Origin of the sequence: Rhodobacter capsulatus (assembly GCF_005144475.1) — a bacterium.
Lineage (GTDB): Bacteria > Pseudomonadota > Alphaproteobacteria > Rhodobacterales > Rhodobacteraceae > Rhodobacter > Rhodobacter capsulatus_C.
On the sequence record NZ_SWJZ01000006.1, the window covers coordinates 1 to 47,645 of the forward strand.

The 47,645-nt window shown below is 67.4% G+C and carries 50 protein-coding genes and 1 riboswitch; of the genes, 30 read left to right on the forward strand and 20 right to left on the reverse strand.

Annotated elements, in window-relative coordinates; translation table 11 throughout:
- Positions 1-316: 316 nt before the first annotated feature.
- The 3 genes from FBT96_RS00660 (at position 317) to FBT96_RS00670 (ending at position 3,274) form a co-directional block, all read left to right on the forward strand.
- Positions 317-1,339 carry an aspartate-semialdehyde dehydrogenase gene (locus tag FBT96_RS00660; protein WP_136904478.1) on the forward strand — a complete coding sequence of 341 codons (1,023 nt, stop codon included), beginning with the start codon at positions 317-319 and terminating at the stop codon, positions 1,337-1,339.
- A 104-nt stretch (positions 1,340-1,443) separates the two neighbouring features.
- Entirely contained in the window at positions 1,444-3,045 is a 1,602-nt protein-coding gene (locus FBT96_RS00665; protein WP_136904479.1) for a DUF4139 domain-containing protein, read from the forward strand.
- A gap of 25 nt (positions 3,046-3,070) precedes the next feature.
- Positions 3,071-3,274 carry a hypothetical protein gene (locus tag FBT96_RS00670; RefSeq protein WP_136904480.1) on the forward strand — a complete coding sequence of 68 codons (204 nt, stop codon included), beginning with the start codon at positions 3,071-3,073 and terminating at the stop codon, positions 3,272-3,274.
- Positions 3,275-3,362: 88 nt separating this feature from the next.
- Here the strand turns inward: FBT96_RS00670 and FBT96_RS00675 are convergent, their stop codons facing one another.
- Both FBT96_RS00675 and FBT96_RS00680 read right to left on the reverse strand, forming a co-directional pair.
- A complete protein-coding gene (locus FBT96_RS00675) occupies positions 3,363-3,809 on the reverse strand; it encodes a hypothetical protein (protein WP_074554730.1) in 447 nt (148 codons plus the stop codon).
- A 54-nt stretch (positions 3,810-3,863) separates the two neighbouring features.
- Positions 3,864-4,514, reverse strand: coding sequence for a carbonic anhydrase (locus FBT96_RS00680; RefSeq protein ID WP_136904481.1), 651 nt, complete (start codon positions 4,512-4,514; stop codon positions 3,864-3,866).
- A 154-nt stretch (positions 4,515-4,668) separates the two neighbouring features.
- Here FBT96_RS00680 and FBT96_RS20505 point away from each other — a divergent pair, with 154 nt between their 5' ends.
- The 3 genes from FBT96_RS20505 to FBT96_RS00695 all read left to right on the forward strand — a co-directional run bounded on the left by FBT96_RS20505 (position 4,669) and on the right by FBT96_RS00695 (position 7,365).
- Positions 4,669-5,049 (forward strand): hypothetical protein, encoded by a 381-nt coding sequence (locus FBT96_RS20505; RefSeq protein ID WP_065118335.1) that lies wholly within the window; start codon positions 4,669-4,671, stop codon positions 5,047-5,049.
- A gap of 88 nt (positions 5,050-5,137) precedes the next feature.
- Positions 5,138-6,541, forward strand: a complete 1,404-nt coding sequence (locus tag FBT96_RS00690) for a leucyl aminopeptidase family protein (protein ID WP_136904482.1) — start codon at positions 5,138-5,140, stop codon at positions 6,539-6,541.
- On the forward strand, positions 6,538-7,365 hold the full coding sequence (locus tag FBT96_RS00695) for a C40 family peptidase (RefSeq protein WP_136904483.1): 828 nt from the start codon (positions 6,538-6,540) through the stop codon (positions 7,363-7,365). Before FBT96_RS00690 ends, FBT96_RS00695 begins: the two co-directional genes overlap by 4 nt.
- 21 nt (positions 7,366-7,386) lie before the next feature.
- Here FBT96_RS00695 and FBT96_RS00700 read toward each other — a convergent pair whose 3' ends face one another.
- The gene (locus FBT96_RS00700; protein ID WP_136904484.1) at positions 7,387-7,734 is read right to left on the reverse strand and encodes a DUF2794 domain-containing protein; all 348 of its coding nucleotides are present in this window, start codon (positions 7,732-7,734) and stop codon (positions 7,387-7,389) included.
- Between the two features lie 365 nt (positions 7,735-8,099).
- On the opposite strand from FBT96_RS00700, the gene FBT96_RS00705 reads away from it, so the two are divergent.
- On the forward strand, positions 8,100-8,534 hold the full coding sequence (locus FBT96_RS00705) for a cytochrome c (RefSeq protein ID WP_169583102.1): 435 nt from the start codon (positions 8,100-8,102) through the stop codon (positions 8,532-8,534).
- Positions 8,535-8,594: 60 nt separating this feature from the next.
- Here FBT96_RS00705 and FBT96_RS00710 read toward each other — a convergent pair whose 3' ends face one another.
- The 7 genes from FBT96_RS00710 to FBT96_RS00740 all read right to left on the reverse strand — a co-directional run bounded on the left by FBT96_RS00710 (position 8,595) and on the right by FBT96_RS00740 (position 14,685).
- Positions 8,595-8,915: an I78 family peptidase inhibitor gene (locus tag FBT96_RS00710; RefSeq protein WP_136904486.1), complete on the reverse strand. Its 321-nt coding sequence runs from the start codon at positions 8,913-8,915 to the stop codon at positions 8,595-8,597.
- Between the two features lie 4 nt (positions 8,916-8,919).
- On the reverse strand, positions 8,920-9,261 hold the full coding sequence (locus FBT96_RS00715; RefSeq protein ID WP_136904487.1) for a hypothetical protein: 342 nt from the start codon (positions 9,259-9,261) through the stop codon (positions 8,920-8,922).
- A 105-nt stretch (positions 9,262-9,366) separates the two neighbouring features.
- Positions 9,367-10,062: a thiamine ABC transporter ATP-binding protein gene (locus tag FBT96_RS00720; RefSeq protein WP_136904488.1), complete on the reverse strand. Its 696-nt coding sequence runs from the start codon at positions 10,060-10,062 to the stop codon at positions 9,367-9,369.
- Positions 10,046-11,569: a thiamine/thiamine pyrophosphate ABC transporter permease ThiP gene (locus FBT96_RS00725; protein ID WP_249306189.1), complete on the reverse strand. Its 1,524-nt coding sequence runs from the start codon at positions 11,567-11,569 to the stop codon at positions 10,046-10,048. Before FBT96_RS00725 ends, FBT96_RS00720 begins: the two co-directional genes overlap by 17 nt.
- Positions 11,566-12,555, reverse strand: coding sequence for a thiamine ABC transporter substrate-binding protein (locus FBT96_RS00730; protein ID WP_136904490.1), 990 nt, complete (start codon positions 12,553-12,555; stop codon positions 11,566-11,568). The genes FBT96_RS00725 and FBT96_RS00730 overlap by 4 nt, the downstream gene beginning before the upstream one ends.
- A gap of 39 nt (positions 12,556-12,594) precedes the next feature.
- Positions 12,595-12,697, reverse strand: a riboswitch (TPP riboswitch).
- Between the two features lie 63 nt (positions 12,698-12,760).
- Positions 12,761-13,213, reverse strand: a complete 453-nt coding sequence (locus FBT96_RS00735; protein WP_136904491.1) for a DNA polymerase III subunit chi — start codon at positions 13,211-13,213, stop codon at positions 12,761-12,763.
- Positions 13,214-13,218: 5 nt separating this feature from the next.
- Positions 13,219-14,685: a leucyl aminopeptidase gene (locus FBT96_RS00740; protein ID WP_136904492.1), complete on the reverse strand. Its 1,467-nt coding sequence runs from the start codon at positions 14,683-14,685 to the stop codon at positions 13,219-13,221.
- A gap of 166 nt (positions 14,686-14,851) precedes the next feature.
- Here FBT96_RS00740 and lptF point away from each other — a divergent pair, with 166 nt between their 5' ends.
- From lptF to rsmA, 6 genes are all read left to right on the forward strand, one after another.
- Complete coding sequence (lptF, locus tag FBT96_RS00745; RefSeq protein WP_136904493.1) at positions 14,852-15,982, forward strand: LPS export ABC transporter permease LptF; 1,131 nt, start codon at positions 14,852-14,854, stop codon at positions 15,980-15,982.
- Positions 15,979-17,079 (forward strand): LPS export ABC transporter permease LptG, encoded by a 1,101-nt coding sequence (lptG, locus tag FBT96_RS00750; RefSeq protein WP_136904494.1) that lies wholly within the window; start codon positions 15,979-15,981, stop codon positions 17,077-17,079. Before lptF ends, lptG begins: the two co-directional genes overlap by 4 nt.
- Entirely contained in the window at positions 17,079-19,271 is a 2,193-nt protein-coding gene (locus FBT96_RS00755; RefSeq protein ID WP_169583104.1) for an LPS-assembly protein LptD, read from the forward strand. The genes lptG and FBT96_RS00755 overlap by 1 nt, the downstream gene beginning before the upstream one ends.
- Before the next feature lie 57 nt (positions 19,272-19,328).
- Positions 19,329-20,597: a peptidylprolyl isomerase gene (locus FBT96_RS00760; RefSeq protein WP_136904496.1), complete on the forward strand. Its 1,269-nt coding sequence runs from the start codon at positions 19,329-19,331 to the stop codon at positions 20,595-20,597.
- Entirely contained in the window at positions 20,594-21,604 is a 1,011-nt protein-coding gene (pdxA, locus tag FBT96_RS00765) for a 4-hydroxythreonine-4-phosphate dehydrogenase PdxA (RefSeq protein WP_136904497.1), read from the forward strand. The genes FBT96_RS00760 and pdxA overlap by 4 nt, the downstream gene beginning before the upstream one ends.
- Before the next feature lie 105 nt (positions 21,605-21,709).
- On the forward strand, positions 21,710-22,552 hold the full coding sequence (gene rsmA, locus FBT96_RS00770) for a 16S rRNA (adenine(1518)-N(6)/adenine(1519)-N(6))-dimethyltransferase RsmA (protein ID WP_136904498.1): 843 nt from the start codon (positions 21,710-21,712) through the stop codon (positions 22,550-22,552).
- Positions 22,553-22,609: 57 nt separating this feature from the next.
- Here the strand turns inward: rsmA and FBT96_RS00775 are convergent, their stop codons facing one another.
- The 4 genes from FBT96_RS00775 to FBT96_RS00790 all read right to left on the reverse strand — a co-directional run bounded on the left by FBT96_RS00775 (position 22,610) and on the right by FBT96_RS00790 (position 26,374).
- Positions 22,610-23,341 carry a DUF4167 domain-containing protein gene (locus FBT96_RS00775; protein ID WP_136904499.1) on the reverse strand — a complete coding sequence of 244 codons (732 nt, stop codon included), beginning with the start codon at positions 23,339-23,341 and terminating at the stop codon, positions 22,610-22,612.
- A 296-nt stretch (positions 23,342-23,637) separates the two neighbouring features.
- Positions 23,638-24,468: a peptide chain release factor N(5)-glutamine methyltransferase gene (gene prmC / locus FBT96_RS00780; RefSeq protein ID WP_136904500.1), complete on the reverse strand. Its 831-nt coding sequence runs from the start codon at positions 24,466-24,468 to the stop codon at positions 23,638-23,640.
- A complete protein-coding gene (gene prfA / locus FBT96_RS00785; RefSeq protein WP_136904501.1) occupies positions 24,465-25,520 on the reverse strand; it encodes a peptide chain release factor 1 in 1,056 nt (351 codons plus the stop codon). Before prfA ends, prmC begins: the two co-directional genes overlap by 4 nt.
- Before the next feature lie 182 nt (positions 25,521-25,702).
- Positions 25,703-26,374 carry a glutathione S-transferase family protein gene (locus tag FBT96_RS00790; protein ID WP_136904502.1) on the reverse strand — a complete coding sequence of 224 codons (672 nt, stop codon included), beginning with the start codon at positions 26,372-26,374 and terminating at the stop codon, positions 25,703-25,705.
- Positions 26,375-26,523: 149 nt separating this feature from the next.
- Between FBT96_RS00790 and ppk2 the strand changes: the two genes are divergently transcribed.
- The 5 genes from ppk2 to FBT96_RS00815 all read left to right on the forward strand — a co-directional run bounded on the left by ppk2 (position 26,524) and on the right by FBT96_RS00815 (position 30,898).
- Entirely contained in the window at positions 26,524-27,576 is a 1,053-nt protein-coding gene (ppk2, locus tag FBT96_RS00795; RefSeq protein ID WP_136904503.1) for a polyphosphate kinase 2, read from the forward strand.
- 60 nt (positions 27,577-27,636) lie between these two features.
- Positions 27,637-28,236, forward strand: coding sequence for an SAM-dependent methyltransferase (locus FBT96_RS00800; RefSeq protein WP_136904504.1), 600 nt, complete (start codon positions 27,637-27,639; stop codon positions 28,234-28,236).
- Positions 28,237-28,352: 116 nt separating this feature from the next.
- The gene (locus tag FBT96_RS00805; protein ID WP_136904505.1) at positions 28,353-28,805 is read left to right on the forward strand and encodes a c-type cytochrome; all 453 of its coding nucleotides are present in this window, start codon (positions 28,353-28,355) and stop codon (positions 28,803-28,805) included.
- 57 nt (positions 28,806-28,862) lie between these two features.
- Positions 28,863-29,450 (forward strand): cytochrome b/b6 domain-containing protein, encoded by a 588-nt coding sequence (locus FBT96_RS00810; protein WP_136904506.1) that lies wholly within the window; start codon positions 28,863-28,865, stop codon positions 29,448-29,450.
- A gap of 41 nt (positions 29,451-29,491) precedes the next feature.
- Positions 29,492-30,898, forward strand: coding sequence for an MATE family efflux transporter (locus FBT96_RS00815; protein WP_136904507.1), 1,407 nt, complete (start codon positions 29,492-29,494; stop codon positions 30,896-30,898).
- Here the strand turns inward: FBT96_RS00815 and FBT96_RS00820 are convergent.
- The 3 genes from FBT96_RS00820 to FBT96_RS00830 all read right to left on the reverse strand — a co-directional run bounded on the left by FBT96_RS00820 (position 30,855) and on the right by FBT96_RS00830 (position 33,714).
- Positions 30,855-31,985, reverse strand: coding sequence for an NAD(P)/FAD-dependent oxidoreductase (locus FBT96_RS00820; protein WP_136904508.1), 1,131 nt, complete (start codon positions 31,983-31,985; stop codon positions 30,855-30,857). The two genes, FBT96_RS00815 and FBT96_RS00820, sit on opposite strands and share 44 nt — an antisense overlap.
- A 74-nt stretch (positions 31,986-32,059) precedes the next feature.
- Positions 32,060-32,485, reverse strand: a complete 426-nt coding sequence (locus tag FBT96_RS00825; protein WP_136904509.1) for a hypothetical protein — start codon at positions 32,483-32,485, stop codon at positions 32,060-32,062.
- Between the two features lie 26 nt (positions 32,486-32,511).
- Positions 32,512-33,714 (reverse strand): pyridoxal phosphate-dependent aminotransferase, encoded by a 1,203-nt coding sequence (locus tag FBT96_RS00830; RefSeq protein WP_136904510.1) that lies wholly within the window; start codon positions 33,712-33,714, stop codon positions 32,512-32,514.
- A gap of 124 nt (positions 33,715-33,838) precedes the next feature.
- Here FBT96_RS00830 and FBT96_RS00835 point away from each other — a divergent pair, with 124 nt between their 5' ends.
- The 4 genes from FBT96_RS00835 to FBT96_RS00850 all read left to right on the forward strand — a co-directional run bounded on the left by FBT96_RS00835 (position 33,839) and on the right by FBT96_RS00850 (position 36,393).
- Entirely contained in the window at positions 33,839-34,111 is a 273-nt protein-coding gene (locus FBT96_RS00835; protein ID WP_136904511.1) for a succinate dehydrogenase assembly factor 2, read from the forward strand.
- Between the two features lie 131 nt (positions 34,112-34,242).
- Positions 34,243-34,737 carry a MarR family winged helix-turn-helix transcriptional regulator gene (locus FBT96_RS00840; RefSeq protein WP_136904524.1) on the forward strand — a complete coding sequence of 165 codons (495 nt, stop codon included), beginning with the start codon at positions 34,243-34,245 and terminating at the stop codon, positions 34,735-34,737.
- A gap of 110 nt (positions 34,738-34,847) precedes the next feature.
- Positions 34,848-36,011, forward strand: a complete 1,164-nt coding sequence (locus FBT96_RS00845) for a serine hydrolase domain-containing protein (protein ID WP_136904512.1) — start codon at positions 34,848-34,850, stop codon at positions 36,009-36,011.
- A 13-nt stretch (positions 36,012-36,024) separates the two neighbouring features.
- Entirely contained in the window at positions 36,025-36,393 is a 369-nt protein-coding gene (locus tag FBT96_RS00850) for a DUF2237 family protein (protein WP_136904513.1), read from the forward strand.
- Here the strand turns inward: FBT96_RS00850 and epmA are convergent.
- On the reverse strand, positions 36,381-37,430 hold the full coding sequence (gene epmA / locus FBT96_RS00855; RefSeq protein WP_136904514.1) for an EF-P lysine aminoacylase EpmA: 1,050 nt from the start codon (positions 37,428-37,430) through the stop codon (positions 36,381-36,383). The genes FBT96_RS00850 and epmA overlap by 13 nt on opposite strands.
- Positions 37,431-37,528: 98 nt before the next feature.
- Between epmA and efp the strand changes: the two genes are divergently transcribed.
- A complete protein-coding gene (efp, locus tag FBT96_RS00860; protein WP_136904515.1) occupies positions 37,529-38,098 on the forward strand; it encodes an elongation factor P in 570 nt (189 codons plus the stop codon).
- Positions 38,099-38,336: 238 nt separating this feature from the next.
- Here efp and irrA read toward each other — a convergent pair whose 3' ends face one another.
- Entirely contained in the window at positions 38,337-38,753 is a 417-nt protein-coding gene (gene irrA / locus FBT96_RS00865; RefSeq protein WP_136904516.1) for an iron response transcriptional regulator IrrA, read from the reverse strand.
- Positions 38,754-38,907: 154 nt separating this feature from the next.
- Between irrA and fabA the strand changes: the two genes are divergently transcribed.
- The 6 genes from fabA to mtnA all read left to right on the forward strand — a co-directional run bounded on the left by fabA (position 38,908) and on the right by mtnA (position 45,622).
- On the forward strand, positions 38,908-39,417 hold the full coding sequence (gene fabA, locus FBT96_RS00870; RefSeq protein ID WP_136904517.1) for a bifunctional 3-hydroxydecanoyl-ACP dehydratase/trans-2-decenoyl-ACP isomerase: 510 nt from the start codon (positions 38,908-38,910) through the stop codon (positions 39,415-39,417).
- Between the two features lie 23 nt (positions 39,418-39,440).
- Positions 39,441-40,670: a beta-ketoacyl-ACP synthase I gene (fabB, locus tag FBT96_RS00875; protein ID WP_136904518.1), complete on the forward strand. Its 1,230-nt coding sequence runs from the start codon at positions 39,441-39,443 to the stop codon at positions 40,668-40,670.
- A gap of 6 nt (positions 40,671-40,676) precedes the next feature.
- Positions 40,677-41,465, forward strand: a complete 789-nt coding sequence (locus tag FBT96_RS00880; RefSeq protein ID WP_136904519.1) for an enoyl-ACP reductase FabI — start codon at positions 40,677-40,679, stop codon at positions 41,463-41,465.
- A 55-nt stretch (positions 41,466-41,520) separates the two neighbouring features.
- Positions 41,521-42,351, forward strand: coding sequence for an alpha/beta fold hydrolase (locus FBT96_RS00885; RefSeq protein ID WP_169583106.1), 831 nt, complete (start codon positions 41,521-41,523; stop codon positions 42,349-42,351).
- A 121-nt stretch (positions 42,352-42,472) separates the two neighbouring features.
- On the forward strand, positions 42,473-44,341 hold the full coding sequence (locus FBT96_RS00890) for a calcium-binding protein (RefSeq protein ID WP_169583108.1): 1,869 nt from the start codon (positions 42,473-42,475) through the stop codon (positions 44,339-44,341).
- A gap of 177 nt (positions 44,342-44,518) precedes the next feature.
- Positions 44,519-45,622, forward strand: coding sequence for an S-methyl-5-thioribose-1-phosphate isomerase (mtnA, locus tag FBT96_RS00895; RefSeq protein ID WP_136904522.1), 1,104 nt, complete (start codon positions 44,519-44,521; stop codon positions 45,620-45,622).
- A 208-nt stretch (positions 45,623-45,830) separates the two neighbouring features.
- On the opposite strand, the gene FBT96_RS00900 is transcribed toward mtnA, so the two are convergent.
- The gene (locus tag FBT96_RS00900) at positions 45,831-46,814 is read right to left on the reverse strand and encodes a sugar-binding transcriptional regulator (RefSeq protein WP_136904523.1); all 984 of its coding nucleotides are present in this window, start codon (positions 46,812-46,814) and stop codon (positions 45,831-45,833) included.
- Positions 46,815-46,907: 93 nt separating this feature from the next.
- On the opposite strand from FBT96_RS00900, the gene FBT96_RS00905 reads away from it, so the two are divergent.
- The coding region (locus FBT96_RS00905) for a class II aldolase/adducin family protein (protein WP_169583111.1) at positions 46,908-47,645 on the forward strand (738 nt) is incomplete at its 3' end.

Below are 47,645 nucleotides of genomic sequence, written 5' to 3' on the forward strand. Positions count from 1 at the left end.
GGCGAAGGCTATCGCCTTCGCCCTGCGAGACGGTTCTCCTTGTCAGACGGGGGCCCAAAGGCCCCCGGCCAGCGCCCGCCCCGCCCCATGGCGGGCGCTTTCGCGCCGCCCGGGGCAGGCGCCGGCCTCTGTCGTGCCTGGGGCAGATCGGCCCCGGGGCCGACGCTGCACCGACGGGCGGGGAAACGCGGGTCGCGTTTCCTGATCCGCCCGACGGGCGACCTTTGCGCACCACTTTCCCGAAACTTTCCCGAACCCCTTTCCAATTCCCCGCGTTTCCGCTAGCCGGGGTCGTTCTTTCGAGAAGGAGGTCCGGATGGGCTACAAGGTCGTCGTCGTCGGTGCCACGGGCAACGTTGGCAAGGAAATGCTGAACATTCTCGCCGAGCGCGAGTTTCCGGTGGACGAAATCGCGGCGCTGGCGTCGCGCAAGTCGCTGGGCACCGAAGTCAGCTTTGGCGACCGAACTCTGAAGACCCAGGATCTGGACACGTTCGACTTCACCGGCTGGGACATCGCGCTGTTCGCGATCGGCTCGGACGCGACGAAAGTCTATGCGCCGAAAGCCGCGTCGCAGGGCTGCGTGGTGATCGACAACTCCTCGCTCTACCGTTACGACCCGGAGATCCCGCTGATCGTGCCGGAGGTGAACGCCCACGACGTCGTGCGCTACACCAACAAGATGATCATCGCGAACCCGAACTGCTCGACCGCGCAGATGGTGGTGGCGCTGAAGCCGCTGCATGACCGCGCCAAGATCAAGCGCGTCGTGGTCTCGACCTATCAATCCGTGTCGGGCACCGGCAAGGAAGCGATGGACGAGCTGTGGAACCAGACCAAGGGCATGTATGTCCCCGGTCAGGAAGTGGCGCCCAAGGTCTATCCGAAGCAGATCGCCTTCAACGTGATCCCGCATATCGACGTTTTCCTTGATTCCGGTGATACCAAGGAAGAATGGAAGATGGTCGCCGAGACCAAGAAGATCCTGGATCCGAAGATCAAGGTGACCGCCACCTGCGTGCGCGTGCCGGTCTTCGTCGGCCATTCGGAATCGATCAACATCGAATTCGAAGACTTCCTCGACTGGGAAGAGGCGACCGAGATCCTGCGCGAGGCGCCGGGCGTGCTCGTCGTCGACAAGCGCGAAGCCGGTGGCTACATCACGCCCATCGAATGCGTCGGCGAATATGCCACCTACATCTCGCGCATCCGGCAAGACAGCACGATCGAGAACGGGCTGAACCTCTGGTGCGTCTCGGACAACCTGCGCAAGGGCGCGGCGCTCAATGCGGTGCAGATCGCCGAAGTGCTGGGCCAACGCTGCCTGAAAAAAGGCTGATCACGGGCGATTGCCTGAAACGTGAGGGCGTCCCCCCGGGGCGCCCTCTTGCTTTTGCGCGCGACCCAAGGGACGCTGAGGGCATCTTTTCCCGGGAGGAACCCATGCCCCGTCTGCCGCTTTTCGCCAGCCTTTGCCTTGCCTGTGCCCCTGCGGCGCTTTTCGCCGCGCCTGCCGAAATTCCGGCAACCCTTTCGACGGTCACGCTTTTCCCCGAAGGGGCGCAGGTGACGCGCGCCGTCACCGTGCCCGCGGGCGTGACCGAGGTGCTGGTGCCCGATCTGCCCGACGGCACCGATCCCGCCAGCCTGCGCGTGACGGGCGAGGGGGTGGAGATCGGCGCCGTGACGCTGATGGCGGATCGTGAACCCGCCACAGACCGCGCGCCCTCGGCCGAGGTCCGCGCGGCCCGCACCGCGCTCGAGACCGCGCGCGCCGATCTGGCCGCGCAGCAGGACAAGCTGGCCGCGCTGCGCGCGAAGATCACCGCCGCCGAAGCCGAGGTCGATTTCTTCACCGCGCTCGACACGTCGAACACGCCGCCCGAAAAGGTGACGGCGCTGGCGCGGACGGTCTCCGCGGGGGTTCTGGCGGCCGAACAGGCCCGGATCGCGGCCCGGGCCGAGGTGCGCGCGGCGGAAGCGGCGCTGAAACCGGCGAAAGAGGCGGTGGCGCGGGCGAAACAGGCGCTCGATGCGCTGCAAAACCCGGCGAAGGACAGCGATGCCCTGCTGCTGACGGTGTCGGGCGCGGGCAGGGTCACGGTGACGACCTTTGTGGCCGAGGCGGGCTGGGCGCCCAGCTACGACGCGCGGCTGGACAGTGCCGCGGGCAGCCTCGCGCTGGATCGTTTCGTCTCGGTGCATCAGGCCTCGGGCGAGGATTGGCGCGGCGTGGCGCTGGTTCTGTCCACCGCCCGGCCTTCGGAGCGCACCGACCCGTCCGAGATGTGGTCGGATCTGCGCCGGATCGGCCCGCCCGCGCCGCCGATGCCGGAGATGGCCGCGCCGAAGGCGGCGATGGACAGCTATGCGGCCGCCCCGGTGATGGAGGCGGCCCCGGCGGCGGGCCGGATGGCGATGGAACTGCAAGGCGAAACCGTGACTTACACCTATCCGGCCGCGGTCGATATCCGCGACGGGGTGGAAAATCTGCGCCTGAAGCTGGATCGGATCGAGACGCCGGTCAAGCTGCTGGCCGAGGCGGTGCCGATGTTCGACGAGACCGCCTATCGGGTCGTCGAGGGGCAGACGGCGGGGGCAGAGCCGATCCTGCCCGGCCCGGCGGTGCTCTGGCTCGATGGCGCGGTGGTGGGGGCGGCCGATCTGCCGCTGATCGCGGCGGGCGACACCCTGCGGCTGGGCTTTGGCGCGATCGACGGGCTGCGGCTGAAGCGGGTGATTCCGCAGGCGAACGAGGGCGACCGCGGCCTGATCACGAAATCGAACGAACGGACCGAGACCGCCGAAATCACCGTCGAGAACCTGACCGGCAAGCCCTGGGCGCTGCGGGTGATCGACCGCGTGCCCTATGCCGAGCAGGAGGATCTGCAGATCACCCATGCCGCGACGCCGCCCGCGACCACGGTCGATTACGACGACATGCGCGGCGTTCTGGCCTGGGAATTCGATCTGGCCGCGGGGGCGACGCAGGCGATCCGTCTCGAAACGAAGATGCGCTGGCCCGCCGATCAGGTGTTGCAGTGAACCCCGGGCGCGGGGAGAACTTCGGATGGAGATCCTGAAGGGGCTGCTGATCGGCACCGGGGTCTATGCCGTGTTGCGCTGGACCGACAGGGCGCCCTCGAATCTGGAGGTGGCGCTGATCGCCGGGCTTTGGGCCGCGGCGGTGGGGCTGGTGTTCCGACAGATCGCCCGCGGGCGAAAGGACGCCGCCCGCCGATCATCGGGCCAGACCGGCAAAGAAAAACCCTGACCGGGGGCGTTCTGCCGCCGGTCAGGGCTGGCCCCGCATGCGGGGGGCCGGATCACGCCGCCATTCTGGCGGTGCAGCGGGGTCGCCTTCAGGCGGCCCGCCCCGAGTGTCGTCCCCTGCCGGTCACACCGACCTCGCGCGGGGCAAGCCCCGCCCGTCGGGTCAGCGCGCCGGGGAAGGGGGCGCGGTATTGCAGCATCAGATCGGTCAGCGAATGGCCGATCTCTTCTATCCAGAGCACGAACCGGTCCGAAGGCCATTCGTGCAGTCCCAGCCGTTCGTCCTCGAGCCGCAGCACGAAGCCGGCCTTGCGCAGCTTGGCTTGCAGATCAAGCCAGCCCTGCGCCTTGTCGAAGGCGGCGGTGATAACCGCCATCTCGTTTTTTTGCACGACGCTCGGGGCCTCGCGCAGCGCGTCGCAAAGCGAGCGTCGGATCAGCTCTGCAGGCGTTTCCTCCTGCAGGCGGGCGGCGGCCTCGATCTTGGCGATCAGGTCCGTCGGAAGGCGAAGGGTGACGAGTCGGTGCTGTGTCATGTCCCAAGACTCGCGCATCGACCTTAATACAAGGTAAATCGAATTAAGGTTGATTCAGATCGGCTCGAAAATTTTGCTCTCCGGGTTGAACTGCCAGAGCATCCCCTCGCCGATGTCGTTCCAAAGCCCGTGCAGGCTCATGTCGCCCGCCTCGACCGCGGCGCGCACGAAGGGGAAGGTGAGCAGGTTTTCCAGGCTGATCACCACCGATTCCCGTTCCAGCGCGGTGATCCGCTCGGCCTCGGCCGCGTTCTTGACCCGCTCGAAGCCCGGGCGCAGCAGGTTCAGCCAGGTGCCGACGAACGAGGTCTTGTCATCCAGTTCCGGCGCATGGCCCGAACACATCGCATGACAGCCCGCGACGCCGCCGCATTGCGAATGGCCGAGCACGATCACATGCGCCACCTTCAGATTGCGCACCGCATATTCGATCGCCGCCGAGGTGCCGTGGTGATCGCCGTCCGGGTTGTAGGGCGGCACCAGATTGGCGATGTTGCGATGGATGAAGAATTCGCCCTCGTCCGCGCCGAAGATCGAGGTGACATGCACGCGACTGTCGCAGCAGGAAATCACCATCGCCCGCGGATGCTGACCGGCATCGGCCAGACGGCGATACCAGGGGCGGTTTTCCGTATAGGTGGTGGCGCGCCAGCCGTGGTAGCGGTTGGTCAGGTAGGAGGGCAAGGGCCGCACGTGCTCTTTCATTGTCATCCCCGTCGCAAGTCCCAAACCTGATAGGCGTCAACCCGCTTGAATGCGAGGGCTTTTTCGCCGCGCCTCAACCTTTTCTTGAAACTTGCAAGCCATGGTGAGGCAGGCCGTGGGGGCTGGGAATACCAGGACGAAGACGGAGGCTGGGGTGAGCGCGATCGAGAAATTGCGGATGGACGAGCCGGTGCGGCTTGATCCTGACAGGCTTGTGGTTCTGTATGCCGAGTTGGGGCAATTCGCGGCAGAACGGCTGATTGCCGCCGCGATGGAGGATCTGGCGGTGCATCTGGTGGCGGTGCAGCTGGCCGCGCAGGAGCGGCGCCTTGAGGTGCTCGACCATGGCTCGGCCGAGATTGCCCGGCTGGCGCGGCAGGTCGGCATGGTGCTTCTGGCGCGGGTGGCGCAGGATCTGCGCGATTGTGTCACACGCGGCGATGCGGTGGCGCAGGCCTCGGTTCTGGCGCGGCTGGTGCGGCTGGCCGAACGCTCGCTGACGGCGGTCTGGGATTATCAGGACATGCAACTCTGACGCCGTCGGGCGGCTTCGGGCGGCGAACGGGGCTTGCGGGTGCCGATCGCCGCGCTAGGCTGGCGCGACAGTCGCAGGAGGCCCGAGCATGTCCGATCTTTTCCGTTTCCGTCCCGAGATGCGCTTCGCGCCCGCCGATGCCGCGGCGCGTCCGCTTCATCTGGTGGCGGCGGGGGCTGATCTGCCCGCGGCGCTGACACCGGCGCAACGGGCCTTTGCCGCGGCGCAGGGCTTCACCGGGGCGCTGGGCAGCCTGTGCCTGCTGCCCGACGAAACCGGCGCCATCGTGGCGGCGCTGTTCGGCTATGGCGATGCGCGCAAACGGGCGCGGGCGCGGTTCCAGCTGGCGGCGGCGGCGGCAAAACTGCCCGCCGGGGCCTGGGCTCTGGCCAGCCCGCTGCCCTCCGAGACCCAAAAATCCGAGGCTTTGGGCTGGCTTCTGGAAGCCTATCGCTACGACCGTTACGGCACGCAATCGGTCCCCGAGGCGCGGCTGGTGGCGCCTGCGGGCCTGGATGCGGGGCGGCTTGAAATCATGGCCGAGGCCGAGGCTTTGGCCCGCGATCTGGTCAACACCCCCGCCAATGATCTGGGCCCCGACGAGCTGGAAGCCGCCGTCCGCGACCTTGCCGCGCGGCATGGCGCAAAGGTCGCGGTGATCACCGGCGAGGATCTTCTGGCGCAGGGCTATCCGCTCATTCATGCCGTCGGCCGCGCCAGCGTCCGGGCGCCGCGGCTGATCGAGCTGCGCTGGGGCGAGACGGGCCCCGATCTGGCGCTGGTCGGCAAGGGCGTCTGTTTCGACACCGGCGGGCTGAACCTGAAGACCGGGGCCTATATGGCCCTGATGAAAAAGGACATGGGCGGGGCGGCGAACCAGCTCGCGCTCGCGCATATGATCATGGCGCTGAACCTGCCGGTCAAGCTGCGGCTGCTCATTCCGGCGGTGGAAAATGCGGTGGCGGGCAATGCGATGCGGCCGGGCGACATCTACACCTCGCGCAAGGGGCTGACGGTCGAGGTCAACGACACCGACGCCGAGGGGCGTCTGATCCTGGCCGATGCGCTTGCCGCCGCCGACGAGGAGGCGCCCGATCTGATCCTGTGCATGGCGACGCTGACCGGCGCGGCGCGGGTGGCCCTGGGCGCCGATCTGCCGCCCTTTTACACCGATGACGACGATCTGGCGGCGGCGCTGACGGCCTCGGGCGCGCGCAATGGCGATCCGCTTTGGCGAATGCCGTTCTGGGCGCCCTATGAGGGGCAGATCGAGCCGGGCATCGCCGATCTCGACAACTGTCCCCCGGGCAGCATGGCGGGCTCGATCACCGCGGCGCTCTTCCTGCGCCGCTTCGTCACCGAGACCGAGCGTTTCGTGCATTTCGACCTTTACGCCTGGCAACCCACCGCCGCGCCGGGCCGGACCAAGGGCGGGCTGGGGCAGGGCGGCCGCGCCGTTCTGGGCGCGCTCTCCGAGGTGCTGGGGCTGTGACCGACCGCCGTCTGGTGCCGTTTTCGGGCCGGGTCGCGCACGCGTCCTTGCGCGGTCAGATCGACGCGCCCGCCTTCAGTGCGGGCGAACCGGCGCGGATCGGCGCGATGCTGGCCGATCTGGCGCTTGATCCCGGTGGCCCGCGCGAGCGGCAATGGCTGCACGGCGCCGCGGTCACGGTGATCGACCGGCGCGACGGCTTCGCCTTTGCGCAGGCGGCGTTGGATGGTGCCTGCGGCTGGGTTCCCGAAACCGCGCTGGCCGCCCCCGTGCCCGCCACCCATGTCGTCGCCAGCCGCGGCACGCATCTCTACCGCGAGGCCTCGATCAAGCGCGGCGAGATCGGCGCGCTCAGCCTTGGCGCCCGCGTCGCGGTGCTGGAGGTCGTCGGGGCGCTCGCCCGCACCCCCGACGGCTTCATCCCCGCCAGCCACCTGCGCCCGCTGACCGAGCCCGAGCCCGATCCGGTCGCGGTGGCGGAACGGCTGATCGGCACGCCCTATCTGTGGGGCGGCAATTCCGCCGCGGGCATCGATTGCTCGGGCCTTGTGCAGCTGGCCTTCACGCTGGCGGGCCGCGCCTGTCCCGCCGACAGCGACCAGCAGCGCGCCGCCTTTGGCGATTTTCTGCCCGACAACGCGCCGACCGAACGCGGCGATCTGTTCTTCTGGGCCGGGCATGTGGCGATCGCGCTGGAGGACAGCACGCTTTTGCACGCCAACGGCCATGCGATGCAGGTCAGCCGCGAGCCGATCGGGGCCTGTCTGGCCCGCATCGCCGCCACCGAGGGCGGGCGCTATTTCGGGCGCAAGCGTCCGGGGTGAGAGCGACGGGTGATTCGCCGCTCACTCCACCGCGCGGATCAGCTTGCGCTCGATCACCCGCAACAGCGGCGCCAGCTCGTGTCCGCGTTTCAAAACCTGCCCCTCGGCGCCGATCAGCGCATAGATCCCCTGCCGGTTGCGCAGCGCCGGCCGCTTTTCAAGGCGGTAGAGCGGGCTTTCCATGGTGCGGCGTAAGATCGCAAAGACCGCCGCCTCGCGCCCGAAACTGAGCGCGTAATCGCGCGCCTCGGCCATCGCCACCATGCGTCCGTAGACCGTCAGGATGGCGCCAAGTTCCCGCCGGTCGAAGGTGACCTGGGCGGGCGCGGCGGCGGGTCCGGGGAAGGGCATGGGCGGCTCGATCGTCATGGCGAAAGCGTGACAGTCTTGCGGCAGAAAATCAATCCGCCCTTGTTTAACAGGGGTTTCACGTCATTCACCCTGCCCGGATCCTGCCGCGAAAAGACCCGCAAAATACCCTTTGGCCAGCGCGATTGCGCCGCGATTGGTCCGCAGTCTGGGCCCCGGCGGAAAACGCTGAAAGCCCCGGCGGGCGGTCAACAGCCCCCACCCAGTTCGTTCGCCGGGGCGGCTTTCCGCACCGAGAGCCCCGCCCCCACCCGGGCGGGGCTTTCATTTTCGTGATCGTCGGGGCGCTTGCCATGTGCCCCCTCCCGCTCTCATGTGGAGGCATGAAGAGGGAGAACTTCATGCAATTGAAACGACGACTGTATGTGGCCATTCATCTTGGCCTGACCGTCGCCTTGGCTCTTGTCGGGGGCATCGTCTATGCCGCCGACGGCGTCAGCAACCCGGAGGTCAGGGCCCGGGTCGAGCTGATGCAGGGCTACAAGGCGCAGATGAAACTCTTGTCCGACGCCGCTTCTGGGGCGCAGCCCTTTGCGGTGGACAAGGTCGCGGCGGCGATCACGGCGCTGCAGGCGGGGGCAGAGGGGCTGGCCCCGGCCTTCCGCGCGAAGGCCGATGATCCGGCCTCGCAGGCGCTGCCCGAGATCTGGGCTGCGCCGTCCGAATTCCGGCAAAAGACCGCCAAGCTGGTGAAGACCGCGGCGGCGCTGGACGGCTCGGAGGCGGGGGCGCTGGCCGGGACGCTGGCCCCGGTGCAGGCGGCCTGCAAGGACTGCCACGGCCGCTTCAAGCTGCAATGAAAAAGGGGGCCGCGGCCCCCTTTGCTTTTTCCGGTGCTGCGCCGTTTTTGCCGCCCGGTCTCAGCCACAGGTCAGGCTGGAAATCCGCCCCTTGCGATCGATCAGGATGTTCAGCCGCTCGGCGCTGTAATCCATCGTCACCGGCTGGCCGGGATGGATGATCCGGGTCGCGGCGGCCAGATCGCGCCCGTCCAGCGCGGATTTCGGCTGCCCGATCAAGCCCTTCAGCGCGGCGGCGCCGCAGCTGTCGGGCACGGACGGGGCGGTTGCGGACGGGGGGACGGCGGTGCCGAGCGGCACCGGCACGACCAGAAAACAGCCCGAGGTCAGACCGACGAGCGACAGCCCGGCGGCGAGCCGGGCAAGGGGCGCGGCCCGCATCGGCTCAACCGCAGTCGATGTTGAAGATGTTGCCCTTGGGATCGAGGCGGAACACCACGCGGTGCGAATTGTATTCCTGCGGCTCGATGCCCCGCCATTCGATCACGTTGACCGGATCGGCGATGCCGAGCGTCGGGATGATCGTCGCGGGCTGCCCCAGCGCCGAGGCATATTGCGCCGCGTGGCAGGTGTCGGGCGAGCGGTTTTCCAGCACGCCGGTCTGGAACACCGGCTGCGTCAGATGCGGCACCGGCACGGGCTCGGCGGCGGTTTCCTCTTGCGGCGTCGGACCACAGGCGGTCAGGCTCAGCGCGGCAAGGGCAAGAAGGGCATATTTGGTGATCATGATCGTCCATTCGGCAGATGCGGCAAGGCCGCGAAATCGCCCTTTCTATACAGGCCGGAAGGACGGATGAGAACCCAAGTTGCAGTGATTGGGCGGCTTTTTCGATCATTTGCCCAGATAGGCGGCAAGGGCGGGCGGCGGATCGGCCAGAAGCCCGGCGGTGGCGGCGGGCGGATGCGCGACGCCCTCGGCCACCAGCACGGTTTGCGGGCAAAGCGCGATCGCATCGGCGGGATCGTGGCTGACCATCAGCACGGTGGCGCGCTGGTCGGCGGCGATCTCGGCCACCAGCGCCAGCATGTCGGATTTGAGCGCCGGACCCAGCGCGGCAAAGGGCTCGTCCAGAAGCAGAAGCGGTCTTGCCCGCAGCAGACAGCGCGCCAGCGCCACCCGGCTTTGCTGCCCGCCCGAGAGCGTCGCGGGCCGCCGATCCCCCAGCCCCGAAAGCCCGACCCGGTCGAGCGCCGCCGCGATCCGCGCGTGATCGGCGCGGGAGAGCCGCAGTTTCGGCGACAGGCCAAGGCCAAGGTTCTGCGCCACGCTCAGATGCGGAAACAGGTTCTGGTCCTGAAACAGGATCGAGAGCGGCCGTTCCCCCGGCGCCAGATCGGTGATGTCATTGCCGCGCCACAGGATCCGCCCGCGGCTCGGTGCCAGAAACCCCGCCAGCGTCGACAGCAGCGTCGATTTCCCCGCGCCCGAGGGGCCCAAAAGCGCCATCCGCGCGGCTTCGGGGATGGTGAAATCGGCGCTCAGACGGAAATCCTCCTGTTCGATCAGGATCTTATCGAGGGTCAGCATGGGCTCCGATCCGGTCACAGGCGGCATAAAGAACAAAGGTCAGCGCCATCAAAAGGCAAGCCGCGCCCGCGGCCTGATCCATCCGGTAGCTGCCCATCAGCTGATAGACGGCGAGCGGCAGGGTCTGGCTGCGCCCATCGGAAAACAGCGCGATGGCCCCCAGATCGCCCATCGAAAAGGCCGCCGCAATGCCCGCGGCAAAGCCCGTCGGGCGGGCCAGCCGCGGCAGGGTGAGAAACCGCAGCCGGGCCAGGCCGCGCAGGTTCAGGCTGTCCGCCAGCCGGTCGTAATCGGCCTGCAGCGCGCGGACCTCGGGCAACAGCAGGCGCAGGGCAAAGGGCAGGCTCAGCGCGGCATTGGTCAAAAGCGTCACCGGCAGGGCGAGCGCCGTCGGCGCGACGAAGGGCTGGGCGATCAGGAACAGCCCGGTGCCAAGGACCAGCGACGAGGCCGCCATCGGCAGCATCGCGGCCGGCTCGGCCCAGATCCGGCGCGGGGCCGCCAAAGCCAGCGGCAGCGCCAGCGCCATCGTCAGCGCCGCGGCGCCGATGGCGAGCCAGACCGAGGTGAAGGCCGCCTGCCAGACCTGTCCGGGCAGCGACCCCAGCGCAGGCAGGCCGCGCAGCGCGATGGCGGCCAGGGGCGACAGCAAAAACCCCGCCGCCGCGGTCAGGATCAGCGCATCGATCAGCCGATGCGGCAGCCTCGGCGCCAGTTGCAGCGGCTGCGCCCGGTCCAGCCCGGCGCCGAACCCGGGCGGCAGCGTCAGCCGCGACGCGATGGCAAGGGCCACCAGCGCCAGCGCCACCTGCACAAGCGAGAGCGCCGCGGCGCGGCCCAGATCGGCGTCAAACCGGAAGGCCTGATAGATCGCCACCTCGATCGTCGAGGCGCGGGGACCGCCGCCCAGCGTCAGCGCGACGGCAAAGGACGACAGGCAGACAAGGAAAATCGCCAGAAACGCCCCGGGCAGGACGGTGCGCAGCATCCGCGCCTCCAGATGCCGGGCGATTTCGGCCGGGCCAAGGCCGAGGGAAAGCGCCAGCCGCACCCGCTCGGCCGGGATCGCCTGCCAGCCCTGCAGCACCATCCGCGTCGCCAGCGGCAGGTTCAGGAACAGATGGCCCAGCACCACGCCCCAGGGCCCGTAGATCGAGACCCCGGGCAGGCCGAGCGCCTCCAAGGCGCCATTGAGCAGCCCGCGACGGCCGAAAATGGCCAAGAGCCCCATCACCGCGACGAGCGTCGGCAACAGGAACGGGGCGCCAAGCGCCGCGATGAACAGGCTGCGGCCGGGGAAGCGGCGCCGGTGCAGCGCCCGGGCCAGGGGGATGGCGAGCAGGCAGGAGAAGAGCGCCGAGAGCGACGCCTGCCAGAGCGTGAAGCGCAAAGCCTCCAGATCCGAGGCGCCCAGATGCGACAGCCCCCCGGCGCGGAGCATCACCGCGCCGAGGGGGGCGAGCACCAGCGCGGCGACCAGCGCCGCCGCCGATGCCGCCGGGATCATTTGCCGAAATTCGCGCGCCATTCTTCCAGCGCCGGGCCGCGCAGGGCCTCGGCCTCGGCCTCGGTGTAAAAGAAGGTCGTCGCGGGGCGGGGCAGGGTGGCAAAGCCCTCGGGCAGGAAGCCGGGTTTCACGATCACCGGATAGGACCAGTTCGCCGTGGCGATCATGCCCTGAAACCCGTCCGAGAGGACATACTGCAGGAATTTCTGCGCCAGTTCCGGCTGGTCCGAGGTCTTCAGCTGCGCCACCAGTTCGGTGTAGAAATAATGCCCCTCGGGGAAGATCGCCGCCGCCTTGGTGTCGTCGTTTTCGGCGATGCGGTGATAGGCGGGCGAGGTGGTGAAGGACAAGACCATGTCGGCCTCGCCCTCGGTGAAGAGCCCGTAAGCCTCGGACCAGTCCTGCGTCACGGTCAGCACCTTGGGCGACAGCTTCGCCCAGGCCGCGCCGGCCTTGTCGCCGTAGATGTGCTTGACCCACAAAAGCAGCGCGAGGCCGGCGGTTGACGACCGCGGATCCTCGATGGCGATCTTGAAGGCGCCTTCGGGGGCGTCGAGCAATTCGGCAAAGGATTTCGGCGGGGTGGCCAGTTTCGTCTTGTCATAGACAAAGGCGACCTCGGACCAGTCGAAGGGCAGGAACGTGTCATCCGTCCAAGCAATCGGCAGGGTCAGGCGCGACAGATCCTGATGATGGGGCGCGAAAAGCCCGGTCGCGCGGGCGCGGGCGGTGACGTCGGTGTTGAGCCCGATCGCCACATCGGCCTCGGTCTTGTCGCCTTCGAGCAAAAGCCGCGGCAGCACATCGCCCGCGACGAAGCGCAGATCGCAGCCGCAGTCCGCCTCGAAGCCCTTTTCGATGGCGGGGCCGGGGCCCCATTCACTGGTAAAGTATTCGGGCGCATAGACGGTGAGGACGGGTTTGTCCCCGGCCAGAACAGGGGTTGCGGCAAGCACGCAACCCGCCAGCATCAGAGCAGTTTTCATCTTTCTCTCCAATGGCGTGACGGGCGGGGTCAGGCCGGGAGAGTGCCCGGATACCTTCCCTCCGCCGGTCTTAACCGGTTCAGGTTCGACGGGTTTGCGGTGACGCATCTCAGCCCCTGACAGAGCACCCCGAGGTGGGAAAGGACCATAAAGCCCCGCGCCAAAGCTGCAAGCGAAAAACGGGTTTTGCGGGCGGGGCAGGGGGTTACTTTTCGGCCTTCTTCTGCCAGCGGCCGCTTTCCTCGCTCCAATATTGCGCGGCGGTGCCCGCCCCGGTCAGCGCCTTCCACTGATCGCGGGCGCGGGCGACGGCCACCTCGTCGCGACCATCAAACAGGATCCAGACCCGTTCGGCCGCCGCCACCTCGGCGGGCGTGACCTCGGCGCCGTCAAGGGTCATCACCGCCTGCCGCCCCTCGGGGCGCGGGGTCGTGGTCAGAAGCACCGGCTGCAGCGCATCATGCGGCCCGCCCGCCAGCCCGTGCGGCAGGAACTCTTCCTCGGGGCCAAGCCAGAGTTTCTGGTCCAGCCAGTCCATCCGCTCGGGGGACACCCCGCGCAGTTCCACCCGCCATCCCTGCGCCAGCGCGCGGGTGAGCAGCGTTTCGACCACCCCTTCGACCGGCGACTGGGTGACGTGATAGAAGAGCGCGGGCATGGGCCTCAGGCCTCGAACCGGGTGCGGATCAGCCGGTCGAGCGTCATCACCCCCCAGCCGGTCGCGCCCTTGGGCGCCAGCGCGGCCTCGCCCGGCGGCAGGGCGACGCCCGCGATGTCGATGTGGCACCACGGCACATCGGGCTTGATGAAGCGCTTGAGGAAGGCCGCCGCAGTGATCGCGCCGCCCCAGCGCCCGCCAGAGTTCTTGATATCGGCCAGTCGCGACTTGATCAGCGGATCATGGGCAGGCGTCAGCGGCATCGGCCAGGCGCCTTCGCCCTCGGATTTCGCGGCGCTCAACAGATCGCCCGAAAGCTTGTCGTCATTGCTGAAAATGCCCGCATGGTCATGGCCCAGCGCCACGATGATCGCGCCGGTCAGCGTCGCCAGATCGATCACCGCGGCGGGGGCGAAACGCTCCTGCGCATACCAAAGCACATCGGCCAGAACCATCCGCCCCTCGGCATCGGTGTTGACCACCTCGATCGTGTCGCCTTTCAGGCTTTTGACGATATCGCCCGGCCGCTGCGCCCGCCCGTCGGGCATGTTCTCGACCAGACCGACCAGACCCACGACATTGGCGCGGGCCTTGCGCAGCGCCAGCGTCCGCATGACGCCCGCGACGACCGCGGCCCCGCCCATGTCCATCGTCATTTCTTCCATGCCCGCCGCGGGCTTGATCGAGATGCCGCCGCTGTCGAAGCAGACGCCCTTGCCGACCAGCGCCAAGGGCGCCGCATCTGCCTCTCCGCCCTGCCAGCGCATCACCACCACCTTCGACGGGCTGGCCGAGCCCTGACCGACGGCCAGAAGCGCGCGGAAACCGAGTTTCTCCAGCGCGTCCTCGTCGAGGATCTCGACCTCGAGGCCCAGTTCGTGCATCGCCGCCAGCCGGGCGGCGAAATCGTCGGTGGTCAGGATGTTGGCCGGTTCGTTCACCAGATCGCGGGTGAAAAACACCCCCTCGGCCAGCGCGGCATGGGGCGCGGCCTCGGCGGCGACGGTCTCGGGCGCGGCGACCATCATCTCGACCGGGCCGAAGGGTTTCTTCGGCTCGCTCAGGTAATCGAAGCGGTAGGCCCGCAGCGCCAGGCCAAAGGAAATGTCGGCGGCGCGCGGATGCGCCTCGGCGATCACCAGCGCGCCCTTGTCGGTCAGACCCTTGGCGATGGTCGCCCCCGCCTTGCGGGCCTCGGCCACGCTGGCGCGGCGGGAGAGCTTCACCAAGGCCAGCGTCTCGCAGGCCAGACCGCCCGGAAAGCCGAGGTCGAGCGAATCACCGACCGCCAGCTTGTCCCAGCCCTCCGAGGCCAGCGCCCGCGTCACCGCGCCCCGCGTCAGCCGGTCGAGCTTGCGCCCCATCAGGCCCAGCTTGCCCTCGGGCTGCACGATCAGCGCCAGACGGCCCTCGCGGGGGGCAAGGGCCTCGGCATCGGAGGCGGTGAAACGAAGGGCGACGGGGTGGATCATGGCTGTCCCTGCGGCTGGTTGCTTTGGACCAAGCCTAAGCGGCGCCACCGCGATTGTATAGCCGCGCCGGTGATGGGCGGGAAGCTGCGCTCCCCCGGGTCTTCGGGCTTTTCCCGGCCCGGTTCCCGCGCTAGAGAAGGGCAAACCCCGCGGGAGAGATCCGACTTTGAAACGCCTGGACCGATATCTCCTGTCCCAGCTGATGGCGATATTCGGATTCTTCGCGCTGGTTCTGGTCTCGGTCTATTGGGTGAACCGGGCGGTGCTTTTGTTCGACAAGCTGATCGGCGACGGCCAGACCGCCTGGGTGGTGCTGGAATTCACCGCGCTGACCCTGCCCAAGGTGATTTCGCTGGTGCTGCCGGTGGCGGCTTTCGCGGCGGTGCTTTACGCGATCAACCGGCTTTCGGGCGAATCCGAACTGGTGGTGATGCAGGCGGCGGGGGCAAGCCCGTGGCGGCTGGCGCGGCCGGTCGCCGTCTTCGGGCTGATCGTCGCGGCGCTGATGCTGGCCCTGGTGCATGAACTTGTGCCCGCCTCGCGCGCGCGGCTGGCCGAGCGTCAGGCGCAGGTGTCGCAAGATGTCACTGCGCGCTTTCTGACCGAGGGCAGTTTCCAGACCCCCACCGCGGGCATCACCGTCTATATCCGCGAGATTTCCGATCTGGGCGAGCTTCTGGACATCTTTCTTTACGATGCCCGCGGCCAGACCGCCGAGACGATCTACACCGCCGAAAAGGCGCTGATCGTGCCCTCGGACGCGGGGCCGAAGCTGGTGATGTTCGACGGCACGGCGCAGACGCTGCGGCCTTCCGACGGGGCGCTGGCGCTGACGCGGTTTGCCGATTTCACCTATGATCTGGGCGGCGCGATCGGGACCGGCCTGCGCGGCCGCATCGACTGGGAGGAAGTGCCCAGCCGCGATCTGATCGCGCCGGGGCCGGAGCTGCTGGCGGCGACCGGATCGACGGTGGCGGCGGCGCATCTGGAGCTGAACGACCGGCTGGCGCAACCGCTGATGGCGCCGGTGGCGGCGCTGATCGCGGCGGCGGCGATGATGCTGGGCGGGTTTTCGCGGCTGGGGCTGTGGCGGCAGATCGGGCTGGCGGTGCTGGCACTGATCGGGCTGCAATCGCTGTCGAATGTCGCCACCTCGATGACCCGCGCCGATCCGCAGCTTTGGGCGCTGCATTACATGCCCGCGCTGGCCGGGCTGATCCTTGTCGCGCTGGCGCTGTTCTGGGCCGGGCGGCAACGCAGGTCGCCGCCCCTGGCCGCGGCGGAGGGCCGGGCATGACGTTGTCGCTTTATATCGCGCGCCGCTTCGGCCAGGCCTTCCTGATCGTCGCCGGGGCGTTCTGGGGGGTTTTGTTCCTGATCGAGATGGTCGAGCAGATCCGCCGTCTCGACCCCGCCCGCGGCGCGCTCTCGGATGCGGCGCATCTGGCGGCGCTCTCGGTGCCCTCGACGCTTTACACGATCTTTCCGCTGGTCGTCATGCTGTCGGGCGTGGTCGCCTTTCTGGGCCTCGCGCGGTCTTCGGAACTGGTGGTGATCCGCGCCGCCGGGCGCTCGGCCTTGCGGATGCTGATGGCGCCGGTGACGGTGGCTTTGCTGATCGGCGTCGTGCTGGTCGCGGTCGGCAATCCGATCGTCTCGGCCACCAGCCAGCGCGCCGAGGAAATCGAGGGCCAGCTGCGCGCCGAGGGCCGCCAGACCGTCTCGATCGGCCGCGAGGGGCTGTGGATGCGGCAAGGCACGGCCGATGGCGGGCAGGCGGTGATCCATGCGATGCGCGGCAATGCCGATGCCACCGCGCTTTATCAGGTCACCTTCCTTCTGTTCGACGCCAAGGCCGGGCCGGTGCGCCGGATCGACGCCGCTTCGGCCTGGCTGACGCCGGGCGCCTGGGTGCTGTCCGAGGCGAAGGACTGGCCGCTGGGCCGCTCGACCAACCCCGAACGCGACGCGACGCGGGCGCAGACGATCTCGCTGCCCTCGACGCTGACCGCCGAAAGCATCGCCGACAGTTTCGGCGCCCCCTCGGCGATGCCGATCTGGGAATTGCCGGGCTTCATCCGCGCGCTGGAGGCGGCGGGCTTTTCCGCGCGCCGTCACATCGTCTGGCTGCAGGTGGAACTGGCGCAGCCGCTGATGCTGGCGGCGATGGTGCTGGTGGCGGCGGGCTTCACCATGCGCCCGGCGCGGTTCGGCGGCACCGGCGGGCGGGTGATGCTGGCGCTTCTGGCCGGACTTGCGCTATTCTTCCTGCGCAATGTCGCGCAGGTTCTGGGAGACAACGGGCAGATCCCCGCCGCGCTGGCGGCCTGGGCGCCGCCGGCCATCGCCCTGATGCTGGCGCTGACGCTGGTTCTGCAGCAGGAGGAGGGATGATGCGCAACCGCCGCTTGCGGCCCCGGATGCTTGGCACGGCTTTGGGCACGGCCTTGAGCTCGGCTCTGGCGCTGGCGCTTGCCGTTCCGGCTTGGCCGCAGACCCCGGCCGCGCCCGCCCCCGCGCTGGCGGCGCCGCTTTATTCCGATGCCGCGACGCTGCTCGCTGACCGGATCGAGGTCACCGGCGCCGACCGGCTGATCGCCTCGGGCCATGTCGAGGTCTATTGGCACGAACACCGGCTGACCGCCGACCGCATCACCTATGACAAGGCCACCGACCGGCTGGCGATCGAGGGGCCGATCCGGCTCGTGCAGCCGGGGGCGACCGGCTCGGTCATTCTGGCCGATACCGCCGAGCTGAGCCGCGATCTGCAAAACGGCGTGCTGAGCGGGGCGCGGATGGTGCTGTCGCGCGAATTGCAGCTGGCGGCGAACCGGATCGAGCGGCAGGACGGCACCCGCACCGTGCTGCGCGAGGTCGTGGCCTCGTCCTGCAAGGTCTGTCTGACCGATCCCGAACCTTTGTGGGAAATCCGCGCCCGCACGATCACCCATGACACCGCAACCCGGCAGCTGATGTTTGAAAGCGCGCAGTTCCGCGCCATGGGCGTGCCGCTGATCTGGTTGCCGCGACTGCGCATGCCCGATCCCACGGTCGAGCGGATGTCGGGCGTGCTGCGCCCGACGCTGCGCACCACCTCGCTTCTGGGGCCGGGGCTCAAGGTGCCGTATTTCCTGACCTTCGGCCCCTCGGCCGATCTGACGGTGACGCCCTATCTGTCGGCGAATTACACCCGCACGCTGGGGCTGCGCTATCGTCAGGCGCTGCGCAGCGGCAGTTTCGAGATCGAGGGCGCGGCGAGCCGCGATTCCATCCGCGAGGGCAGGACCCGCGGCTATCTTTTCGGCACCGGCACGTTCGCGCTGCCCGCCGATTACACGCTCGGGCTGCAGCTGCGGATGGTCTCGGACCCGTCCTATCTGCTCAATTACGACGTCACCGAGGATGACCGGCTGTGGTCGGGGGTGACGCTGGGGCGGGTGCGCGCCACGGAAATGGTGCAGGCGAAGATCGGCAAGACCCATTCCCTGCGCGAGGGCGAAAGCAACGAGACCGAGCCGATGCGCTCGGCCGATGCGGCCTGGACGCGGGTCTGGCGGCCCGGGCTGATCGGCGGCGAGCTGAGCTTCGAGGGCAGCCTGCACGCGCATTGGCGGGCCTCGGATGATCCGGCCAACGGGCGCGACATGACGCGGCTTTCGGGCGTGGCGGATTGGCGGCGGAACTGGCTTCTGGGCGGCGGCGTGCTGGCGGCGCTGGAAGGCGAGCTGGCGATCGACGCGACGGCGGTGCGGCAGGACCGGGAGTTTTCCGGCGAAAGCCTGCGCGCGCTGCCCTCGCTTGGGGTCGAGCTGCGCTGGCCCTGGGTGAAAAGCGAGGGCCGCGCGGCGCAGGTGATCGAGCCCGTCGCGCAGATCATCTGGAGCGGCAAGAGCCTGAAGGAGTTGCCCGACGAAGACAGCCTGCTGACCGAATTCGACGAGGGCAACCTGTTCGACTTTTCCCGCTATCCGGGCGGCGACCGGCGCGAACGCGGCACCCGGGCGAACCTTGGCCTGAGCTGGGCGCGGCATGATGCCTCGGGCTGGTCGCTGGGGCTGACGGCGGGGCGGGTGTTCCGGCTGGATGACCTTGAGGATTTCGCCGAAGGCTCGGGCTTGTCGGGCACCAGTTCCGACTGGCTGATCGCCACGCATCTGAGCACGGCGGGCGGGCTGGTGCTGTCGAACCGGGCGCTGGTCGATGACGATCTGGACTTTGACCGCGACGAATTGCGGCTGGCCTATCTGGGCGAACGGGCGCAGGTGGCGGCGGGCTATCTGTGGATGCTGGAAACCGAGGCGACGCCGAAAACCTCCGAGCTTCTCTTCGAATCCGACTGGCAGCTGCGCCGCGGCTGGTCGAGCAGCTTCGACACCCGCTACGACCTTGTCGCCGACCGCGCCGCCAAGGCGTCGCTTGGCCTGCAATATTCAAACGAATGCGTCACCGTCGATCTTTCCCTCTCGCGCCGGTTCACGTCCTCTACTAGTGTGGAGCCCGAAACCGACTTCGGCCTGTCGATCGCGCTTGCGGGCTTTGGCGCCGGATCGGGCGGCAACCGGACCGAGCGGGTCTGTCGGCGCTGAAACCGGGCCCGGAGGCGCGCGGCCCGCGCAAGGAAACGACGAAGAAACGACGAACGGATGACGGAACGAATGATGCGGCATTTTCCCTCGCTTCTCGGATGGGTTCTGACGGCCGGGCTGGCGCTGGGCGCCGCCGCGCCGCTGCAGGCGCAGGCGGCGGGCGATTTCGCCCCGGCGATCACCGTCAACGGCCTGGCGATCAGCGGCTATGAAATCGCGCAGCGCGCCCGGTTCATGGAATTGCTCGGCGCCAAGGGCGATGTGCGCAAGATGGCCGAGGACGCGCTGATCGACGACCGGCTGCAGGGCTGGAAGGCGCAGAGCCTCGGCGTTTCCGTCTCGCGCGATGCGGTGACCCGCGGCATGGCGGAATTCGCCGCCCGCGCCAATCTGAGCACCGAAGATTTCCTCAAGGCGCTGGCCGGGGCCGGGGTCGAGGCGCAGACCTATCGCGATTTCGTCACCTCCGGGGTGACCTGGCGCGAGGTGGTGAAGGCGTCCTATGGCGGCGGCCGGATCCAGATTTCCGATGCCGAAATCGACCGGGCGCTGGCCGCCGAGGTGCCGAAGGGCGCCGAGCCCGAGCCGCCGAAAGTGCTGATCTCGGAAATCGTGATCCGCAATTTCCCCGGCCGCGACGCCGAGACCATGGCCAAGGCGCGCAAGGCCGCCGCGGCGAAGACCGAGGCGGAATTCGCCGCGCTGGCGAAAGAGCTGTCCTCGGCCAAGAGCGCCGGACAGGGCGGGCGGCTGGACTGGATGCCTGTCACCGCGCTGCCGCCCGAGGTGCGCGAGACCGTGCTGGGGCTGCGGCCGGGCCGGACCTCGGCGCCGGTCGAAACGCCGAATTCGGTGTCGGTCTTCTTCCTGCGCGGTCTGGACGAGGGGGCGCCGCTGACGCCGCAGACCGCGGCCCTGGGCTATGCGACGCTGGCGCTGGGCGCCACCGGCTCGCCCGAAGCCGCCGCCCTGCGCGCCCGCGCCGAGGCCGATGCGCAGCGCTGCGACGATCTTTATTCGGTGGCGGGCAAGCTGCCGCCCGAACGGCTGCAGCGGGTCGAGGCGGCGCGGGCCGGGCAGATCCCGGCCGATATCGCCCGGCTTTTGCCGCGGCTCGATCTGAACGAGATGCAGGTGATCCCGCGCGGCGGCACTGATGTTCTGGTGATGCTGTGCGACCGCGGCCGGGCGATCGACGCCACGGTGGGCGAGACCGGCCCCTCGCGCGCGGCGACGCGCGATCAGCTGCTCAATGCGCGCGTCGGCGCGCTGGCCGACCGGCTTCTGGCGCAGCTGCGCGCCGAAGCGGTGATCGTGCGGAAATGAGCCAGCGCGCGCCCGAGGCCGCGGTCTTCGACCGGCCGGTGATCCTGACCTGCGGCGATCCTTCCGGGGTCGGGCCGGAACTGGCGGTGCGGGCGAGCCAGGCGCTGGGGGCGCGGCTGCCCTTTGTGTTTCTGGGCGATCCGGCGCATCTGCCGCGCGGCGCGGCGATCCGCGAAATCGACACGCCCGAACAGGCGATGACCCATGCGGGGGCGGCGCTGTGCGTGCTGCCGCATCCGTTTCCGGCGGCGGCGGTGCCCGGCCAGCCCGATCTGGCGAATGCGCAGGCGGTGATCGACGTGATCGCGCGCGGCGTCGATCTGGTGACGCGCGGCGCGGGTCTGGCGCTGACCACGGCGCCGATCAACAAGAAGGTGCTGAAGGACGGGGCGGGTTTCGCCTTTCCGGGCCATACCGAATATCTGGCCCATCTGGCGGGGGGCGCACGGGTGGTGATGATGCTGGCCTCGGAGCGGGTCGATCCGCCCTGCCGCGTCGTGCCCGCGACGATCCACATCGCGCTGCGCGAGGTCTTCGACGCCTATACGCCCGCGCTGCTGCGCGAGGTGGTGCGGCTGACGGCCGAGGGGCTGCGGCGCGATTTCGGCCTGGAAAATCCGCGGCTTGCGGTGGCGGGGTTGAACCCCCACGCGGGCGAGGGGGGCGCGATGGGGCGCGAGGAAATCGACTGGATCGCCGATGTCGTGGCCGGGCTGCGCGCCGAGGGGCTGGCGGTGACCGGGCCCTTGCCGCCCGACACGATGTTTCACCCGGCGGCGCGGGCGCGCTATGACGCGGCGATCTGCGCCTATCACGATCAGGCGCTGATCCCGATCAAGACGCTGGATTTCGACGGCGGGGTGAATGTGACGCTGGGGCTGCCCTTCGTGCGGACCTCGCCCGATCATGGCACGGCCTATGATATCGCGGGCACCGGCAAGGCCAGTCCGCAAAGCCTGATCGCGGCCTTGACGATGGCGGCGAAGATGGGGGCGGCGCGGCTGTGACCCGCGCCGGGGGCTCTGCCCCGCCGTCCATTGGGCTTGAACCAATGGCGCCGCAATGAACGGCCCCGGGATATTTGAGGCAAGATAAAGAGGGAAGGACGGGCTTTGGCTGCGATCGACGGGCTGCCGCCCTTGCGCGAGGTGATCGCGACCCATGAGCTGGTGGCGAAAAAGGCTTTGGGGCAGAACTTTCTGCTCGATCTCAATCTGACTGCGAAGATCGCGCGCGCGGCGGGCGATCTGCGTGGTTGTGACGTGCTGGAGGTCGGGCCGGGGCCGGGCGGGCTGACGCGGGGGCTGCTGGCCGAGGGGGCGCGGCGCGTGCTGGCGGTCGAGAAGGACAGCCGCTGTCTGCCCGCGCTGGCCGAGATCGGCGCGCATTACCCCGGGCGGCTCGAGGTGATCAACGGCGATGCTTTGGCGGTCGACGTGCTGGCGCATCTGACGCCGCCCATTCGGATCGCGGCGAACCTGCCCTATAACGTCGGCACCGAGCTTCTGATCCGCTGGCTGACGCCTGCGGTCTGGCCGCCGTTCTGGCAAAGCCTGACGCTGATGTTTCAAAAAGAGGTGGCCGAGCGGATCGTGGCGAAGCCCGGCACCGATCATTACGGGCGGCTTGCGCTTTTGGCGCAGTGGCGGGCCGAGGCGAAGATCGTCATGGTGCTGCCGCCCGAGGCTTTTACCCCCGCGCCCAAGGTGCATTCGGCGGTGGTGCATCTGACCGCCTTGCCCGCGCCGCGCTATCCGGCCGATCCGGCGGTGCTGGAGCGGGTGGTGGCGGCGGGGTTCAACCAGCGCCGCAAGATGCTGCGATCAAGCCTGAAGGGGGTGCATCCGCGCATCGAGGCGCTTTTGGAAGAGGCGGGCATCCCGCCGACCGAGCGGGCGGAGCGGGTGAGCCTGGAGCAATTCTGCCATCTTGCCCGGCTGGTGGCGGCGGGCTGACCCGGCTGGCTCACCCGGCTTGCTGAAACGAAAACCGCGCCCGAAGGCGCGGTTTTTTCATTCGGCGGCGGAGCCTTCGGGCGGCGCTTCGGCGGCGCGGTCGGCCTTGGGCTTGTCCGAGCGCGGCTTGCGCGGCGCGCGGCTGCGCGGCTTCGGCGCGCCTTCGGATTTGGCCGGGGCCGGGGCGGTTTCGGTCGCCGCCGTCTCTTCGGCCGGGGCGGCGGCGGACGCTTCGACCGGGCGCGGCGCAGGGCTGCGCTTTTCGGGACGCGGCGGTTCGGGCTGGCGCATTTCCGGGGTTTCGACGAGGCCCGGGCCATCGTCTTCGGCGGCGGCGAAGAAATCGGGCATCAGCACCGGCGCGCCTTCGTAACGCGGCTGCGGCGCCTCCTCGAAGCGGACGGGCTCGGGCTGCGGCTCGCGCGGTTCACGCTCGGGCCGGTCGCGGAAGTTGTTGTTTTGGCCGCCCTGCTGCGCGTTGCCGCCGTTCTGGTTGCCGTTTTGCTGGTAATTGCGGTTGCGCTCTTCCTGTTCGCGGGCCAGTTCGCGCTGCGCCTCGCCCAGCATGCGGGTGTAATGCTCCGCATGTTGCAGGAAGTTCTGTTCCGCCACGCGGTCGTTGCTCAGCTGCGCGTCGCGCGCCAGCGCCAGGTATTTCTCGATGATCTGCTGCGGCGTCCCGCGCACCTTGCCCTCGGGGCCGGAGCTGTCGAAGACCCGGTTGATGATGTTGCCGATGCTGCGCTGGCGGTTCGACTTGTTGCGCGAACGGGACTTGGAGGATCTCATGAGCCTGCGTCTGTTGGACCCTTGCGGGTGGAAGGTCTGGGCCGGACCGGAGTTGGGCGCCCGTCTGACCGGGGCTCGAACCCAGCAGGCATCGCCTGCAAACGGAACCGACCCTGGAAGGAAGCTGACCGGGGGGAGGACGAAAACCATCCCCTCACGCGACTGCACTAACCACTTCGGGGGCAGTGGTGCAAGACGGAATCAGGCCCGGCACGGGAAAAGATCGCGAAAATCTATCGATTGCGGCCGGAAAACCGCGTTTCGCGCGGCTCAGGGCCGCCGTTCAGGGCCGCCGTTCAGGGCCGATGCGCCAGCACCACGCGATCCCGGCGGCCCAGATCCTGCCGGACCTCCACCGCGGCGAAGCCCTGCGCCGTGAGCATCGCCGAAACCGCCGCCGCCTGGGTCGGGCCGATTTCCAGCGCGATCCGCCCGCCGGGCCTGAGCCGGGCAAAGGCCCCGAAGGCGATGGCGCGATAGGCGCCGAGCCCGTCGCCGCCCGGCGTCAGCGCGCTGTGGGGTTCCCAGTCGCGCACATCGGGGGCAAGCTCGGCCATCTCGGCCTCGGTGATGTAGGGCGGGTTCGAGACGATCAGGTCAAACCGTCCCTCGACGCCGTGAAACCAGTCGCCCTGCACGAAACGGGCGCGTTCATGCAGGCTGAGCCGTTCCGCGTTTTCCTGCGCCACGGCCAGCGCGGCTTCGGAAATGTCGGTGGCGACGCCCTCGGCCGCGGGGCGTTCCGACAACAGGCTGAGCAGGATGCAGCCGGTGCCGGTGCCCAGATCCAGAACCCGCTCGAAGCCGGTTTCAAGCGCCACTTCGACCAGCAATTCGGTTTCCGGCCGCGGATCGAGCGTCGCCCGCGTGACCCGGAATTCGTGTTTCCAGAATGCGCGATGTCCGGTGATCTGCGCCACCGGCTGGCGCGCCTCGCGGGCGGCGAGGCATTTGAGAAACTGCTTGTGGCGGTCTTCCGAAAGCTCGGAATGGATCGACAGGTAAAGCCGCTCCGGCGGCACCTCCATCACATGGGCGAGCAGGCGGCGGGCGTCGGTGGCCGCGCCGCGGATCCCCGCGCCTTCCAGCTGGCGCGTGCCCAACATCAGGGCGATCTGTGCCTTCATTCGTCCATCTCCGCCAGTTTGGCCGCCTGATCATGGGCGACGAGCGCATCGATCACCTCGCCCAGATCGCCCGCCAGGATCTGCGGCAGGGCGTAAAGGGTCAGGTTGATGCGGTGATCGGTCATCCGGCCCTGCGGGAAGTTGTAGGTGCGGATGCGTTCCGAGCGATCGCCCGAGCCGACCTGAGACCGCCGGTTCTCGGCGCGTTCCGTTGCCAGACGCTCGCGTTCGATCTCGTAAAGCCGGGCGCGCAGGACGGCCATCGCATTGGCGCGGTTCTGGTGCTGGCTTTTCTCGGACGAGGTCACGATGATGCCGGTGGGCAGGTGGGTGATGCGGACCGCGGAATCGGTGGTGTTGACGTGCTGCCCGCCCGCGCCCGAAGACCGCATCGTGTCGATGCGGATGTCGTTGGCCGGGATGTCGATGTCGACCTCCTCGGCCTCGGGCAGGACGGCGACCGTCGCGGCCGAGGTGTGGATGCGCCCGCCGGCCTCGGTTTCGGGCACGCGCTGCACCCGGTGCACGCCGGATTCGTATTTCAGCCGGGCAAAGACGCCTTCGCCCTCGATCCGGGCCATGGCTTCCTTGACGCCGCCAAGCTCGGTCGCGGTGAATTCAAGCCGCTCAAAGCGCCAGCCCATCTTTTCGGCGTGCCGTTCATACATCCGCCACAGGTCATGGGCAAAGAGCGCCGCTTCCTCGCCCCCGGTTCCGGGACGGATCTCGAGGATCGCCGGGCGGGCATCGGCCGCGTCTTTCGGCAAAAGCGCCAGCCGCAGCGCCTGTTCCATCACCGGGATGCGGGCTTTCAGCCGCGGCAGCTCTTCCTCGGCCAGGGCCTTCATCTCGGGGTCGGCAAGCCAGCCCTCGGCCTCGGCCAGATCGTCGAGCGATCGGCGATAGGCGGCGATTTCGGTGACGACCGGGCGCAGGTCGCTGTATTCGCGCGAGAGCGTCGCGATTTCCGCGGGCGGCAGCGCCGTGTTCAGCTTCGCTTCGAGAAACTCGAAACGCGCGGTGATCTGAGCAAGTTTGTCGAGCGGAACCATGGGTTCATCTGACCGAGACCGGGCTGCGGGTCAAGGGTGGGCGGGGATTTCGCCCCGGGGCTGCGCCCGGGGCGACCCGGGCGGGGGCTCCGCCCCGTCGTCCATCGGGCTTGAACCGATGGCGCCGCAATGGACGACCCCCGGCGTATTTTCACCAAGAAGAAGCAGGGGCGCGCGGCGGATCACGCCGGTTCGGCGGCGCGTCTTTCCATCAGGTCGCGGAAGGCCGGGCGGCTTTGGCACAGGTCGAGCCAGCCGCTCAGGCGCGGGAATTGCGCCATCAGCCGGGTGTGGGCCTGGGCGTAGCGCACGATTTCCGCCATGTTGATGTCGGCCACGGTGAAGCGCCCGCCGACGATGTGGCTATGCGCCGCCAGATGGGTTTCGAGCGCCTTGAACGGGCGTTGCAATTGCGCCGAGGCGGCGGCGATCTTCGCCTCGCCGTTTTCGGTCGCGGCCTCGCCGCGCGCATAGGCGAAGGAAATGTCGAGCGCCGGGCCCTCGATCGCGGTGGCGCCGTAAAGCGCCCATTGCAGCATCTGCGCCTCCTCGCGCAGGTCTTTCGGCGCGAGCGGCCCGCCCGCCTTTTTCGCCATGTAAAGATTGATCGCCAGCGATTCCGACAGCACCAGCCCCGCATCCTCCATCACCGGGATCGCCCCCGCGGGCGAGAGCTTGAGGAATTCCGGCGTGCGGGTGTTGAAGGGGGCTTCCGGGTGGGTGGCGTCGATCCCCTGCGCCTCGAGCCGATAGGCCTGGATGACGGGCTTGAGCTGCCAGTCCAGCCCCAGTTCCGCCGCCGCCCAGATGTTGCGCGTCGCGCGCGAGCGGTACATGCCGTAAAGTGTGATCATCGGTCCCTCCTGTTTCGCCCATGCTGCGCCGGGATCGGGGCAGAGGGAAGGCGGAAAATGCAACCGCCGAATGACGGTTTCTTGACACGCATCAAGGCGATTTTCACCTTTTTCTGCCAAGACGGGACGGTCAGCAGGGAGGGTTGCGCATGGATGATCATGTCACTGTCGCGGCGGTGCAGGCCGTCGCCGAGCCGCCGCAGGCCGAGGGGCCGCCCGAGCCTGCGCCCGAACCCGTTCCCGAACCTGTGCCCGAACCTGCGTCCGAGCCCGGGGCCGAGCCTGCCACCGGGGAAAGCGCGGCGTTGAGCGGGCCGCAGGAATTTCCGACATTGGATGCCGTCACGGTCCGGCGGACCTTCGAAAGCGGCAAATATCCCTATCCGCACCGTCTGGGCCGTGTGGCCTATGAGCGGGAAAAGGCGCTGTTGCAGGCCGAATTGCTGAAGGTGCAGCGCTGGGCGCAGGAGACGGGGCAGAAATTCGTCATCCTGTTCGAGGGCCGCGATGCCGCGGGCAAGGGCGGCACGATCAAGCGCTATACCGAACATCTCAACCCGCGCTTTGCCCGCGTCGTGGCGCTGAACAAACCCTCGGACGAGGAACGCGGGCAGTGGTATTTCCAGCGCTACGTGCGCTGGCTGCCCACCGCGGGCGAAATGGTGTTTTACGACCGCAGCTGGTACAACCGCGCGGGGGTCGAGCGGGTGATGGGCTTTTGCGCCCCCACCGAATATCTGGAATTCATGCGCCAGGCGCCCGAGTTCGAGCGGATGCTGGTCCGGTCCGGCATAAGGCTTTACAAATACTGGTTTTCCGTCAGCCGCGAGGAGCAGCGGCGGCGTTTCACCGAACGTGCCACCGATCCGCTCAAGCGCTGGAAACTCTCGCCGATCGACATGGCCAGCCTTGATAAATGGGACGATTACACCGAGGCGAAGGAGGCGATGTTCTTTTACACCGACACCGCCGATGCGCCCTGGGTGATCATCAAGTCGAACGACAAGAAGCGGGCGCGGCTGAATTGCATGAAGCATTTCCTCGCCTCGCTCGACTATCCCGACAAGGACATGGCGATCGTCACCCCGCCCGATCCGCTGATCGTCGGGCACGCAAGCCATGTCGTGCATGGCGCGGCGCATATCCTGGCGAGTGCGCAACACCCGCAGCGGCGCGGCCCTGCGACAAGGACGAAACCCTGACCGCCCTTGCATGACCCCCGCCCCCGGCCCATGTTGCGGCGGGGCAACGGGGGAACGATCATGTGGGACGAACGGTTTTCGGGCGACGGGTATTTCTACGGCACCGAACCGGCGGGCTTTGTCGCGGCGCAGGCCTGGCGTCTGACGCAGGGGGCGCAGGTGCTCTCGGTCGCCGAGGGCGAGGGCCGCAATGCGGTGTGGCTGGCTGCACAGGGGCTGTGCGTTCACGCGCTGGACGGCTCGGCCCCGGCGCTGGCGAAGGCACAGAAGCTTGCCGCCGCGCGGGGGGTGAGCCTGGCCATCGAACAGGCCGATCTGGCGCGGTTCATCTGGCCGGTGGCGGCCTATGACGCGGTCTTCGGCGTCTTCATCCAATTCGCGCCGCCGCCGCTGCGCGCGGCGATGTTTCGCGGCATGGCGCAGGCGCTCAAACCCGGTGGGCTTTTGTTCTTGCACGGTTTTTCGGTGCGGCAGCTGGGCAATGCCTCGGGCGGGCCGAAGGAGGCCGCGCAGCTCTGGACGCTGGATCTGCTGCGCGCGGCCTTTCCCGGCTGGGAGATCCGGCATCAGGCCGATTACGACGCCGTGCTGGCCGAAGGCCCCGGGCACAGCGGCCTTGCGGCGCTGATCGACCTTGTCGCTGTCAAACCGGCAAGATGATGCCGTCCTGTGATCTCGTCACAGACAATTTATTGTCGGCGGCATAGACGGAACCCGGTGCGTCGTGCGTGTAATGGGTTCGACGCACTGACCCCAAACTTTTCAGGAGATGACGCATGCGCAAAATCCTTCTCGCTCTTCCGGTGGCCGCCCTTGTGCTGGGCAGCGCCGCCTATGCCGCGGATACCAAAGAGGTTCTGGAGGCCCGCGAGGCCTATTTCAAATCGCTCGGCAAATCGATGAAGGCGATGACGGGCGTGGCCAAGTCGTTCGACGCCGGGGCCGCCAAGGCCGAAGCCGCGGTGCTGGAAAAGATCCTGGCGACCGACGTGGGGCCGCTGTTCCCGGCGGGCACCTCGAGCACCGATCTGCCCGGCGAGACCGAGGCCAAGGCCGCGATCTGGGCCAACATCGACGATTTCGGCGCCAAGGGCAAAGCCATGCATGACGCCGGCACCGAAGTGATCGCGGCGGCCAATGCCGGCGACGGCGCGGCCTTCGGCGCGGCGCTGCAAAAGCTGGGCGGCACCTGCAAGGCCTGCCACGACGACTATCGCGAAGAAGACTGATCTGCCCGGGGCGGGGGAAACCCCGCCCTTTTCCCTTTCCGATGAAGGTGTTGCCCGATGACCGACATGACCGATTCCGCCGCGAGAGGCCGCCCGATGATCTGGGATCCGCTGGTGCGGGTGTTTCACTGGACGCTGATGATCTGCGTCGTGGGGGCCTGGATTCTGGGGGAATTCGGCCCGGACATCATGACGCTGCATTTCTGGCTCGGCTATGCGGTGGGCGGCCTTTTGCTGATCCGCCTCCTGTGGGGCTTTGTCGGCCCGCGCACGGCGCGGTTTGCCAATTTCGTCACCGGGCCGGGGCCGGTTCTGCGCTATGCCGCGACGCTGCCGAAGCGCAAGCCGAGCCATACCACCGGCCACAACCCGCTGGGCGGCTGGGCGGTCGTGGCGATGCTGGTCCTGCTGGGCCTGCAGGTTCTGACCGGGCTGTTCGTCGGCACCGATGATTACGTGAACATGGGGCCGCTGTCGGGCTATGTCTCGGAAGACGTGAACAAGCTGGTGCTGAGCTGGCACAAGACCTTTGCGCCGCTCATTCTGGCGCTGATCGGGCTGCATGTGGCGGCGATCTGGTTCTACAGGATCTGGAAGCGCGAGGACCTGATCACCCCGATGATCACCGGGCGCCGCCCCGACTGAGCCATATGGACGGCGGCCGGGTTCCGCGCTAACCTGCGGGCATGACACAGGTACATTCTCCCGCAGGGCAATCCGGCCTTGCCGCCAATATCCGCGCCACTCTGGTTCTGGGCCTGCCGATGATCGGCTCCAACGTTGCCCAGATGGCGCTTCACGTCACCGACACGATCATGCTGGGCTGGTACGGGGTGGCCGAACTGGCCGCTGTCGTGCTCGGATCGTCGTTTTTCTTCTTCCTCTTCATCCTCGGTTCGGGCTTTTCCTATGCGCTGATGGGGCGGATTTCCGCGGCCCTTGGTGCGGGCAATGCCACCCAGCTGCGCCGCGACACGCGGATGGGGCTTTGGGTCTCGATCGGCTACGGGCTGGTGGCGATGCCGGTGATGTTCGCCGCGACGCCGATTCTGCGCGCGCTGGGGCAGGACCCGCATCTGACGGCGCTCGCCGCCGAGTTCCTGAACATCGCCGCTTTCGGTCTGGTGCCCGCGCTGGTCGTGGCGGTGCTGCGCGCCTATCTGGGGGCGCAACATCGCGCGCAGGTGGTGATGTGGGTCACCGTTCTGGGCGTGGGCGTCAACATCTTCGGCAACTGGGCCTTTGTCTTTGGCAATTTCGGCGCCCCCGAGCTGGGCGTATCGGGCTCGGCGCTGTCTTCGGTGCTGGTGCAGATCACCTCGGCCCTGTTGCTGGCCGCCTATGCCGCCTGGCACCCGAAGCTGCGCACCATCGGCCTTTTCACCCGGTTCTGGCGCCCGGATTGGGAAGCGATGCGGGCCGTGGTCCGGCTGGGTCTGCCCGCCGGTCTGACGCATTTGTCCGAGGCCGGGCTGTTTCAGGCCTCGGCGCTGATGATGGGCTGGCTGGGCACGGTGCAGCTGGCGGCGCATGGGATCGCGCTCGAACTCGCCTCGCTGACTTTCATGATCCACATGGGGCTGTCGAATGCGGCCACCGTCCGGGCGGGCCATGCTTACGGCGCCGCCGATCCCGCGCGGTTGCGCGCGGGCGCCAAGGCCGCCGTGCTGATGTCGGCGGTTTTTGCCGGTGGGACGATCGCGGTCTTTCTGGCGATGCCGGAAACGCTGGTCGGGCTGTTTGTGGACCGCACGAAGCCCGAGGCGGCCGAGATTCTGGTCTTTGGCGCGCAGCTTCTGGCGGTGGCGGGGCTGTTCCAGCTGTTCGACGCGGCGCAGGTGATGGCGCTGGGCTTGCTGCGCGGCGTGCATGACACCCGCGTGCCGATGGTGATCGCGACGATCAGCTATTGGCTGGTGGGGGTGCCCGCCAGCTACATCCTCGCCTTCCGCTTTGATCTGGGCGGGATCGGGCTCTGGCTGGGCCTTGTCATCGGGCTGGCCTGCGTCGGCGTCACGCTGATGGTGCGGTTCTGGCGCGGCCCCTGGCTCAGCGGAAGGCCCGCAGATAGTGGCGTTCGTAAAGCCGCTTGAGCCAGTGCAGCGGTTTCATCGCGGGCAGGGTCAGGTTGATCTTGCCGCGGCGGAACACCAGCATGCCGCTGTCCAGACTGTCCATGATGCAGATGAGTTCGGGCCGGAACGGCGTTGCCGGGTCCTGGCCTTTCTCGATCGCGGCAATGTTGGCGGCGATCGCCTGCGCCTGCAGATCGGCCTGATGCGCCTGTTTCGGCAGCCACTCGGGCCCCGGGTAGGACCCGGCATCGCCCGCCACCCAGACGCCCGGCTTGCCGGTGACGCGGCACAGCGCATCGGCCAGGATCATCTTGCCCGGCGAAAGCGGCAGATCGGTGCCCTCGAACCAGGCAAGCCCGGTCATGCCGGGCTGGAACAGGATCAGATCGGCGGCGATTTCGCCCGCCTCGGTCACCACCTTGTCGGGCTCGATCCGCACCATCTTGTGCCCCAGATGCGTTTCGATCCCCCGCCGTTTCATCTCGGCCAGAATGCCGTCGACCGCCTTTTCGCCCAGCCGCTGCCCGGGTCGGTCCGAGGGCGAGAAGAACACCAGCCTGAACCGGTCCCGCCGCATCTGCTGGCGCAGCAGCGTGTCAAGGATGAACATGTATTCGAACATCGGCCCGCCGCGGATCGCACCCGGCTCGCTGGGGTTCGTGGCCATGCCGATGGCGATGGTGCCGCCCTCAAGCGCATGAAACCGTTCGGAAATCGCCTGCGCCGGGGCGAGCCCCTCGCAGGGGATGAGCGCATGTTCGATCCCCGGCAGCTTGCGCAGGAACCGCGCGCCGGTGGCGATGATCAGGTGATCGGCCGAAATCACCTGCCCGTCTTCGGTGGTGACGCTGCGGGCGTCCGCATCCAGCGTGGTGACCGCAGTCTGCAGGAAGCGCACCTTGTGGCGGGCGAGGAACGGGGCCAGCGGGATCTGCAGCTCTTCCACCTCGCGCAGACCGGAGGGGATCCAGATCGCCGAGGGCAGGTAATGCAGGCTGTCGCGCGGGGAAATCAGCGTGATGTCGGCGCGCAGGCCGCGCTTGCGCAGGGCACGCACCGCGGTCAGCGCCGCAAAGCCCGAGCCGAGGATGACGATATGGGTCATGGGGGCTTCCTTGCATTCCGTTTTCTGAATGCAAGGCTAGCCCAGCCCCGCCCGTCCAGGCAAGCAAAACCGGCTCACGTCTCCGTGTCAGCCTCGGGACCGGCTTTCATCATCCGTTCGGCCTTCTTGCGCACCAGCACCGTGCGCAGATCATGCATCGCCAGCAACAGCGGATCGGTGACCTCGTCCAGCTGCGCATCGCCGGCCTTCGACTGCACCCATTGCGTCGTCAGGTTCAGGTGATCGACGGTGCGCAGGATGTCATCGACGTCGCGCGCCGCCAGAACCGCGATGCGTTTTGCCATCCAGGCCTCGATCTCGCGCAGGTCATCGGGCGTCAGCTTGCGGTCGCCCTGCGCCTTGATCTCGCCGTTCTTGACGTTGACGACGGCGATCTGCTCCATCTCGATCCGGCGCTGGCGGTTTTCGGTATCAACCCGAAACACCGCCGCGCCATTGTCGCGGATGCGGAAATAATACTCGGGCAGATCCCCGGCCATCGCACACTCCCCGGGCCGTTCTGGCCTTACTTCAGCCCTTCGCAGAAGGACTTGATCCGCGCGCAGGCATCGACCAGCGCCGCGTCCGAAGTAGCGTAGCTGATGCGGAACGCGGGCGAAAGGCCGAAGGCCGCGCCGAAGACGACGGCCACCCCGGTTTCCTGAAGCAGCGCCGTGGCAAAGGTCTCGTCATCGGTGATGACCGTGCCCGCGGCCGAGGTCTTGCCGATCAGCCCGGCGATCGAGGGATAGACGTAGAACGCCCCCTCGGGCGTGGGGCAGCTGATGCCGGGGCAGGTGTTCAGCGCCGCCACCACCAGATCGCGGCGACGCTCGAACGCGACGCGGCTTTCGGAAATGTAATCCTGCGGCCCGTTCAGCGCGGCGACGGCGGCATATTGGCTGATCGAACAGGGGTTGGAGGTCGATTGCGACTGCACCTTGGCCATCGCCTTGATCAGCGCCTCGGGCCCGCCCGCATAGCCGATCCGCCAGCCGGTCATCGCATAGGCTTTCGAGACGCCGTTGCAGGTCAGCGTGCGGTCGTAAAGCCCGGGCTCGACCTGCGCGGGGGTGGTGAAGGTGAAGCCCCCGAACACCAGATGTTCGTACATGTCATCCGACATCACCCAGACATGGGGGTGACGCAGCAACACATCGGTCAGCGCCTTGAGTTCATCGCGGGTATAGGCCGCGCCCGAAGGGTTCGAGGGCGAGTTGAAGATCACCCATTTCGTCTGCGGCGTGATCGCCGCTTCCAGCGCTTCGGCGCTGATCTTGTAGCCCGCCTCCATCCGCCCCTCGACAAAGACAGGGGTGCCGCCTGCGAGCAGAACCATGTCCGGATAGCTGACCCAATAGGGCGCGGGGATGATCACCTCGTCGCCCGGGTTCAGCGTGGCGACGAGCGCATTGTAAAGCACCTGCTTGCCGCCCGAGGCGACGGTGATCTGGCTCGGCTTGTAGCTCAGGCCGTTTTCGCGTTCGAACTTGGCGCAGATGGCTTTCTTCAGCTCGGGGATGCCATCGACGGCGGTGTATTTGGTGCGGCCCGCCTCGATCGCGGCGATCGCCGCCGCCTTGATATGGGCGGGGGTGTCGAAATCGGGCTCGCCCGCGCCAAGGCCGATCACGTCGCGCCCGGCCTCGGCCAGCTCGCGCGCCTTGTTGGTCACCGCGATGGTGGGCGAGGGTTTCACGCGCGCAAGCGTATCGGACAAAAAGGCCATGGCGGGCTCCTGATCTGGGTCGCCCCTCCTTACGCGCGCGGGCGCGGGCGTTCAAGGAAAACGCAGTTGACGGGCGGGGTTGGCGGGTGCAAGGCAGGGCCACGCACGGCAAGGAAGGTGGATCATGAGCGAAACGCACGAAGCCCGGATCAAGCGGATGAAGATGCGCAGCTGGCGCCGCGGCATCCGCGAGATGGACCTGATTCTGGGGCCCTATGCCGATGCGAATCTTGAAGGATTCGATACCGCGCAGCTCGATCTCTTCGACAGGCTTCTGGAAGAAAATGACCAGGATCTGTACCCCTGGTTTTCGGGGGCGCAGCCGTGCCCGCCACAATATGTTGATTTGTTTGCGGAAATCGGCGCCTTCATGCAGGGCAAGCTGGCGCGGGGCTGAGGCGCTATCTTGCAGAAATTGTGACGAATTTCCGAAACTTCGTCTGGGTTTAACCGTATTTTCGGGTTTTGCCGCCAAGGTGGTCTCAGGAAGCGAGGCTGGCGGAGAACCGAATGTCATTTCAAACCCCGATGAAAGCGCCCGGAACGGAAGAAGGCGCCTCTCCCGGTATCATGTCCTGCTATCTGGACAGTCTGTCTCTGGTCGAACGTCTGCATCGTCTGCTTTTGGACGTGATCAAGGACGAATTCGAACGACTGGGGATTTTGGAAATCAACCCGGTGCAGGCGCTTTTGCTGTTCAACATCGGCGAGAACGAGGTGACGGCGGGCGAGCTGAAGACGCGCGGCTATTACCAGGGCTCGAATGTCAGCTACAATCTGAAGAAGCTGGTGGAATGCGGCTACATGCATCACCAGCGCTGCGAGATCGACCGTCGTTCGGTGCGGGTAAAGCTGACCGCGAAGGGCGTCGATCTGCGCGAACGGGTCACCGCGCTCTTTGAACGTCATGCCAAGGGCATGGATGTGCGCAACGTGATCACGCTTGACGCGATGGACGAGATGAACCGGACCCTGCGCCGGATGGAGCGCTACTGGTCGGATCAGATCCGCTACATCTACTAGGGACTGACGCAGCGACAGGCTGCATGGCGCCGCTTGCCCCCGGGGCAGGCGGCGTGCTTTCCTTTGCGGGTCCGGCAGGCGCTCTGGTGCCGAACCTTGGGGAGGGGATCATGCGGCGTTTTCTGCGCATCTTCTGGCGCGTTCTTCTGGTTCTGCTCGTGCTGGGCGCGGGCGCGGCCCTGGTGAAACGCGATGACATCGCCCGGTTGATGGCGGTGCAGACCTTGTTCGACGAGGGGCGGATCGTCGAGAATTTCTCGCAGATGGACCGGTTGTTCCAGTCCCGGGTGCTCGACCGCGGTCCGGGGCCGGTCTCGGCGCTGCCGATGGGCGTGCCGGAAACGCTGTCCCCCGAAGCCGAGGCCTGGGTCGGCCGCCGCGCGGTCACCGCGCTTGTCATCCTGCGCGACGGGCAGATTACTTATGAGCGGTATTACAAGGGCACCGGGCCCGAGGATCTGCGGATCAGCTGGTCGATGGCGAAATCGGTGCTGTCGGCGCTGTTCGGGACGCTGGTGGCGGAAGGCACCATCCCCGATCTGCAGGCGCAGGTGGTGGATTTCGTGCCGCAGCTCAGGGGGTCGGCCTATGACGGTGTCAGCATCCATGACGTGCTGACGATGACCTCGGGCGTGCATTTCGACGAAGACTACATGAAATTTTCCTCCGACATCAACCGGATGGGCCGGGTGCTGGCGCTGGGCGGCTCGATGGACGGCTTTGCCGCCTCGCTCAAGACCCGGGCGACGCCGCCGGGCAGCCACATGCATTACGTCTCGGTTGATACGCATGTTCTGGGGATGGTGATCAAGGGCGCGACGGGGCGCGATCCGGTCGATCTGATGGCGGAGCGGATCATCGCGCCGATGGGGCTGGAGGCGAGCCCGGTGATGCTGACCGATGGCGAGGGCACGGGTTTCGTGCTCGGCGGGCTGAACCTGCGCACCCGCGATTATGCGCGCATCGGGCAGATGTTCCTGCAAGGCGGTTTCTGGAACGGGCGGCAGATCGTGCCCGCCGATTGGGTGGCGGCCTCGACCGCGCATCAGGCGGCGGATGGGGCGGGCTATGGCTATCAATGGTGGGTGCCCAGGGACAACGCCGATTTCGGCAACGACTACATGGCGCAGGGGATCTACGGGCAGTTCATCTACATCAACCCCGCCCGGAATGTGGTCATTGCGGTCAATGCGGTCGATCTTGGTTTTGCCGCGGCGGGGGTGACCGATGAAAACCTTGCGATGTTCCGGCAACTGGCGCAGGCTGGCCCCTGAAAAGGGGGATCACATGGAAATGGAACCTTCGGTCAATGTGCTGGACGGGCCGCTGGAGGCCTGCTCGATGGCGCCGAAAACCGGCTTTTTTCGCGACGGCCATTGCAACACCTGCTGGGAGGATCGCGGGTTGCATTCGGTCTGCGCGGTGATGACGGCGGAGTTTCTGGCCTGGTCGGCCTATGTCGGCAACGATCTGTCCACGCCGCGGCCCGAGCATGATTTTGCCGGGTTGAAGCCCGGAGATCGCTGGTGCCTCTGCGCCAGCCGCTTCCTGCAGGCGCATGAGGAGGGCTGCGCCCCCGAGGTCCGGCTGGAGGCCACGCATCGCCGCACGCTGGAGCTGGTGCCGCTCGAGGTCTTGCGGCTTTACGCGATCTGATCCGAGACCGGCGTCCAGATCACGTCGTCGATCCGCGGCGCCGAGGTGGCGAGCATGACGAGCCGGTCAAAGCCCATCGCAATGCCGCTGGCCGCGGGCATCTGTGCGAGCGCCGCCAGAAAATCCTCGTCGATCGGGTAACGCTCTCCGTAGATGCGGGCTTTTTCGTCCATCTCGGCCTGAAACCGCAGCCGCTGTTCGGTCGCATTGGTCAATTCGCCAAAGCCGTTCGCCAGCTCCACCCCGCAGGCGTAAAGCTCGAACCGTTCGGCGACGCGGCCATCATCGGGGGCGGGACGCGCCAGCGCGGCCTCGGCCACCGGATAGCGGTCCAGAATCGTCGCCCGGCCATGGCCCAGATGCGGCTCGACCTTTTCCACAAGAACCTTGGACAGCATCAGCGACCAGGTGTCCGCGTCGCCGACCTTGATCCCGGCGGCGCGGGCCTGGGCGCGCAGCCCCGCGGCATCGGTCGACCCATCCGCGCCGCAGCTGGCCAGCAGGTCGATGCCCGCGTGACGCGAGAACGCCTCCGCGACCGAAAGCCGCTCGGGCACGGCAAAGGGGTCGCATTCATGGCCCCTGTAGCGCAGCACCGTGCTGCCCGCGGCCGTCGCCGCAAGGCGCAGGAAATCGGCGCAATCCTGCATCAGTACGGTGTAGTCCTCGCCCACCCGATACCATTCGAGCATGGTGAATTCGGGCGAATGCAGGGCCCCGCGCTCGCGGTTGCGCCAGACATGGGCAAAGGCGGCGATCCGGGTTTCGCCCGCCGCCAGCAGTTTCTTCATCGCGAATTCGGGCGAGGTGTGCAGATACATCGGCACCGGGGCGCCATCATTGCCGATCGCGGTGGTGGCAAAGCCGTGCAGATGCGCCTCGTTGCCGGGGCTGACCTGCAGCGCCACCGGATCGACCTCGAGGAAGGCGTGATCGGCCAGCCAGCCGCGCAGCGCGGTCTGAATGCGGGCGCGTGCCAGCAGGGCCGGGCGGCGATCGGCGTGACGGGAGGGGCTCCACCAGGGCGTTTGGCTCATTTTCGGGGCTTTTTGCTGGAAATACGGCTCGCGATGGTTTAGGCGCTTCGCCATCCGGGCGCCAGAGCCTGTCTTAGACCCCATTCAAGGAACCTCAAATGGCCAAAGTCATCGCCTCTTCGCTGCGCAAGGGCAACGTCGTCGACATGGACGGTGTGCTTTACATCGTGCTGACCGCCGAAAACATCCACCCGGGCAAGGGCAACTCGGTGACGCAGGTCGAGATGCGCCGGATTTCGGACGGGGTGAAGGTGTCGGAACGCTGGCGCACCGTGGACAGCGTGGAAAAGGCGCATGTCGACGAGAACGAATTCGACTTCCTCTATGAGGATGGCGAGGGCTTCCACTTCATGAACCCCGAGACCTACGACCAGATCGCCGTGTCGGCCGATGTGGTGGGCGATGCCAAGGTGCACCTGCGCGACGGCATCCGGGTGTGGATGCTGACGCATGAAGGCGTGGCGCTGTCGATCGAGCTGCCGCAAAAGGTCACCGTCGAGGTCGAAGAGACCGAGCCGGTGGTGAAGGGGCAGACCGCGTCCTCGTCCTACAAGCCCGCGATGTGCACCGGCGGCATCCGCGTGATGGTGCCGCCGCATATCGGCGTCGGCACGAAGATCATCATCAACACCGCCGACACCTCCTATGTGGAACGTTCCAAGGAGTGATCCTTCGGACCCGTTGCGATCCTCAGGCACCCTTCGGGGTGCCTTTTGCATTGGAGGGCGTCGGTCCGGCCGGGACTTTGCCCGATTTTCAACGCTCAGTCGTGCGTCTGCCCCCTTGCCCTGCGGCTTGCGCCTGCGGGCAATCGTCCCGCGCGGTCTGCCACTGGCAGACCGCCATTGCGGGCCGAAATGCAAAAGGCCGGGGAAACCCCCGGCCTTTTGCTGTACTCGGCTGCGCTCAGATCTTTTTCAGCCGGATCACCACATCGACGCGGCTGACCTCGGTCCCTTCGGGGGCCTTCGGCACGCGGACGAGTTCGAGTTCCTCGACCGGGGCGTCGGAGATCCGGTTCTCGCCCTCCCAGAAGAAATGCGGGTGATCGTCCATCCGGGTGTCGAAATAGCTGCGCCCGGCATCGACGGTGATTTCATGCATGATCCCCGCCTCGCAAAAGGCGCGCAGCGTGTTGTAGACCGTGGCGAGCGAGACCTTTTCCCCGGCGTCGCGGGCGGCGGCGTAAAGCACCTCGGCAGTCACATGCCGGTTCATCCCGTCGCCGACCAGAAGCGACGCCAAGGACATCCGTTGCCGGGTCGGCCGAAGCCCGCCCGCGGCGAGCCAGCGCAGTCCACGTTCCTGAGCCATCGTCTTCATGATCGAAAACCTTTTTTTCCTGTAACTATTATAAGTTGAACCGGCTTCGCATTCAACGGGATTCTGACGCACCCCCGGGGCGGGGGGCGGGCCTTGCACCTTCGGGCGGGGCGGTGCTAGAGGAAGGGGGACAAGACCTTGGGGGGAAACGCCGATGTCACTCTATCCGACAAGCTTCGGCAAGGACGATCTGCTCAAATGTGCGCGAGGCGAGCTGTTCGGGCCGGGCAATGCCCAGCTTCCGGCACCGCCGATGCTGATGATGGACCGCATCACCGAGATTTCGGAAGACGGCGGGCTGCATGGCAAGGGTCATGTGGTGGCCGAATTCGACATCACGCCGGATCTGTGGTTCTTTGACTGCCATTTCCCGGGCAACCCGATCATGCCGGGCTGTCTGGGCCTGGACGGGCTGTGGCAGCTCACCGGCTTCAACCTGGGCTGGCGCGGCTGGCAGGGGCGGGGCTATGCGCTGGGCGTGGGCGAGGTCAAGCTGACCGGCATGGTCCGCCCCGACCGCAAGATGCTGACCTACAAGGTCGATTTCACCAAGGCCCTGCAGACCCGGCGTCTGACCATGGGCGTGGCCGACGGTATCGTCGAGGCCGACGGCGAAGTGATCTATGTGGTCAAGGACATGAAAGTGGCTCTCTCGGAGAGCTGATCGAAGAAGGACAGGAGGCCCCCATGCGGCGCGTCGTCATCACCGGGCTGGGCATCGTCAGCCCCATCGGCAATTCTGCCGAAGAGGTTTCGGCCAGCCTGCGGGCCGGTCGCTCGGGCATCGTCTTTGCCCCCGAATATGCCGAGCGCGGTTTCCGCAGCCAGATCCATGGCGCGCCGCAGATCGTGCTGGAAGACCATATCGACAAGCGCAACCTGCGCTTCATGGGCCGCGGCGCCGCCTACAACTTCCTGTCGATGGAACAGGCGATCCGCGATTCGGGGCTTGAGGAAAGCGACGTCTCGAACCCGCGCACCGGGCTGATCATGGGCTCGGGCGGGCCCTCGACCTCGAATTTCTTCGAGGCGCATCAGACCGTGCTGCAAAAGGGCTCGCCCAAGCGCATGGGGCCGTTCATGGTGACGCGCTGCATGTCCTCGACGAACTCGGCCTGTCTGGCGACGCCGTTCAAGATCAAGGGCGTGAACTATTCGATCACCTCGGCCTGCTCGACCTCGGCGCATTGCATCGGCAACGCCGCCGAGCTGATCCAGATGGGCAAGCAGGACATCGTCTTTGCCGGTGGTGGCGAGGAGCTGGACTGGACGCTGTCGTGTCTGTTCGACGCGATGGGCGCGATGTCGTCGAAATACAACGACACGCCGACCACCGCGGCGCGGGCCTTCGACGTGACGCGGGACGGCTTTGTCATCGCGGGCGGCGGCGGCGTTCTGGTTCTGGAGGAACTCGAACACGCGAAAGCCCGTGGCGCGAAGATCTATGCCGAGCTGACCGGCTACGGCGCGACCTCGGACGGCTATGACATGGTGGCCCCCTCGGGCGAGGGCGGCGAACGCTCGATGCGGCTGGCGCTGGGCACGCTGCCCGAAGGCCGCCAGATCACCTATATCAACGCGCATGGCACCTCGACCGTCGCGGGCGACGTGACCGAGGTCGAGGCCGTCCGCCGCGTCTTTGGCGAAGGCAAGGTGCCGCCGATCTCGTCGACGAAATCGCTGACCGGGCACAGCCTGGGCGCCACCGGCGTGCATGAGGCGATCTATTGCCTGTTGATGATGCAGGGCAAATTCATCACCGGATCGGCCAACATCACCGAGCTGGATCCGGCGATCAAGCCCGAGGAAATCGCCACCAAGCTGGTGGAAAACGTCGAATTCGACTCGGTTCTGTCGAACAGCTTCGGCTTTGGCGGCACCAACGCCACGCTGGTGATGAGCGCCTACAAGGGTTGAGGAACGATGGCTGAGTTGATGAAGGGAAAACGGGGCCTCGTCATGGGCGTGGCCAATGAACGCTCGATCGCCTGGGGCATCGCCTCGGCGCTGGCGGCCGAGGGCGCGGAGCTGGCCTTTTCCTATCAGGGCGAGGCTTTCGGCAAGCGCGTCGAGCCGCTGGCGGCTTCGGTCGGATCGACGCTTCTGGTCGATGTCGACGTGAACGACGATGCCTCGCTGGATGCCGCCTTCCAGCGGCTGAAGGACGAATGGGGCACGATCGACTTTGTCATCCATGCCATCGCCTATTCCGACAAGAACGAGCTGGCGGGGCGGTTCATCCACACCACGCGGGACAACTTCAAGAACAGCCTGGCGATCTCGTGCTTTTCCTTCATCGACATCGCCCGGCGCGCGTCGGAACTGATGCCGGACGGCGGCGCGCTGATCACGCTGACCTATGGCGGCTCGAACCGGGTGACGCCGTTTTACAACGTGATGGGCGTGGCCAAGGCGGCGCTCGAATCCGCCGTGCGCTATCTGGCCAATGATCTTGGGCCGCAGGGGATCCGGGTGAATGCGATCTCGCCCGGCCCGATGAAGACGCTGGCGGGCGCGGCCATCGGCGGGGCGCGCAAGACCTTCCGCCACACGGAAGCCAACAGCCCGATGCGGCAGAATGCGACGCTGGAAGCGGTGGGCGGCTCGGCGGTCTTCCTGTGTTCCGATTACGGCGCCTGCACGACGGGGGATGTGGTGATGGTCGATTGCGGCTATCATGTGCTGGGCATGCCGCAGCCGGAAAACATCTGATCGACCGATCGAGTTTCAAGGGCGCCTGCGGGCGCCCTTTGCTTTTGGAGAGTGAGTGATGGATTTTTTCACCGCAGACGATGGCGCGAAGATCGCCTTTTCCGACGAGGGGGCAGGGGGGCCTGTCGTGCTGGCGCTGGCGGGGCTGACCCGCACCGGGCGCGACTTCGACTATCTGGCGGCCCATCTGCCGCCCTGCCGTCTGATCCGCATGGATTACCGCGGCCGCGGCGACAGCCAATGGACCGGGGCCGCGACCTATACGGTCCTGCGCGAGGCGGCGGATGCGCTGCAGCTGCTTGACCATCTGGGCGTGGAAAAGGCCGCGGTGCTGGGCACCTCGCGCGGCGGGATGATCGGGATGTATCTGGCGGCGGTGGCGAAGCCGCGTCTGACCGGGCTGTGCCTGAACGACATCGGCCCGGTGCTGGAGCGCGCGGGGCTGGAGCGCATCTTCGACGTCGTCGGCCGCAATCCGGTGGCGAAAAGCTTTGCCGAGCTGGTCGAGAAACTCCCCGCCGCGATGGTGGGCTATGAAAATGTGCCGATGAGCCGCTGGCTGGAGGAAACCGAGCGGCACAATATCGAAACTCCGCAAGGCGTGAAGATCAACTACGATCCCGAACTGCGCGAGGCTTTCCTCCACGCCTTCGACGCGGGCATCTTCGAGACCTGGCCCTTGTTCGACGCCTGTGCCGGTCTGCCCGTGGCGCTGATCCGGGGGGCGAATTCCGACCTTCTGAGCCCCGAAACCGTGGCCGAGATGCGCCGCCGCCGCCCCGACATGACCTTTGCCGAGATCCCGGGCCGTCCGCATATCCCCTTCCTCGACGAGCCCGAGGCGGTCGCCCTGATCCGCGGCTGGATTGCGCGCCTGCCCGGCTGAGCCCGGCACTCCTGCGGCATTTTCGCAAAATGCCCGCTATTTGAACCAAAGTTGACGCCGGTCATGGCGCGGCTCACGCATTTGTGAGGCAATGCCCCCCGCTCTGGTACGGGAGGACACCATGACGCTTTCTTACCGTTTCGATTCCTGGATTCTGACACGCCGCTTTCCCGATCCGACGGACTGGTCCGAGCAGGCGAACACCCTGCAGCACAGCACCGTCACCCTGCGGGTTCCCGACGGGCAGAACACCTTCATCCTGTCGGGCAGTGGCATGACCGACCCGACGCAGTTTGCCGATTCCAGCATGTCCTATGTGCTGACCAGCCTTGGGCCGGTGAACGAGGCGCTGGGTCAGGGGCACATGGTCGCGATCCGGCGCGTGCATTACGACGACGGCACCTTTACCGATGTGCTGCACATCAGCCGCCATGTCGTGGTCGACGTGGCGGGGACCCCCGTGATGGTCGGCTTCGACGAGATCTTCGTCTATCTGGGCGGGGTGGCGCTGCCCGATTTCACCTCGGCGACGGAAATGGCCGCCTGGGCGGGCAATTACCTGTCCTGGGGCGCGCCCAGCCCTGCGCTCTATCCGGCCGGCGCCGCGATCGACTGGGGCAGCTTTGACATCGACAACGTGATCCGCGGCACGAACCTGGCCGATACGCTGACGGGCGGGGCCCTCAACGACGAGATCCTGGGCCTTGCGGGCAATGACAGTCTTTCGGGCGGCGAGGGCAACGACACGCTGAACGGCGCGGCGGGGCGGGACACGCTGACCGGCGGCACCGGCGATGACATGCTCAGCGCCGGGGCGATGGATGTGTCCAACGATCTGCTGCTGGGCGGCGCGGGCGCGGACACGGCCGATTACCGCGCCGTCACCGCGGCCTCGGGGATTGTCATCGATCTTCTGGCGGGCCGCGCGGTGAATGCGGCCTATGTCGGCACCGACCGGCTGGTGGGCGTCGAGAATGCGATCGGCGGCGCCGGGGCGGATACGATCCTTGGCACCGCCGGGGCGAACCGGATCGACGGCGGTCTGGGCGCCGATGATCTGCGCGGCGGCACCGGCAACGATGTCTATGTCGTCGACCGCGCGGGCGACCGGATCACCGAAGCCGCGGATGGCGGCACCGAGACGGTGATCGCGACCTATTCCGGCCATACGCTGGGCGCCAATCTGGAAAACCTGGTGCTGGACGGCGCGGTCATGGTGGGCAGCGGCAATGCGCTGGCCAATCAGGTGACCGGCAATGCGGCGGCGAACCTGCTGGCGGGCGGGCTTGGCAACGACCTTCTGCGCGGCATGGCCGGGACCGACACCCTGCAGGGCGGCGAGGGCCATGACACGCTGGAGGGCGGCACCGGCGCCGACCGGATGCAGGGCGGGGCGGGCAATGACAGCTACATCGTCGATGAAAGCGGCGACCGCATCTTCGAGACCGTGACCCCGAGCGGCACCACCGATGCGGGCGGGCGCGATCATGTCAGCAGTTCGGTGACGATCAACCTGGATGCCTATGCCGGGGCGCGGTTCGTCGAGAATGTCACCCTGACCGGCACTTACACGATCAACGCCACCGGCAATGCGCTGAACAACCGGATCATCGGCAATGAGGCCGACAACGTGCTGGCGGGCGGTCTGGGCAATGACGTGATCACCACCGGGCTGGGCAGCGACGTGATCGTCTTCAACACCGCGCTGGGGGCGACCAATGTCGATCTGATCACCGATTTCTACGCCGGTTACGATCAGATCCGGCTTGACGATGCGATCTTCACCACGCTGGCGCGCGGGGCGCTGGCCGACAGCGCCTTTGTCGCGAACGAGGGCGGCCGGGCGATGGATGCGGGCGACCGGATCCTGTTCGACACGGCGACGGCGCGGCTTTACTATGACGCCGACGGCAGCGGCGCCGGGGCCCGGGTGCTGGTCGCCTTCGTCACCGGCTCGGTCCTGACGGCGGATGATTTCGTCGTGATCTGACCCCGGTCCGCGGTATCTTGAGCCCGTCCCTGCGGGGGCGGGCCTTGCGCCCGCGGGGCGCTTCGTCGCAGCGCCGCCCTGACGGCTTTGCAATTGTCATTAGCGTTTGACTTATGCTGCATACGATGGAACACCTGCGGCCAAATCAGGCCCGCAAGGCGGGAACAGGAGGATGCGGTGAAGATCGACGGAACCCCCTATCGCACGATCTGGCAGGACGCGCGCGGCATCGTGCAGGTGATCGACCAGCGTTGGTTGCCGCATGAATTGCGCATCGTCGATCTGCAAAGCCGCGCCGATTTCGCCGTGGCGATCCGCGACATGTGGGTGCGCGGCGCGCCGCTGATCGGGGCGGCGGCGGCCTGGGGCGTGGCCGTGGCGATGCAGGAGGATCCCTCCGACGCCGGTCTGGCCGAGACCTGGGAGGTGCTGCACGAGACCCGTCCGACGGCGATCAACCTGCGCTGGGCGCTGGATGAAATGGTGCGGGTGCTGCGCCCGGTCCCGCCCGAGCTGCGCGCCGCGGTGGCGGCCAAACGCGCCGCCGAAATCTGCGACGAGGATGTGGAAATCAACCGCCGCATCGGCCAGCACGGGCTGGAGATCATCAAGGCGATCGCCGCGAAGAAGCCCGGCCAGACGGTCAACATCCTGACCCATTGCAACGCGGGCTGGCTGGCGACGGTCGATTGGGGCACCGCCACCTCGCCCATTTATCACGCGCATGAGGCGGGGATCCCGGTGCATGTCTTCGTCGACGAGACCCGGCCGCGCAATCAGGGCGCGCAGCTGACGGCCTGGGAGATGAACCACCACGGCATCTCGCATGCGCTGGTGGTCGACAATGCGGGCGGCCATCTGATGCAGCATGGCGAGGTCGACATGGTGATCGTCGGCACCGACCGCACCACCGCGCGCGGCGATGTCTGCAACAAGATCGGCACCTATCTGAAAGCCTTGGCGGCGCGGGCGAATGGCGTGCCCTTTTATGTCGCGCTGCCCTCGCCGACGATCGACTGGCGGGTGCAGGACGGGGTGAAGGAAATCCCGATCGAGGAGCGCACTTCCGACGAAGTGACCCTCGTGCAGGGCCGCGGGGCGGATGGCAAAATCGCGCTGGTGCAGATCTCGCCCGATGGCACGCCCGCGCGCAACCCGGCCTTTGACGTGACGCCCTGCGAGCTGGTGACCGGGCTTCTGACCGAGCGCGGGCTTTGCCCGGCGAACGAGGCCGCGATGGCGGCGATGTTCCCCGATCTCAAGGCCGCGATGCTGGGCTGAGGCCCGTTTCGGGCGGATCAGGAAAGGCATTGCCTTTCCCCGCCCGTGTCGCACCCTCTGTGCAAAGACCCTCTGCCGCAAGCGCAACAGAGGCCAGCGCCCGCCATGGGGCGGGGCGGGCGCTGGCCGGCGGCCTTCGGGCCGCGGCCGGACAGGGGGCCTCTGTCTCGCGTGACCTCGGCGATGGCCTCGGTCATGGCAAGGCCCCCTAAGCCGCCGCCAGCAGCGCCTCGGCCACCCGGGTCGAGGTGGCCAGATGCGTGACATAGCCGCCGCGGATCGCGGCGAGGCTCGGCACCACCTTGTCGAGCCCCGGCGTCACCAGAATCCCCATCTCCAGACCCACCAGCCGCGGCAGGTCGATGCCGATCATCCGCGTCTCGGTCTCGCCCGGCATCTGCCGCCCCATCGCATCGACGAAGCGCCCGCAGATCACCCCCGCCGCGCCGCGCGCGACATGGGCGGCCAGCTCCTCGGGCGTCGCCAGACCCGAGCTGACGACATGGCTGTTCTCGCTCACCGTGCCGACGGAAAACAGAAGCTTGTTCACCCCCTGCAGCGCCTCCAGCTGCGCGCGCAGGATCGGCTCGGCGCGCAATTCCTCGGCCAGCGCCGCGCGCGACAGCACCGCGGGCGCATGCAGGTTCAGACAGCGCGCGCCCAGCCGTTGCGCCAGCCGGGTCGAGCAGGCCTCGGCGGTGAAGCCATAGGGCGTCGCCATCGAGCCCATCAGCTGCAACACCGTCAGATCCTCGATCGCGCGGTTTTCGACCTGCTCGGCCAGTTCATAGACCGTGCGGCCCCAGGCCACCCCCAGCCGGTCGCCGGGCGCCAGAAGGTCGGGCAGCCACAGCGCCGCCCCGCGCACGACGCGGGCAAAGGCCGGGTCCGGGGCCAGCCCGTCATCGGGCACGACATAGGCCTCGGCCAGACCGAATGTCGCGCAAAGTTCCAGCGAGAGCCGATGCGCGGTAAAGGCGGGCGCGGCCAAAGTGATGCGGATCAGCCCGGTTTCGCGCGCCTCCTGCAGGTAGTTCACCACCGTCGCCCGCGAAATCCCCAGGCTTTCGGCGATGTCCTGCTGGTTGCGGCCGTCGTGGTAATACATCCACGCCACCTCGATCACCGCATTTTCGCCGCTGATCCGGCCCAGCGGCCGCCCCAGAGATCGCTTCCGTGTCGTGCCCGCCATCTTGCCCTCCGGGTTTCGCCGTTTGACAAAAATAGGTGACAAAAGTAAGGAAATCCAGCGCCGTTGCCGCGCCCGCGAGAAAAGGAGACCCCGATGATCCGCAATCTCTGGAGTGACGAGGCGGCCGCGGCGGCCGGGGGGGACCTTGGCCAGCGGATCTATTCCGCGCGGCTGATCGGCGCCGACCCGGAGCTGGTGCTGCATGGCGGCGGCAATACCTCGGTGAAGACGACGGCGGTCGATCTTTTCGGCGAGACGGTTTCGGTGCTGCATGTCAAGGGCTCGGGCCATGATCTGGCGACGATCGACGCGGCCGGATTGCCTGCGGTGCGGCTGGATCCGATGCTGCGGCTGCAGGATTTCGACGCGGTGGCCGATGATGTGCTGGTGAAGCTGCAGCGGCTCAACCTGCTCGATCCGTCCGCGCCGAACCCCTCGGTCGAGATGCTGCTGCATGCCTTCCTGCCGCATAAATTCGTCGATCACACCCATGCGACGCCATTTCTGGTGCTGGCGAACCTGCCCGAGGCCGAGGCGGCGCTGCGCGAGCTTTTCGGCGATCGAATGGCGCTGGTGCCCTTTGTGAAGCCGGGCTTCGGTCTGGCCAAGGCCGGGCTTGCGACCTATGCGGCAAACCCCGGCGTCGAGGCGCTTTTGCTGAAGAACCACGGCCATTTCACCTGGGGGCCGGATGCGAAGTCGAGCTATCTCAAGGTGATCGAACACGCCAATCTGGTCGAGGCCTGGCTGGCGGACCGCCGCCCCGCGCCGCTCGTGCCCGCCGCCGCCCTGCCGGTGGCCGGGATCGCCCCGGTGCTGGCGGGCCTGCGC

Coding starts and splice junctions, on each gene's coding strand:
- FBT96_RS00890 (WP_169583108.1), top strand. CDS start 42,473: ATGACGCTTTCTTACCGTTTCGATTCCTGGATTCTGACACGCCGCTTT.
- FBT96_RS00690 (WP_136904482.1), top strand. CDS start 5,138: ATGTCCGATCTTTTCCGTTTCCGTCCCGAGATGCGCTTCGCGCCCGCC.
- prmC (WP_136904500.1), bottom strand. CDS start 24,468: ATGAAGGCACAGATCGCCCTGATGTTGGGCACGCGCCAGCTGGAAGGC.
- FBT96_RS00880 (WP_136904519.1), top strand. CDS start 40,677: ATGGCTGAGTTGATGAAGGGAAAACGGGGCCTCGTCATGGGCGTGGCC.
- FBT96_RS00675 (WP_074554730.1), bottom strand. CDS start 3,809: ATGACACAGCACCGACTCGTCACCCTTCGCCTTCCGACGGACCTGATC.
- FBT96_RS00715 (WP_136904487.1), bottom strand. CDS start 9,261: ATGATCACCAAATATGCCCTTCTTGCCCTTGCCGCGCTGAGCCTGACC.
- prfA (WP_136904501.1), bottom strand. CDS start 25,520: ATGGTTCCGCTCGACAAACTTGCTCAGATCACCGCGCGTTTCGAGTTT.
- FBT96_RS00730 (WP_136904490.1), bottom strand. CDS start 12,555: ATGAAAACTGCTCTGATGCTGGCGGGTTGCGTGCTTGCCGCAACCCCT.
- FBT96_RS00735 (WP_136904491.1), bottom strand. CDS start 13,213: ATGCCCGCGCTCTTCTATCACGTCACCCAGTCGCCGGTCGAAGGGGTG.
- FBT96_RS00710 (WP_136904486.1), bottom strand. CDS start 8,915: ATGCGGGCCGCGCCCCTTGCCCGGCTCGCCGCCGGGCTGTCGCTCGTC.
- FBT96_RS00660 (WP_136904478.1), top strand. CDS start 317: ATGGGCTACAAGGTCGTCGTCGTCGGTGCCACGGGCAACGTTGGCAAG.
- FBT96_RS00810 (WP_136904506.1), top strand. CDS start 28,863: ATGACCGACATGACCGATTCCGCCGCGAGAGGCCGCCCGATGATCTGG.
- FBT96_RS00820 (WP_136904508.1), bottom strand. CDS start 31,985: ATGACCCATATCGTCATCCTCGGCTCGGGCTTTGCGGCGCTGACCGCG.
- FBT96_RS00835 (WP_136904511.1), top strand. CDS start 33,839: ATGAGCGAAACGCACGAAGCCCGGATCAAGCGGATGAAGATGCGCAGC.
- FBT96_RS00840 (WP_136904524.1), top strand. CDS start 34,243: ATGAAAGCGCCCGGAACGGAAGAAGGCGCCTCTCCCGGTATCATGTCC.
- FBT96_RS00805 (WP_136904505.1), top strand. CDS start 28,353: ATGCGCAAAATCCTTCTCGCTCTTCCGGTGGCCGCCCTTGTGCTGGGC.
- ppk2 (WP_136904503.1), top strand. CDS start 26,524: ATGGATGATCATGTCACTGTCGCGGCGGTGCAGGCCGTCGCCGAGCCG.
- FBT96_RS00665 (WP_136904479.1), top strand. CDS start 1,444: ATGCCCCGTCTGCCGCTTTTCGCCAGCCTTTGCCTTGCCTGTGCCCCT.
- FBT96_RS00900 (WP_136904523.1), bottom strand. CDS start 46,814: ATGGCGGGCACGACACGGAAGCGATCTCTGGGGCGGCCGCTGGGCCGG.
- fabA (WP_136904517.1), top strand. CDS start 38,908: ATGTCACTCTATCCGACAAGCTTCGGCAAGGACGATCTGCTCAAATGT.
- fabB (WP_136904518.1), top strand. CDS start 39,441: ATGCGGCGCGTCGTCATCACCGGGCTGGGCATCGTCAGCCCCATCGGC.
- FBT96_RS00775 (WP_136904499.1), bottom strand. CDS start 23,341: ATGAGATCCTCCAAGTCCCGTTCGCGCAACAAGTCGAACCGCCAGCGC.
- FBT96_RS00800 (WP_136904504.1), top strand. CDS start 27,637: ATGTGGGACGAACGGTTTTCGGGCGACGGGTATTTCTACGGCACCGAA.
- FBT96_RS00680 (WP_136904481.1), bottom strand. CDS start 4,514: ATGAAAGAGCACGTGCGGCCCTTGCCCTCCTACCTGACCAACCGCTAC.
- FBT96_RS00755 (WP_169583104.1), top strand. CDS start 17,079: ATGCGCAACCGCCGCTTGCGGCCCCGGATGCTTGGCACGGCTTTGGGC.
- FBT96_RS00740 (WP_136904492.1), bottom strand. CDS start 14,685: ATGATCCACCCCGTCGCCCTTCGTTTCACCGCCTCCGATGCCGAGGCC.
- FBT96_RS00700 (WP_136904484.1), bottom strand. CDS start 7,734: ATGACGATCGAGCCGCCCATGCCCTTCCCCGGACCCGCCGCCGCGCCC.
- pdxA (WP_136904497.1), top strand. CDS start 20,594: ATGAGCCAGCGCGCGCCCGAGGCCGCGGTCTTCGACCGGCCGGTGATC.
- epmA (WP_136904514.1), bottom strand. CDS start 37,430: ATGAGCCAAACGCCCTGGTGGAGCCCCTCCCGTCACGCCGATCGCCGC.
- FBT96_RS00815 (WP_136904507.1), top strand. CDS start 29,492: ATGACACAGGTACATTCTCCCGCAGGGCAATCCGGCCTTGCCGCCAAT.
- FBT96_RS00825 (WP_136904509.1), bottom strand. CDS start 32,485: ATGGCCGGGGATCTGCCCGAGTATTATTTCCGCATCCGCGACAATGGC.
- FBT96_RS00670 (WP_136904480.1), top strand. CDS start 3,071: ATGGAGATCCTGAAGGGGCTGCTGATCGGCACCGGGGTCTATGCCGTG.
- FBT96_RS00725 (WP_249306189.1), bottom strand. CDS start 11,569: ATGATCCCGGCGGCATCGGCGGCGGCGCTGGTCGCCGCGCTGGTGCTC.
- FBT96_RS00845 (WP_136904512.1), top strand. CDS start 34,848: ATGCGGCGTTTTCTGCGCATCTTCTGGCGCGTTCTTCTGGTTCTGCTC.
- efp (WP_136904515.1), top strand. CDS start 37,529: ATGGCCAAAGTCATCGCCTCTTCGCTGCGCAAGGGCAACGTCGTCGAC.
- FBT96_RS00790 (WP_136904502.1), bottom strand. CDS start 26,374: ATGATCACACTTTACGGCATGTACCGCTCGCGCGCGACGCGCAACATC.
- FBT96_RS00760 (WP_136904496.1), top strand. CDS start 19,329: ATGACGGAACGAATGATGCGGCATTTTCCCTCGCTTCTCGGATGGGTT.
- lptG (WP_136904494.1), top strand. CDS start 15,979: ATGACGTTGTCGCTTTATATCGCGCGCCGCTTCGGCCAGGCCTTCCTG.
- FBT96_RS00720 (WP_136904488.1), bottom strand. CDS start 10,062: ATGCTGACCCTCGATAAGATCCTGATCGAACAGGAGGATTTCCGTCTG.
- irrA (WP_136904516.1), bottom strand. CDS start 38,753: ATGAAGACGATGGCTCAGGAACGTGGACTGCGCTGGCTCGCCGCGGGC.
- FBT96_RS00850 (WP_136904513.1), top strand. CDS start 36,025: ATGGAAATGGAACCTTCGGTCAATGTGCTGGACGGGCCGCTGGAGGCC.
- FBT96_RS00830 (WP_136904510.1), bottom strand. CDS start 33,714: ATGGCCTTTTTGTCCGATACGCTTGCGCGCGTGAAACCCTCGCCCACC.